At 29.6% G+C, this 46,884-nt stretch carries 36 protein-coding genes, 1 other RNA gene and 1 other annotated feature; of the genes, 6 read left to right on the top strand and 31 right to left on the bottom strand.

What is annotated here, in order from left to right; genetic code table 11:
• From tnpA to srtB, 17 genes are all read right to left on the bottom strand, one after another.
• Positions 1-206, bottom strand: a 206-nt coding sequence (gene tnpA / locus BMY79_RS09000; RefSeq protein ID WP_143065838.1) for an IS200/IS605 family transposase, incomplete at its 3' end; no start/stop codon positions are given.
• A 185-nt stretch (positions 207-391) separates the two neighbouring features.
• Positions 392-2,332 carry a type I pullulanase gene (pulA, locus tag BMY79_RS08995; RefSeq protein ID WP_022749420.1) on the bottom strand — a complete coding sequence of 647 codons (1,941 nt, stop codon included), beginning with the start codon at positions 2,330-2,332 and terminating at the stop codon, positions 392-394.
• A 167-nt stretch (positions 2,333-2,499) separates the two neighbouring features.
• The gene (gene trpD / locus BMY79_RS08990) at positions 2,500-3,513 is read right to left on the bottom strand and encodes an anthranilate phosphoribosyltransferase (RefSeq protein WP_074730795.1); all 1,014 of its coding nucleotides are present in this window, start codon (positions 3,511-3,513) and stop codon (positions 2,500-2,502) included.
• 47 nt (positions 3,514-3,560) lie between these two features.
• Entirely contained in the window at positions 3,561-4,418 is an 858-nt protein-coding gene (gene trpA / locus BMY79_RS08985; protein ID WP_242838657.1) for a tryptophan synthase subunit alpha, read from the bottom strand.
• Between the two features lie 119 nt (positions 4,419-4,537).
• Positions 4,538-6,424: a tryptophan synthase subunit beta gene (trpB, locus tag BMY79_RS12640; protein ID WP_074730794.1), complete on the bottom strand. Its 1,887-nt coding sequence runs from the start codon at positions 6,422-6,424 to the stop codon at positions 4,538-4,540.
• Positions 6,414-7,226 (bottom strand): indole-3-glycerol phosphate synthase TrpC, encoded by an 813-nt coding sequence (trpC, locus tag BMY79_RS08975; protein WP_029067355.1) that lies wholly within the window; start codon positions 7,224-7,226, stop codon positions 6,414-6,416. Before trpC ends, trpB begins: the two co-directional genes overlap by 11 nt.
• Before the next feature lie 186 nt (positions 7,227-7,412).
• Positions 7,413-7,719: a binding site (T-box leader), on the bottom strand.
• A 195-nt stretch (positions 7,720-7,914) separates the two neighbouring features.
• Positions 7,915-8,505 (bottom strand): thymidine kinase, encoded by a 591-nt coding sequence (locus tag BMY79_RS08970; protein WP_022749414.1) that lies wholly within the window; start codon positions 8,503-8,505, stop codon positions 7,915-7,917.
• 150 nt (positions 8,506-8,655) lie between these two features.
• Positions 8,656-9,645: a 2-hydroxyacid dehydrogenase gene (locus BMY79_RS08965; RefSeq protein WP_027421942.1), complete on the bottom strand. Its 990-nt coding sequence runs from the start codon at positions 9,643-9,645 to the stop codon at positions 8,656-8,658.
• 251 nt (positions 9,646-9,896) lie between these two features.
• A complete protein-coding gene (locus BMY79_RS08960; RefSeq protein ID WP_027421941.1) occupies positions 9,897-11,090 on the bottom strand; it encodes a cellulase family glycosylhydrolase in 1,194 nt (397 codons plus the stop codon).
• Positions 11,091-11,334: 244 nt separating this feature from the next.
• Positions 11,335-13,722, bottom strand: a complete 2,388-nt coding sequence (locus BMY79_RS08955) for an alpha-galactosidase (RefSeq protein WP_330390118.1) — start codon at positions 13,720-13,722, stop codon at positions 11,335-11,337.
• Positions 13,723-13,818: 96 nt separating this feature from the next.
• Positions 13,819-15,243, bottom strand: a complete 1,425-nt coding sequence (locus BMY79_RS08950; protein WP_027421939.1) for a glycoside-pentoside-hexuronide (GPH):cation symporter — start codon at positions 15,241-15,243, stop codon at positions 13,819-13,821.
• 68 nt (positions 15,244-15,311) lie between these two features.
• Positions 15,312-16,778, bottom strand: coding sequence for a DUF6937 domain-containing protein (locus BMY79_RS08945; protein ID WP_029067352.1), 1,467 nt, complete (start codon positions 16,776-16,778; stop codon positions 15,312-15,314).
• A 52-nt stretch (positions 16,779-16,830) separates the two neighbouring features.
• The gene (locus BMY79_RS08940) at positions 16,831-19,320 is read right to left on the bottom strand and encodes a glycoside hydrolase family 2 protein (RefSeq protein WP_074730793.1); all 2,490 of its coding nucleotides are present in this window, start codon (positions 19,318-19,320) and stop codon (positions 16,831-16,833) included.
• A 76-nt stretch (positions 19,321-19,396) separates the two neighbouring features.
• Positions 19,397-19,978 carry a TetR/AcrR family transcriptional regulator gene (locus tag BMY79_RS08935; protein WP_034226091.1) on the bottom strand — a complete coding sequence of 194 codons (582 nt, stop codon included), beginning with the start codon at positions 19,976-19,978 and terminating at the stop codon, positions 19,397-19,399.
• Between the two features lie 227 nt (positions 19,979-20,205).
• Positions 20,206-20,475 carry an acylphosphatase gene (locus BMY79_RS08930; protein ID WP_027421936.1) on the bottom strand — a complete coding sequence of 90 codons (270 nt, stop codon included), beginning with the start codon at positions 20,473-20,475 and terminating at the stop codon, positions 20,206-20,208.
• Between the two features lie 220 nt (positions 20,476-20,695).
• A complete protein-coding gene (locus BMY79_RS08925) occupies positions 20,696-21,145 on the bottom strand; it encodes a hypothetical protein (RefSeq protein ID WP_022749401.1) in 450 nt (149 codons plus the stop codon).
• 33 nt (positions 21,146-21,178) lie between these two features.
• Positions 21,179-22,492: a class B sortase gene (gene srtB, locus BMY79_RS11910; protein WP_022749400.1), complete on the bottom strand. Its 1,314-nt coding sequence runs from the start codon at positions 22,490-22,492 to the stop codon at positions 21,179-21,181.
• 188 nt (positions 22,493-22,680) lie between these two features.
• Here srtB and BMY79_RS12395 point away from each other — a divergent pair, with 188 nt between their 5' ends.
• Positions 22,681-24,246: a right-handed parallel beta-helix repeat-containing protein gene (locus BMY79_RS12395; RefSeq protein ID WP_242941493.1), complete on the top strand. Its 1,566-nt coding sequence runs from the start codon at positions 22,681-22,683 to the stop codon at positions 24,244-24,246.
• A gap of 135 nt (positions 24,247-24,381) precedes the next feature.
• Here the strand turns inward: BMY79_RS12395 and BMY79_RS08905 are convergent, their stop codons facing one another.
• Entirely contained in the window at positions 24,382-28,149 is a 3,768-nt protein-coding gene (locus tag BMY79_RS08905) for an EAL domain-containing protein (protein ID WP_074730792.1), read from the bottom strand.
• A 647-nt stretch (positions 28,150-28,796) separates the two neighbouring features.
• Here BMY79_RS08905 and BMY79_RS08900 point away from each other — a divergent pair.
• Entirely contained in the window at positions 28,797-29,813 is a 1,017-nt protein-coding gene (locus BMY79_RS08900; RefSeq protein WP_022749396.1) for an NYN domain-containing protein, read from the top strand.
• 10 nt (positions 29,814-29,823) lie between these two features.
• Positions 29,824-30,093, top strand: a complete 270-nt coding sequence (locus tag BMY79_RS08895) for an acylphosphatase (RefSeq protein WP_022749394.1) — start codon at positions 29,824-29,826, stop codon at positions 30,091-30,093.
• A 298-nt stretch (positions 30,094-30,391) separates the two neighbouring features.
• On the opposite strand, the gene BMY79_RS08890 is transcribed toward BMY79_RS08895, so the two are convergent.
• The gene (locus BMY79_RS08890) at positions 30,392-30,973 is read right to left on the bottom strand and encodes an adaptor protein MecA (RefSeq protein WP_022749393.1); all 582 of its coding nucleotides are present in this window, start codon (positions 30,971-30,973) and stop codon (positions 30,392-30,394) included.
• 648 nt (positions 30,974-31,621) lie between these two features.
• On the opposite strand from BMY79_RS08890, the gene BMY79_RS08885 reads away from it, so the two are divergent.
• Positions 31,622-32,326, top strand: a complete 705-nt coding sequence (locus BMY79_RS08885) for a transposase (protein ID WP_074730791.1) — start codon at positions 31,622-31,624, stop codon at positions 32,324-32,326.
• A gap of 105 nt (positions 32,327-32,431) precedes the next feature.
• On the opposite strand, the gene ssrA is transcribed toward BMY79_RS08885, so the two are convergent.
• From ssrA to BMY79_RS08840, 10 genes are all read right to left on the bottom strand, one after another.
• Positions 32,432-32,775, bottom strand: a transfer-messenger RNA (tmRNA) gene (ssrA, locus tag BMY79_RS08880).
• Complete coding sequence (gene smpB / locus BMY79_RS08875) at positions 32,769-33,236, bottom strand: SsrA-binding protein SmpB (protein WP_027421930.1); 468 nt, start codon at positions 33,234-33,236, stop codon at positions 32,769-32,771. Before smpB ends, ssrA begins: the two co-directional genes overlap by 7 nt.
• A 161-nt stretch (positions 33,237-33,397) precedes the next feature.
• Positions 33,398-33,526 carry a hypothetical protein gene (locus BMY79_RS12470; RefSeq protein ID WP_022750079.1) on the bottom strand — a complete coding sequence of 43 codons (129 nt, stop codon included), beginning with the start codon at positions 33,524-33,526 and terminating at the stop codon, positions 33,398-33,400.
• Complete coding sequence (gene dltD, locus BMY79_RS08870; protein ID WP_074730790.1) at positions 33,523-34,704, bottom strand: D-alanyl-lipoteichoic acid biosynthesis protein DltD; 1,182 nt, start codon at positions 34,702-34,704, stop codon at positions 33,523-33,525. Before dltD ends, BMY79_RS12470 begins: the two co-directional genes overlap by 4 nt.
• A gap of 25 nt (positions 34,705-34,729) precedes the next feature.
• Entirely contained in the window at positions 34,730-34,963 is a 234-nt protein-coding gene (dltC, locus tag BMY79_RS08865) for a D-alanine--poly(phosphoribitol) ligase subunit DltC (RefSeq protein WP_022750077.1), read from the bottom strand.
• A 41-nt stretch (positions 34,964-35,004) separates the two neighbouring features.
• A complete protein-coding gene (gene dltB, locus BMY79_RS08860; protein ID WP_022750075.1) occupies positions 35,005-36,153 on the bottom strand; it encodes a D-alanyl-lipoteichoic acid biosynthesis protein DltB in 1,149 nt (382 codons plus the stop codon).
• Position 36,154: 1 nt separating this feature from the next.
• Positions 36,155-37,777: a D-alanine--poly(phosphoribitol) ligase subunit DltA gene (gene dltA / locus BMY79_RS08855; RefSeq protein WP_074730789.1), complete on the bottom strand. Its 1,623-nt coding sequence runs from the start codon at positions 37,775-37,777 to the stop codon at positions 36,155-36,157.
• Positions 37,778-38,055: 278 nt separating this feature from the next.
• The gene (locus BMY79_RS08850) at positions 38,056-39,693 is read right to left on the bottom strand and encodes a Na+/H+ antiporter NhaC family protein (RefSeq protein WP_022750073.1); all 1,638 of its coding nucleotides are present in this window, start codon (positions 39,691-39,693) and stop codon (positions 38,056-38,058) included.
• A gap of 147 nt (positions 39,694-39,840) precedes the next feature.
• On the bottom strand, positions 39,841-41,313 hold the full coding sequence (locus tag BMY79_RS08845) for an NYN domain-containing protein (RefSeq protein ID WP_022750071.1): 1,473 nt from the start codon (positions 41,311-41,313) through the stop codon (positions 39,841-39,843).
• A 59-nt stretch (positions 41,314-41,372) separates the two neighbouring features.
• A complete protein-coding gene (locus BMY79_RS08840) occupies positions 41,373-42,647 on the bottom strand; it encodes an O-acetylhomoserine aminocarboxypropyltransferase/cysteine synthase family protein (RefSeq protein WP_022750070.1) in 1,275 nt (424 codons plus the stop codon).
• A gap of 233 nt (positions 42,648-42,880) precedes the next feature.
• Between BMY79_RS08840 and BMY79_RS08835 the strand changes: the two genes are divergently transcribed.
• Entirely contained in the window at positions 42,881-43,534 is a 654-nt protein-coding gene (locus BMY79_RS08835; protein ID WP_027421926.1) for a hypothetical protein, read from the top strand.
• A 241-nt stretch (positions 43,535-43,775) separates the two neighbouring features.
• On the opposite strand, the gene BMY79_RS08830 is transcribed toward BMY79_RS08835, so the two are convergent.
• Entirely contained in the window at positions 43,776-44,114 is a 339-nt protein-coding gene (locus tag BMY79_RS08830) for a hypothetical protein (protein WP_022750068.1), read from the bottom strand.
• A gap of 571 nt (positions 44,115-44,685) precedes the next feature.
• On the opposite strand from BMY79_RS08830, the gene glmS reads away from it, so the two are divergent.
• Positions 44,686-46,503, top strand: a complete 1,818-nt coding sequence (glmS, locus tag BMY79_RS08825; protein WP_022750066.1) for a glutamine--fructose-6-phosphate transaminase (isomerizing) — start codon at positions 44,686-44,688, stop codon at positions 46,501-46,503.
• A gap of 100 nt (positions 46,504-46,603) precedes the next feature.
• On the opposite strand, the gene BMY79_RS08820 is transcribed toward glmS, so the two are convergent.
• A partial coding sequence (locus BMY79_RS08820; RefSeq protein ID WP_027422004.1) for an IS3 family transposase occupies positions 46,604-46,884 on the bottom strand: 281 nt, incomplete at its 5' end.

The following is a 46,884-nucleotide window of genomic DNA, read 5'->3' as shown; positions in this document are numbered from 1 at the left end:
GGTGGAATTCTCACCAGCATATGCACGTGATCTGGGCATATTTCCGCCTCGATTATCTCTACATGTTTTCTTTTACACAACATGCTGAGAATGTTGGCTATGTCTTGTCGCAATTGCCCATATGCTACCTTTCTTCTGAATTTTGGCGCAAATACAATATGGTACTTACATTCCCACTTTGTATGTGATAAACTATTCATGTCCATCTTGGACCACCTCCTGTAATATTTAGCTTGGCTGGCGAACCAAAGTTATTATATCACGGGAGGTTTTTACTGTAAGCTAAAGCGTCTGTTGTCCCCCTGCATAGCAGGGGGTTTATTAAAACCTTGCTACACAATAAAAAAAAATCTATGGAGCCACTTTAGACACTCCATAGATTTATAGTATTTTATGAAATTTTTATTACTGTACACGAAACCATTGGGATTTTTAATTCAAAACATTTTGTTCCTTTTAAAATCTTCAAAGGTACATCTGATGCTTTATCATCATATACATAGACCTCAAGATTTTTGCCAATTATTTTGTTTTCTAAAATCTTACCTAAATTAAGCTTTTTACTTCTAATGTTTGCATTATAAATCACTATCAAATCATCTATAGTATATAAAACTATTTTCTCGTTTAATTTATAAAAGGCTATACTTTTATTTATTTCATTTTCTGTAATTAACTTAAACTGATTAAATTTTTTTCTAACCGCAATCAATCCCTTATAATAATTTAGCATTTTCTTTTTCTCTTCATTTAAGTTATATTTAATGCTATTTATTTCCTTGGACAAATTGTAACTATTTTCTGCATATCCAATAAATTTATCACCATCATACATTTCTTTACTTCTTAATATTTCTTCTCCTTGCAAGAAAAAAGGAATCCCTTGCGAAGTAAAGACGATTGCTGCTGATAATCTGTTTTGTGCGAGTAACAATTTTTTCTTATTAATTTTTTTAAGCTTGCTACTTTTTTTAATATTTTCATCATAAACTATGTTAAGCTTGTCCCAAAGTGTATAATTATCATGACAAGAAACATAATTAATGATTTTACATGCATTATCATTCCATGGTCCGTTAAAGGAATAAGAATAATTCGAATAATCAACCTGATAATGCCTTATTGCTCCGACAACAGAAAATGCTATATCATTTTCCATTTTATTTCCTCCATTTACAAATCCCATACTGTCATTATAAAAAACATGTCCCTTTATTGAGTCTCTAATATCATCTGAAAAAACTCCTATTTTTTCTAACTGTTTAACATTTTCTTTTAAAGCTAATAATTTATTCTCTAAGCCACATTGTAATGCATACCATCCTTCTCCATATAATATGATGTTAGGATTTATTTTTTTAAGTTCTCTAGATATAAGATTCATTGTTTCTATATCAATGCAGCCCATAAGATCAAATCTAAATCCATCAATATGATACTCTTTTGTCCAGTAACATACGCATTTAATTATATATTCTCTTACCATCTCTTTTTCTGAAGCAACTTCATTTCCACATCCAGAACCATTTGAATATGATGAATTAGTTTTTCTGAAAAAATAATCTGGTTCAATTTTCTGAAAACAAAAATCCCCTAATGAATATGTATGATTAAATACAACATCCATAATTATTCCTATATTGTTCCTATGTAAAGTGTTAACAAGCTCTTTAAATTCTTTAATTCTAGTATTTCCGTCGAATGGATTTGTCGAATAAGATCCTTCTAACGAAAAATAATTTACCGGATCATACCCCCAATTATACTGCATACCATCATTTTTGCTTTCATCAATACTTCCAAAATCAAAAAATGGCATAATTTGAATATGAGTTACCCCCAATTTTTTAACATAATCTATATATTCTTTTTGTGCCATTCCAAGGAACTTGCCCCTGTACTTTTCAGGAATATCTATGCTTTTATCATTTGTCGCATCTGCAATTGAAGTCTCCATTATAATCGCATCGTTTTCTCTTTTTAATGACACATATTTGTCATTTTCAAACCCTTCTGGATTAGTATCCTTTAAATCACAAACCATCGCCCTTATGCCATTTACTCCAACTGCAACAGCATACGGATCTTGTGCAATTATTGTTTTACTGTTTGTTACTTCAAAATCATAAAATTTATTTTTTAAATTTTTGTTAATGGTAACCTTCCAAAAATTTGAACTATCTTTTTCTAATTTATAAGAATTTTCTTTTTCCCCAAATGAATCCTTATAAATATTTACATTTACTGCTTTCGCACTTGGAGACCATAATGTAAAAGTAGTTGTTCCATCATCATTTAGCAAATTCTCGCATAATGTATTTATAGTTTTCATTAAATTCCTCTTTTCCTTTTGTTGTTTTTTATTATTTTTGTCGTTACTATTAGCTATTGCTATTAGTTTTCGTTTTTTTTCGAACCTATAAATATTATATTTTATAACAAATATTTTTGCAAGAATTTGCTTTAAAAATAATTTTTTTATTGTCTAATCAGTATTATTTAGTTATTATTAGACATTTTTATCATATTTTCCAAAACTTTGTATGCCTTATTATTGTCTATCATTTTCCTTGCTAGTTCAATTCCTTCTTCTATGCTGTTTACTGTTTTACCGATGTATAGTGTCGCCCCCGCATTAAGTAATACTATATCTCTCTTTGGTCCTTTTTCTTTTCCCTGTAAAATATTTTTTGTAATCAATGCATTTTCATTATAATCTCCTCCTCTAAGCGCATCTAAAGATACTCTTTTAAATCCATACTCTTCTGGAGTAATGACATAATTTTTTATCCTATTGTCAATAATCTCAGTCACGTAAGTTTCACCGGTCAAAGTAATTTCATCCATATTGTCATGCCCACTTACGACCATTATTCTTTCAACTCCTAACTTAGCCATTGCTTTTGCAATAACTTCTGTTAATGATTTGTCATACACTCCTATTAACATATTTTTTGCTCTTGAAGGATTTGCCATCGGCCCTAAAATATTAAAAACAGTTCTAACTCCTAACTCTTTTCTTACTCCTCCAACATACTTCATTGCTGGATTAAAAGCTGGTGCATACATAAATCCTATTCCTACTTCATCAACACATTTTTGAACTGTATTCAAATCCGAGCATATATTTACACCTAGTGCTTCTAAAACATCGCCCGAACCACACTTAGACGAAATAGAACGATTTCCATGCTTTGCTACTGGCAAACCAGCAGCTGCAACCACAAAAGCTGAGGTTGTTGATATATTAAATGAAAACGTACAATCTCCGCCTGTACCCACCAAATCGACATAATTTGATACTTTCGGCGATATATTATTTGCTTTTTTCCTTAAGACAGTAGCCAATCCTATTATTTCATCTAATGTCTCTCCTTTTAATCTAAGCGCAGTAAGAAAAGCTGAAATCTGAACAGGCGTTGCCTTGCCTGATAAAATTTCTTCTTGTGCACACATAGCTTCACTTGTTGTTAAGTTTTTTCCTGCTACCAATTTATTCAACAATTGTTTCATATACTTCCTCCTTATAAAAAATCATTTAATTTAGATGCTTTTCTTATCTATTTTATTTTCATCTCCAATGTATCCTTAAATTTCTTCGAATACTCATAGGCTTCAGACACTGAAAAATCATTTTCCATTAACACTTCTATTAAACGAGTACCTACTATTACTCCATCTACCTTATCTATTATTTTTTCTACATCATCATATTTTCTTATTCCAAATCCCAATGCAATTGGAATACTAGTTTTATTTTTCACTGTTTCTAAATAATCTTCTACTTCATTATAGAAATCAGCATTTTGTCCAGTTACACCCATAGATGAAACACAATAGACAAAACCTTTTGCATTATTTAGTATCATATCCATTCGATTTTTTGAAATCGGAGAAACTAATTGAATTATAAATATCTTGTTTTTCGCATATTTATCAATTTCATTTTGCAATTCATCCTGTTCTTCAAATGGTAAATCTGGCACAATAACTCCATCAACCCCAGCATCAACGCACATTTTTACAAACTTTTCTAATCCGCAAAAATATATTGTGTTATAATAAAGCATAAATATTACCGGAATTTTTAAGCCTTGTTTTCTAACCTCTTTTAAACACTCAAATGTTTTAATTAAATTTGCACCTTTTTGAATTGCATCAAATGAAGCTTTTTGAATAACAGGCCCATCCGCTATTGGATCAGAAAAAGGAATTCCAAGTTCTATTAAGTCAACTCCAGCCTTTTCTTGTGAAAATAATATTTGCTTAGTTGTTTCATAATCAGGATAACCTGCTGTAACATAAGTAATAAACGCTTTTTTGTTTTCATTTTTTAAATTTTCAAAGCATTTTTCTATTCTATTTTTTGATTCATTTTTCCCTATTTTATTTGTTATTATACTTTCCATATTATTCATATTTTCACCTCATATAATTTTTTCTTTTTAATATATATGTTTTTTACGTAATGGTTTTTAAATAATGGTTTTAAGCACAACATTTTTCATACCATATATTTATTCAACCCATTTTAAAGCTAATTCAAATACCCTTTTCCGTTAACATAATCTGAAATTGTATTAACGTCTTTATCCCCTCTACCAGAAAGATTAATAATCATTGACTGATTTTCATTCATTTCTTTTGCTTTTTTTAAAGCATACGCAACAGCATGTGCACTCTCAATAGCTGGAATTATTCCTTCTTCCTTACATAATAAAAGTAATGCATCCATTGCTTCATCGTCCGTAATTGATGTATAATAAACTCTTTTCGTTTCCTTTAAATAAGCATGTTCTGGACCGACACCTGGATAATCTAAACCTGCCGAAATAGAATGTGCTAATTTAACGTTTCCATTTTCATCTTGAAGCAAATATGATTTCATACCATGCAAAATTCCAATTTGTTCTCCTGCCATAGCAGAAGCATGCATTGAAGTATCAATTCCACATCCTGCTGCTTCAACTCCTATCAATTCAACATCTTTATCATCTAAAAAAGATGAAAAAATGCCTATTGAGTTCGATCCTCCACCTACACAAGCTATTACAACATCTGGATTTTTTCCTTCTGCCTCGATATGCTGTCGTTTAGCTTCTTTTCCAATTATGCTTTGAAAATGTTTGACAATCTTTGGATAAGGATATGGACCAACTGCAGATCCTAGAACATAAAATGTATCCTCCGCATTTTTTGCCCATGTTCTTATTGCTTCATTTGTTGCATCTTTTAACGTATTGCTTCCAGATTCTACACTTATAACTTTTGCGCCTAACATTTCCATTCGCAAAACATTTAATTTTTGACGTTCTATATCTTCTTTACCCATGAAAATACTACATTCCATTCCAAATAAAGCTGCTCCAGTTGCCGTTGCAACACCATGTTGTCCTGCGCCTGTTTCCGCAATAACTTTTGTTTTACCCATGCGTTTAGCCAATAATAACTGCCCAATAACATTGTTAATTTTATGAGCTCCTGTATGATTTAAATCTTCTCTCTTTAAATAAATTTTTGTTCCAAATTTCTTACTTAATTTTTCTGCAAAATATAGTGGAGTTTCTCTTCCTACATATTGTTTCATATAATAGTCAAATTGTTTTTTAAACTGTTCATCATTTTTAGCTTTTTCAAATTCTTTGTCTACTTCATCTAATACACTCATCAACGATTCCGCCACAAATCTTCCACCAAATCTTCCATAATAACCCTTTTTCATCTGATTATTAATTTCAACTTCACATTTTTTTACTTCATCAACAAATTTCATAATTTTTTCCCTATCCTTTCTATACACTTTCTTATTTATATAGTTGCATTCAACCTCCAATGATGACGAAACATCGACAATTTCTGGATAAAATGTTTTTATTCCCTCTGACACATTTTGACAATTCAATCCTCCTGCTAAAACAAGTTCACAATTATTATTTTTTCGAAATGCTTTTAGCAGCTTTCTAAATCCAATATCATTTTTCCAAGAAAAAGTTTTACCACTTCCAAAATTTTTATTATCAAAAACAATTGCTTGAATTTTCTTTTTTAATTTGTTTGATAATGAATCAAATTTTTCTATATAATGTTTCAAATCATCTGAATTCTCAACATTAAATGCTAACCATAACGGAGCACTTATTTTTGTCAGCAGGTCACTATCAAAAAAATCATCTCTTTTGGTATGAATTTGAATTATATCAAAATTGAGTTTTTTTATTTTTTCAATAAGTTCTTCATCTGGATCAACTGTTACGGCAACTGTCTTAATACGATCTCTTAGATTGTCCATTAATTTTTTTGCTTTAGATATTTCAACATACCGTTTACTATTTTTATAAAAAACAAATCCAACATAATTTATAGCAAACTCATTGATATAAATTATCTCTTCCTCTCTTGTAACACCGCATATTTTAATTTTCATAAACAACATCTCTTCCTTTTTTGTATGTATTTTTGATATTTTTTGCCACTAAAGAAGGTTGCCATGCTTCCATCAAAAACTGTCCTACTAAAAAGGCATCAATTTGTGTATCTGCTAAATACTCTATATCGTATAAAGAATATATTCCACTTTCTGAAATAAAAACTTTATCATCACCAACCAGCTTTCTTAACCTTTTAGTCGTATCTAAATCAATTTTAAAATCATTTAGATTTCTATTATTAACTCCTATGATACGAGCATCTAGTTTTAGCGCTCTTTCCATCTCTTTCTCATCGTGAACTTCTACTAAAACATCTAACTGTAAACTTCTCGCCAAATCATAAAAATAGCTTAATTGATTATCATCTAAAATTGCACAAATTAGAAGAAGAGCTGAAGCTCCAATTGCTTTTGATTCAAAAATTTGATACTCGTCTATCACAAAATCTTTCCTTAAAATTGGAAGTTGTGTTAATTTTTTTATCTGTTCAAAATATTCAATACTCCCTTTAAAATAATCAACCTCCGTCAAACATGATATTGCATCGACTGATTCATTATATTCTGCAATTCTACTTCTTAAATCTATTTTTGAATCAAAATCACCTGCACTTGGCGAAGCATTTTTGAATTCACCTATTATTGAAATTCCATCCTTTTTTAGATTTAAAATAAAATTATTTTTATCAATTTCTTTTAAACCACTTAATGCAATTTTTTCTAATCTTTTTAGTGGAATCCTTTTTTTTTGCTTTTCTAAAAATGCGATTTTTTTCATAACGATATCATCTAAAATCAAGCCTTAACACCTCCTCTTTTTATTTATCATTTTTCTTTTCCTATTAGTTTTATTTTAGTTTTCATTTTAGTTTTCATTTTAGTTTTCATTTTAGTCTTCATTTTAGTCTTCATTTTAGTTTTTATCTTTTTCTCCTTCCTATCGATTTTTTTAACAAAAAATCCCTAATAGTTTCTTACTGAAACTACTAGGGACGACTTTTAAATCGTGGTACCACCCATCTTCATTGTATATTTTTACAAAAAAAGCTGACATCTACAATTAGACATCAGCCACTAATTCATACAATCTCACCAGATACGGATTTATCATTAAAAAAGCTAACTCAAAATCGATATCCTCCCCATGTAACGTTAGGAAACGGCCTCAGCTACTTTTAATTCACCTAGCATCTCACGAATCCATTCCTCTAGATTAAATTACAAATTCACACCAACCATTTGCTCTCTGAAAATCATCCTCTAAAGTACTTACCTTCGATCACAGATTTTAAATTATTTAATTATATCTTTCAATTCGGTAATTATTATATTTTTGACAAACATTTATTTCTTGTAGTAACAATTTACTTACACAAAGTATATAATACCTAATATTGTGTGTCAACTCTTTTTTATAAAATTATAAGAACAAAAAATTATATTCCCTATAATTTTTATTTATATCACATTAGTAATACTTAGTTTATCTACTTCTCTTCTATTCTGTTCATGAAATCAGGTCCTAAATTTCCTTCTTTCCAATGCTTTCTACACAAAGCAATATATGAGCTATTTCCACCTAGGACTACTTGAGAACCTTCTCTAATAATACCATTCTTATTAAATCGAGCATTACATTTTGCTGCTTTAGTACACCAACATACTGTTTTTATTTCTTCAATAGTATCAGCCCATGCAAGTAACCACATACTACCCTCAAATAATTCATTTCTAAAATCTGCTCTTAAACCGTAACAAATTACTGGAACATCTAAATCGTCAACAATATGAGTAAAAAAGTTTATTTGATCTTTTGTACAAAATTGAGCTTCGTCTATAATGATACAATCATATTTTTTTATTTCATCATCTGAAAATTCAACTAATTCTTCTGTTAAAATACAATCATTTTGCAAACCAATTCTTGATTTTACTATTCTTTCCCCATCTCTTGTATCCGTTCTAGGTTTAGCTAATAAAGCACTTTTTCCTCTCTCAAGATAATTATACTGAACCATTAAAGCATTTGCTGTTTTAGAACTTCCCATTGCTCCATATCTGAAATATAATTTGGCCATGTTATTTCCTCTCTTATTCATTTCGTAATAATTTAATCTAATAAAACCATATTCTCTATCTTTTCATAAAGCTTCTTTGCAAACAAAAATGAGGTAAGCTAATGCCTACCTCATTATTATACACCAATAATTAACTTAATAAACGTTAAATTATTTTACTTGGTTGAATTCTAATGGTTTACCATTCATGAATCCTGTAGCATTCTTTAATGTTGTCTCAGAAATAGCGCTTAAAGCTTCTTCTGTGAAGAATGCCTGGTGAGAAGTAACAATTACGTTAGGGAATGAAACTAATCTTGATGTAATTGATGTCTCAAGAATTTCATGACTTCTGTTTTCAAATACGTTGTTACGTTCTTCTTCGTAAACGTCAAGACCTACACCATGGAATTTGTGTGCACGGATTCCTTGGATTAAGTCATCTGTATCTACTAATTCACCACGAGATGTGTTAACAAGGATAACGCCATCTTTCATTGTAGAGATAGTTTTCTTGTTGATCATGTGGTAGTTCTCATCTGTAAGTGGGCAGTGGATAGAGATTAAATCAGCCTGAGCTAATACATCATGTAAGCTCATGTACTCGATAAATTTTAAATCTTTGTTAGGGAATTTATCATAAGCGATAACTCTCATACCAAAACCAGCACAGATTCTAGCCATAGCAGCACCGATTTTACCTGTTCCGATGATACCAGCTACTTTACCGTGTAAGTTTCTACCTTTTAATCCGCCTAAACTAAAGTCGTTCTCACGAACTTTGATGTATGCTTTGTGAATTCTACGGTTAACTGCAAGTGCAAGAGCCATAGCGTGCTCAGCTACTGCTTCTGGAGAGTATCCTGGTACTCTGAATACGCTGATGTTGTGAGCTTTAGCAGCTTCCATATCAACGTTGTTAAATCCAGCGCAACGAAGTAAGATAACTTTTACGCCTTTTTTAGCTAATTTAGCGATTACTTCAGCACTGAAATCAGAGCTTACGAAACCACATACTGCTTCGTGTCCGTCTACTAATGAAGCTGTTCTAATGTCAAGATCAGACTCGATATAATCAAGTTCAATACCTTTGTGATTTTTTACTTCTTTGTTGAATGATTCGATGTCATAACTTTTCGCATCATAAATTAGGATTTTCATGAATGTTCCTCCTTGAAAATAAATATTCATCAATAATTTTTTTACCTACGACACATTTCGATTTGTCGGTATATATTATATACCTTTTGTATACAAAATACAATAGTTTTAAGATTTTGTACGCGAATACAGACATTTTCATGCATTTTACTTTACGCACTACATTTCAATGCTTTATTTTTGTTATCTGCTATAATTCTTGTACTCAACCTTACTCTATTTCGTCAGATTGACAAGTTTTTTAAAGCTTGTCATTTATTATATTTGTATAAAATTTTTCCTACTGCTGTATAATCATCTTCACTAAAATCTGAGTTTTTATTTAAATCTTTTTTTAATATTGAGTTTTTTTCACCTTTATTATTTATACCACCATAAAAATACGTCAATTTATAGTGATCAATATCTTCCCTGATGCTAGCATATAATTGTTCGTTTTTGTCACTATTGCCACACATTCCACAATCACTAATCATTATTGGCGTTCCAAAATCAACACTCTTTTTGAAGTTTTTTATAGCAATTTCAACATTTTCAATATCCTGGTTACCTACATCAACTGAAAAAATAATATTATATGTATTAAACTCATTTTTTTTGATAGAATCAATTTTTATATGTGTATAAGGAATATTAATTGCTAGTAACGAATTATTGCTATTCTCTCTTAACGCAAAGATTATTTCCTTGATTAGTTTTTTATATTTTTTCCAATTATTGTTACTAATCTTGTCGCTCTTTGTTACTTCCTTTACAATACCAGTTTTTTCATCATAGTCTTTTATATCAATTGGATCTAGTCCTTCATTTGTTTTTAACTTGATAGCAAACATCATATTAGATGTTCCACTAACATATTGCAGACATTCTGAGTAAAATTTCGATACATCTTCCATTGGAGAATCTAACAAAACATCTCCTTCAATCATTACAAACAAATCCAATTTTTTTGCGTTTTGTACAACTTGACTCAATTTTTGTTTTATTTCCTTGGAATTTTTGCCATTATATGAATCATTTTCTTTTGTAACATCAACAGATACTTTTATTCCATTAATCTTCCAATTTTTTTTAAAAAATTCCATCGTTTCATAGTTAATATAATTTGAATTTAAATCAATATTAATTCCTCTAATTGCAATTGGACAACCACTCTCATTGCATATTTGTGTACCAATAACCTCCACTTTTGATACTTTTGATGGATTTAATTCCATAACAAGATTATTATCTGACACCTTTTTTTCTAAATCATTCTCTTCTTCATTTGAACTTTTGGGTATTTTATTTTCGAATTCAATTTCATTTTTTGTGATAGCTATCCTATCTTTTTTCTTATTATTTTGATCATCTTTGGTATTAAAAACCATAATTACAGATATTATAATGATTAAGATTATATTTGCGATTATTATTCGTATTCTAAGAGATAAGTTTTTGTTCATATTTCACCCTCCTAAACTTCTTGTCATTACCCTTTCTTTTTTACCTTCTTATATATGTATATTTTATATGAGTTTGTTATAAATGTTAATATACACTTAACATTTATATACTCTTATTATTAACATATACTTAATATATCGTTTCAAAAAATTTCAAATTAGATATTGACATTTAATTTATTATTATTTTTTTATTTTTATAATATTTAGTACGGCAAAAATATGAACAAACTTATCATTTTTTTTAATTTTCTTCTATTATTTTTTCTTCAATAAAGTACATTTTTGAGCTAAAATCTTGAAAATATCTTACTTTATCATTGTATCCAGTTGCACCGTAGGCTTGTGTCAACTTAACTCCACCTTTCATAAATGCACTACCTGATGATAAATAAACTTCTGTTTCACCTGGCATTGATACAAATTTAGATACTAAATGCTGTAAAAATGATTTATTTTTTATATGTATTGGAGACTGAGTATTAATTAAATCCCCAAAATTTTTTATATTTTGTTTAATTACTCTATTTGTAAACAAATATTTTCTATCATTTTCTAGACCTTTCAATTTGAACATATTAAAAGTCGTATTAGCATTTACAAGTTTCTGTAAAATCATTCCAATCGCTGTTGTCTTATCTTTTGAAACAACTATCCATTGATACAAGTTATCTGTATTTTTTCTGTCATATCTATAAAAATCACCATACAAAAAGACTTGTCTGTATTTTTTATAAATTTCAATCTGCTCTTTTATTTCGTCCAATTCTTCTTTACTCATATCGCAAAGATTACATTCATAACCAAACGAAGCAAATGCAGCAACATTGAATCTTGTATCTAGTGGCGTTTCTCTAAGTGTCTGATGATTTGGGCATGCTGAAACATGTGCTGTATAGCAACTTTGCGGATATCCGTAACTATAGTTATTTTGTGCCCCAACTCTATAGATTGCATCAGTGTCATCACTTGCCCATATTTGTGGAAAATAAGATAAAATACCTAAATCAAATCTATTTCCACCTGCTGAGCAGCCTTCAAATAATATATCTGGAAATCTTCGTGTTAGTTCTTCCATAATTTTATATAAGCCCATTACATAACGATGCGATAATTCTTTTTGAGCAAAAACACCTCTTTGTGCTAAAGCATTTGAATAGTAATCACTAAAAATTCTATTCATATCCCATTTTACGTATTTTATATTCGCAGACGAAAAAACTTTAGTCATTGCTTCAATTATGTAGCTTACTACTTCATCATTTGACAAATCTAAAATTCTTTGATTTCTTCCTTCAGAATGTGGCTTATCTGGATGACTTACGCACCACTCTGGATGCATACGATATAATTCACTATCGACATTAACCATCTCTGGTTCAACCCACAAACCAAAATCTAAACCTAATGCATTAATTTTATTTGCCAATCCTTCAAGACCATTTGGAAGTTTTTGAGTATTTTCAAACCAATCTCCAAGTGAACATTTATCATTGTCTCTTTTTCCAAACCAACCATCATCTAATACAAACAATTCTATGCCAACATCTTTTGCAGCTTTTGCAAGTTTTAATAATTTTGATTCGTTAAAATCAAAATATGAAGCTTCCCAACTATTAATTAGTATTGGTCTATTAGCATATTTATATTTTCCTCTTGTTATATGTTCACGAACAAATTCATGCATATTATGACTCATTTCATTAAATCCTTTTGCTGAATACGTCATAACTGCTTCAGGTGCTTCAAACGCTTCTCCTGCTGCTATTTTAAACATAAAATTAGTTGGATTAATTCCCGTTACAACACGAAGCTTGTGATTACTTGCACATTCAACAGCTTCATAATGATTTCCACTATAAATCAAATTAAATGCATATACCTCGCCAAAATCCTCTGTTGTATTTTCTTTTGACAACATAATAAATGGATTAGCTCTACTTGAAGATGTACCTGTGTATGATGAATTCACATGCTTTCCTGCTGTCACTTTAAACTCATGTTTTTCCATCTCTCTTGCCCATGCTCCATTAAAAGTTGTCAAAACATAATCATCTGCATCTAAATCAAGCTGTGTACTCATTAATCGTTCCACACAAATTGATTTATCTTCGTTTCTGTTAACAATTTTAGCCGATCTAGTAATTACATCCGTATCCTCATAAACAAAATAATGCAATTGCAATTCAATTTTTGCATTATCATCTAAAAGTATTACTTCTAAATGATCAACGCCCTCTGCCATATCATATGACCCTGGTAAAGTTTTAAATTTTTCTTTTCCTTTTGTTATTTTGGCCTCTTTAAAAAGAAAATCTGATGTAAATAATCCATCCTCACCTGTAACAATAACAAAAGGTTCTCTTATATCACCTTTTCCATAAGATGAAAACTCTAATCTTTCATCTTCTAGCGTAAGATTAACATTATCATTGTTATATAAAACTGTATTACCTGCAGCAAATTCATGCTTTTCATACAAAAAATCTGCCTCATCTTCAGAGTCTATTTTAATTTTTTCTCCATAATATAAATGTTCTAAATGTTTAGTCTGTGTAACCCTAAAACTATAGGTTGTGTTACTTGTGTCTAATTGAAAATAATTACCATATTGTTTTATCATATCTTTCATCAAATCCTTTTTGTGTATTCATAATCTGTTCTAATTACAACACTTTTGTCATTATATTACTTTTATTGCCTTTTATTATTCTAACAATAGTTTTGACTAATTTTTTGCTTCAAGTTCGTTAGTAATTTCTGTCAACTTGCTATCTGTTAAAATATATTTATTTTTAAACCAGACCAATGCAAATATTAAACCAAGAATTGGAATAATTGTCATTACCATTCTAAGTCCCATTTTAGACGCCTGACTAACATTCTTTGATAAGTCCATTGTTTGAGCTGCCTTTGATGCATCTCCTGATTTCAAGTTTAAGAACTGAAGAGCAGCTGATGTAATAAATATAGCTAAACCTGTTGCCAATTTAACGACAAAAGTCTGCATTGAGAAAATAACAGATTCGTCACGTCTTCCATTCTTCAATTCACCATAATCAACTGTATTAGCTAGAAAAACTGTTACTAAAACGTTATTCATTCCTGCTGCTGCCATAATTAACACTCCTGGAATAAGAAAAATTGCCAAACATCTAATTCCGCACATTGCTAATACTAATAATGAAACATATCCAATAATAGAAATTGATAAACTAATATAAAATATTTTAATACTATTAAAGAATACTCTTAAAAGTGGATACAACATCATCATTGCAAGAATCTGCGAAGCACCACCTACCATGTTAAATAATGTATTATCAGCATACCAATTTACTCCACCTAAATCGTATTTAAAGAAATAAATAACCAAATTAGATGTAATATATAATGCGGTATTAACACATACAATTGTAACAACAACAGACATTGCTTGATCGTTTTGAATCAAAGCTTTAAACATTTGTTTTACAGTTGCAGTTTCCATATCAACTGTTGATTTTTCTTTTACATTAATACAAGTGATTAATGTGAAAATAATAAATAAACATGCGACAATTAATGAAAACCATTTAAAACCAATAATTTCGATACTATCATTTCCGTGTCCTCCAAAGGCACTTCCTAATGCATGTACAACAATTAATGCGCAAATTTGAACTATTGCTGAACCAACGCCTGCACATGAACGAGCTAATGTTGTTAAACTTTCTCTTTCACTTCCACCTTTTGTAAAAGCAGGAATCATTGACCAAAATGGTATATCCATCATTGTGTACGTCACGCCCCAAAGGATATAAAATACTGCTGCATATGCGACAAGTCCAGGCCCATTTAATTTTGGTGGACAAGCAAACATAATAAACAATATAATAGCATTTGTAACTGTTCCAATTAATAACCAAGGTCTAAATTTACCCCATTTTGTTTTTGTTTTTGCAACCACAACTCCCATTATAGGATCATTAAATGCGTCAAAAACTCTAGCTATTAATAAAATAACTCCAAGTGCCATTGCACTCATTCCCAATAAATCATAATAGTAATATTGTATATAGCTTGCTGATAACATATATACCATATCTTTTCCTACAGCCCCTAAACCATAAGAGACTTTTTCCTTAGCGGTTAAACATCTTTTTTCATTCATCTTAATACCTTGCCCTCTATTAAATATTTTTTCCTTATTATTTAACTTTTTAATTTTCTATAATGTCTTTACTTTTTCATTCCCATTGCAAGTTTTATGACATTATATGCTCCATCATATAACCCTATTTTTTTGTTTGTTTTTATATTCTCACACATGTCAATTAACAACTGATTATCCTCTAAAAAAAGATTAAGCATTTGAACTGTATGTGGAATGTCTCTACATTCTAATGTACCATCTCCAATCTCACTTGAATGAATTGCCCCCCACATTTCATGCTTACCAACACGCTTAATAAAAAGCTTAGGTACTGGATAAAAAGCTAATTCACTTGGTTTAGTAATTAAAACGTCTATACCTCTCATCAAAAGATTCGTACAGTACACAGCTTCAAATATATTTTTATGACTAAAGCTATGAATTCCATAAATGTTTTTTTGTTCATCTAATAATTGTTCTGAAAATTCTTTTGTTTCGTTCCAATCATTAAAATGTTCTACCGATATATTTTTCATCTGTGGAATTTCTTTTAACATACTATGCCATACCTTTTCGTAATCTCCTACATTTACAAAAAGGGTAACTTTCTTTTCTCTGATTTTAGGTAGTAATTCTTTAATAATAGCAATAAATATTTCCTGCTGTGCACCTGCGCCACCAATTGTAAGCAAAAATCTCATCGGTTTATTATTCTTTTTCCTATTAATTCTCTGCTCACAATCCTTTTCTATATTTGATACCAATTCGTGATCAATATAGTGGCCAGTATATACCAAACTTTCCTTAGGCATTGGTTTACAAACTTTATCTTTGTTAAAGCCATTTAAAATCCTATATCCCATGTATGAATTTCTGCATTGTATCGTATGAACGCTGCCTTCTGCCAAATGCAAAGCCATTGGCCAATTATCCGGAATTGCATTTACAACATACTTCATTCCGGCATGTATAGCTGCTTGGGCTGGCCATACGTGAGTTCCAACAACCGGAATATCTTTTGGCACATTTTTATAAACAGGTGCCATTAACTCAGCATTTTTTTGATCCGTTGAATTATAGGATAGTTTTCTAAATCCTTCATAGTTCATTGGTTCCCACACAAGTTTGTTAAAAATTGGATTTTTGGATAATCTTGAACCTAATGAATATAAATCATTTTGTGCACTTATTAATTTAGTACATGTAGTCTGTGGATACCCATTCAAATCCATCCAATATGGTTTATAACCTAGTGCTTTAGCAGCCGAAGCCATCGCCATTGAAATTCTATAGTGTCCAAATCCCATTCTAATATTTCCAACGATTATACCTTTTTGTCTATCAAACTCTTCTTTAGATTTTTCATCGTTTAAAAGAACATCCGATACACCTAGCATATCTCCTATAACAGGATTCTTCTTTAAGCAAATTTTATAATCTACTTTAGAATCATCCCCAAATTTTTTTAGATTCTTCTTTTTGGATTTTAATGCTTTTTTATAAACTCTATTGGACATTTCATTTCCAAAAATCACTCTAGATCTATCTTTCATCTTTCCTCTCCCTTCTTTTTTATTTTCTTATTATTAAAAATAATTTTTTTCATTAAATTTTTACCTCAAAATTTAATGAAAGTTTATTACCTAATGAAGGTGTAACTGTTAATGTTGCTTTTCCTGCTTCCGATTTGCTTTTTACATATACTCCTAAATATCCGCCTCTAAATGCTGTAATATTAGGACCTATAATTTCAATTGGACCATAGCTTCCTAAAACAACACCTTCGTTAAAAAATGGAAGTCTGTTTCCGTACTCATCAGATGCCATCAAACGAACTTCAACTACATCATATGAATTTTCCTCTACTAATACATCTTTTGATACTTTTGCCTTAATAAATACTTTTGTCATAGGAGCTTTAGTGATTGTTTTAACAACCTTACCATCTTTTATAGCTTCAAATTTATACACCGTTGATGTCTGTCCCCAATCTCCTATATATTTATTAAACAATTTAACAGCATCTGACATTTTCATTCTATATATTGTTAATGCCTTAAAAGCTATCCAACATAATTTTGGTGTGAATTTGCCATATCCATTTATTGCAGTATAATTAAGTGCATACTTAATATCTCTTACCTTCTTCTTTGAAAAAGTAGGTTCGTTTTTTCCTATCTTATCACCTATGAAATCATCAATCACAATAGGACCATATTTTAGGCCTTTAAATTCAGAATCCTTTCTACAGTTATATTCTTTTATCAAATCTCCATTTTTATACATACGAACATAATCCGCGTTTGATAAGATATACGTTTTTCCCCTATTGCATCCTGGATGTTCTCCAATATCCATTGATGAACTTATATCTAGAACGATATTTTTTTCTTGCTGACATGCATAAATTAAAGCAGCCATTTTAGGATTTCTAAACATATCCATTATTCCGTGATAACAAATTCTATCACCACTTCCAAAATCTTTATGGGTATTGTAATCGAACATACACCATCCGAATGAACCCGCTATATCTTCTTCTAACTGTATATCATTTAAAACTCTTGCGTGTCTTAGCATCTGACTTGACTGATGTTCCTCTGAATCAAATGTTTTTGTTGGATACATATGACCATTATATTCACTGACTAGATAAGCTTTTGAAATGTCTGATGTAACCTTTGACTTTTTTTCACATCCCATATTATCCCCAGAATGAACAAAATCGTTATATGTATATACATCTTCTAATAAATTGCTTTTTTTGAAGCATCGAACTCCTGCCGTTGATCTTGTTGGATCAAGCTTTCTTGCCACTTCATTCGTTCTTACATAGAATTCATCATCATCTGGTGATTCATTTATTCTTACTCCCCATAAAAAAATTGATGGATGATTTCTATATTGTAATACCATTTCTTTAGTGTTTTCTATTGCTTGTAGCTTCCATTCTTCATCTCCAATGTGTTGCCAACCAGGCATCTCAGTAAACACTAAAAGGCCAATTTCATCGCATCTATTAATAAAATATTGTGACTGAGGATAATGAGAGGTTCGAACTGCATTTAACCCCAATTCATATTTTAAAATATCTGCATCAAGCTCTTGCATAGATTTTGGCATTGCATAACCAACATATGGATAACTTTGATGTCTATTCATTCCTCTAATTTTGATTTTTTGGGCATTCAAATAGAATCCATCTTGTTTAAACTGTGTTTTTCTAAAACCAATTCTCTCTATCCTAGATTCAATCCTTTTATCATCAATAAAAAGGGTGGTTTCTAGTTCATATAAATTTGGATGTTCTATATCCCATAAAAACACATTCTCAACTTCATGATTTCCTTCAGCGCAATCATCTAACAATGATACATCCCATTTTGTTTCAAATTCATCATATTTATTAGACAACGTATGTGTTATCCGTATATTTTTGTTTTGGTGTAAATTATCAATCAAACTTTTCGATAATCCAATTTTTGTTCTTACTACAGCTTTCTTTACTCTTTTCCCCGTGAAACCTTCTCTGCTTTCCTCTTTATTTATTAAATCAGGATTTAATAAATCACTGTCTTCTAATAAAATAATAGGGAATACATCTAAGATAGTGTTACTATTTGAAATCTCAACATAAACATCTCGATATATTCCGCCAAAAGTCATGTAGTCAATAACATATCCAAATGGTGGTACATTTAGAGTCTCATTACTATCTACCTTAACAGTTATTATGTTATCACTACCATATTTAAGCATTTTTGTTATATTAATTGTAAAAGCAGTATAACCACATTTATGACAATATGCAAACTGTCCATTTACATATACTGTGGCTTGATGCGCAACTCCCTCAAAAGTGAGATTTATCAATTTTCCATCCCACTCTTTAGGAGCAAACATCTTCTTTCTGTATCCACTAATCATTTGATACTCACTTTCATCAAAATAATCAAATGGTACTTCTTTTACAGTATGAGGAATTCGTATATCACAAATTTGGCTTTGAGTAAGTTCATCTAAATTATCTTTTAGTAAACATTCCTTGTATTCAGGCAAAAATTGCCATCCATCATTGAGATATATTCTATTCATTTTCCCTCCACGCACAAACATAATACTTACCCCGTAACAATATGATATGTGCAAACCTTTTTATTTTTTATATACATTATTTTATAATAATTCCACAACAAATAATATCAACTACAGATGCTAATGCTTCTGGATAGCTCATATCGTTTCTAACTAAAATATCTTTCTGGAAAAATTGTTCAATCGTAGCTGAAAGCATTGCCTTAACAACTGTGACATCGATTGGTCTAACAACGCCTTCTTTAATTCCTTGATTAATCAATTTGATTGTGTTATCCCATCCTGTTTCAAGTCTCTCAACTATTCTTTCATAGCTCTTTGGATACTTATCTCTAACAATATACAAAGCGCTAAAATCAATATCTTTATATTCTTCTGGCATTACACCAAGAATTGCTCTAATTTTATCAACTGTAGACAATTTATCATTCTTTAAAATTTCTTCTTCTTCACTTTTAATTTTATCGAAGAAAAAGTCTACCATTCTATAAAACATTGTCTTTTTATCTGGAAAAACTCTATAAATAGTTTTCTTGCTGATTCCCATTTCCTTAGCAAGTTCATCCATTGTAAATTTTAATCCCTTTAGCTTAAATAGCTGAATTGTAGTGTCTAAGATAAATTCTCTTAATTCTGATTCTTTGTACTTCCATCTCATGTTTAAACATACCTCTTTTTTCTATCAAAATCATATCAAAATCAACCGTTCAAAATGGAAACCAAACCATTTTGTTAAGTTTTCTTTATTGTAACATCTAATTAATAAATATTCAACCTATTATTTCACTAAATACAGTTTCGTTTTTTTGTGAAATATTACTAGTGTTTTCAAGGTTTATCAGGAACTATATATGCTTTTTAGCACTGCTTTTTTACTGTCGTTTCCTAAAGTATTGAAAATTCCGTTTCTTGGGGACAAATTGCAAGATTTTCCCATGTATATCTGCTAATTTCAACATGATATGACACTTTTTCAATTTCATCTAAAAAATTGCGGACAACTTCCTCTTCTCCCTGAACCTCAATTGTAACACTACCATCATATTCATTTTGAACATAGCCTGTAAGATTATGTTTATCCGCCACAACCTTCGAAAAATGCCTAAAACCAACAGCTTGAACCTCTCCATAAACTTTATAATACCTTCTAATCATATTTTTTTCTCCTAACTTTTTTGAATTTTTAGTGAAATTTAGTTTCCCTTCTGTTAAAAAAATATTACATGTTTTTTTCTTGCATGTTTTTTTTGCTCTTTTTTATTTTTAAAAAAAAATTTTTTGCCCAAAAAAGTTGCATTCTCGTGCCTTTTAGTACGAAAATGCAACCTTCATTTATCATGTAATATTTAGTTAATATTTATAACCTTTCTTACTATTAATCAATTGTCAATTCCCTACTTTCAATCTCTAAGTCGATTTTATCATCATGTGTTTTATATTTTTTTAACAACAATACCCATAATGAATGCACAACATAGGTTAGCATCTTTGAATTATCAACCGAGTATGGCAACAAAACATGTAAATCAAACAATCTAATTCCAAGTGGTGGCAAAAATACAAAGCTCGAAGATTTTTGTTCTTTCCCGTTTGAATGTATCATTTCATACGTAATCATTAAAAAATGCTCATTTTTAAAGGTACATTCATACGAAACAAAGCATTCATCTACAGTCCACAACTCTCCATCTATGCACTCTTTGGGTTTAGAATTTATGTCATTATAGTCTGTTGTCTGACATATTATTTTCCACTTTATCTGATTAGATTCTGTTGCCTTTATTAATTCCGTAATCTTTCTAACTAATTCCTCATCTTTTTTCATATTATTTTCCCCTCTCTTATTCATACAATGTATTTATTTTTCATCTACTCTTTTAGCATGTACCGCAAATCTTTGCTTTTCTACAGAACATGTTGACAATGTAACCACCTTATCATCTTTTGTAACTTCAATATCACTCTTTAAATATGACTTGTTGCGTATCTTATCGATAAATTGTTGAAACTCATCTGTTTTATCAAATGGTACTTGATAAATAAAACTTCTTTCGCTTACATCTTCATAAGCAAAAATTTCATATCTATATTTTTTCTTCTCTGTTATAATTTGAAAATATTTATGTCCTTCGTAATAATTAGGTTCTCTTTTATAAAATTTTAATTTACCAAACATACTCAAATTTCTCATATTATGTCCGTATATCAAAGAATGTGAATCTTGAAAATCTGTTTTATTTTTTTCTTCCAAAAAAATAGATCCTGCTATTGCATCACTCTTATCTAATGCAGTTCTTAAATACTTTTTATTATCTCCTGAATATAATATTGGATAGCTAATATCATCATTTTCAAAATAAATCCATCCAACCACATCAGAATTTTGTTTCTTTAAATCTTTAAAATCAATATCTATTTTATTGTACCACTCATCCTTTTTAACTTTCCTTTTCTTTTTTGCGTACTGATTAGCTAAATTAGCATATAATTGATTTGATTTTCCATAATCATGATAAATCAAAAACAATTTACCACCTGCATATATTGCTAGAACAATTCCTAAAACTAATGGAACAACTACGCTAAGAGAAAACTTTTTATGCTTTTTTTTATCAGTTTGACCTGCAGTATCTTTTTTTTCAATCTCATCCTGCTGCATTTTTTCTTTTTTGTACCTCTTGTATAAAATATCTGAACTAATCCATAAAGCAACAACCAAAACAATTAGAAAGGCTAATGCAACAAAACCTATAATAGTGGAAAATAATGGCCTTAACACCCCTAAAAATGGGATCATAAAAACTGGTTTACCAATAAATCGTGAAAAGACAACTGGTTCTTTATCTACTCCTGAATTTGCATCCCCCTTTGTTATAAAAGCTTTTTTAGCTTGATCAATTTTAACAACTCTGTGCGTCATGACATCATTCGTATCTGTTCCTAACTTAAAGGTAATAACATCATTTTCATCAACATCAATCACATTTGCTTCTTCAACATATATCACACAATTTTGTGGATACTTAGGCTGCATACTACCTGTTTTAACAGCATAAATTTCATATCCCATAATTCTTGGGATACTAAATGGAATACATAAAATAACTACTAAAGTAAAAATAATATTACCAATTTTTCTTAATAAATTGGATCTTTTCTTTAAATTTTCCATACATACTCCCCTCTTTAATTTTTCCAACTTCCTCATAACTATTATACCCTATTTTGTGATTTCAAACATAAAAATTATAAATTTTTATAATTTTTGCATATTCCATTATTTATAGTTTTATGATAGATTATTTATTGTGTGTTAACTTGTAAATTTTTTTATTGTCTAATTTTACAGGAGGAACTATTTTGTTTAAATTATTTAAAAAAACAATTGCAGTATTATCTGCTGCTTGCTTAATTTCAGGCGCATTTAATACAGTACACGTAGAAACTGTTTTGGCAGCTTCTGTCTCAAATAACTCAATTTCATGGAATTTTAAAGATAATAATTTCAAATATTTATCTAACATTTCAAATAATACAACAATTGAAAATCTAACTCTACTTGCAAATGCAACAAAAAATATGAGTGTAGTCCCTGAAACAATAAATATTGATTCTGTTGATTATACATATGCATTAGCACTTAGAGGTACTGGTTCTATAAAATATAGAGCCGTAAAATTCCTTGTTAACGGTCCATGTACTATCAAAGCTGTTATCAGAAGTTCTGGTGCAACTCAACGTCAACTCGTTGTTGCAAACAATTCTGGAAAAAAACTTGGTACTTTAAACGCAACAACAACAGGAAATCTTGCTACATATAACTACTCTGGTAACAAAGGATACATTTATCTATATTCAAATAATAGTGATGTTCATCTATACAAAATCCAAGTAGATTTAAAACAAGGAGCTACAAATACTCCTTCAAATAACACAAATAATAACAATAATAACAATAATAACAATAATAATAATAATAATAATAATAGCAGCAACCATTCAACTCCTGCTATTTCAGGTAACAGTGTAATTGTTAAAGGTAATGCTTCACTTGTAAATGCTGTAAAAACAGCAAAAAGTGGTACAACAATTGTCGTTGATGGAACTGTAAAATCTAACACAGTTACTGTTCCTTCTGGCGTTAATATCAAAGGTATTAACAATGCAGTAATCGACTTTAGTTCAACAACAGGCGGAAATGGTAAAGGATTAAATTTACCTTCTAACGGAAGTACAATTTCAGATATTACAATTAAAAATGCTGCAGATAATGGTATTTTTATTTCTGGTAATAATAACACTTTGAAAAATGTAATATGTTGCTATAACCACGACGCTGGATTCCAAGTAAGTAATGGTGGCGCAAACAATTATTTTTATAAATGTACTTCTCACCATAATGCAGATGCAAAAGGTGAAAACGCTGACGGTTTTGCAGTAAAGTTACACTCTGGTGTAGGTAACACTTTTGAAGAATGTGTAGCTGAATACAACAGTGATGACGGTTGGGACTGCTATGCTGCTCATGGTGCATTAAAATTGATTAACTGTCGTGCAAATTACAACGGACTTTGTAACGGAATCCGTGGCGACGGAAATGGTTTTAAAATGGGTGGTGTAGATAACAAAACACCTGGTCAAAAAGCTCATCTTGATCCTCTTAACCATTATTTAGAAGGATGTAGTGCTGTTGGAAACTACGCAGCTGGTTTTGATAGGAATAACCAAAGTGGTATAGTTACTATGAAATCATGTTATGCTGATTCTAACAAAGGAAATAACTATAATTGGCCTGCAACTGGTAAACCATCTGCTTTAGGTTATAAAGTTACTTTCGGCAAAGCAATTATTGATAGTTGCATTAGCAAAAATGGAAAGAATGATATTTCTGGTGCAATATTAAGAGGAAATTGTAGCGGATTTTAATATAACTTACCCAAATAAATATACAAAAAATAGACAATACTACCCTTAAAAAAATCAAGTTAATACACAAAGCCCCTCATTAGAGTTTAAATATATTATTCATAAATTGCTCTAACGAGGGGTAATTGTTAGTTACTAACTATTATTCTTTCTTTTTTTTATTTCGTCATTAATTTTTTTCTTACGCATCTTATTTTCATACATTCTGACATCGGCAACATTTATCAATTTGTTTAAACTAATAGTTTCACTAAATTTTGCAAAACCGATTGATAATCTTATTTTGCATGGAACGTAATCTATCTTCTTTATAGCACTAATTCCATTATGAATCTCTCGTGCTATTTCATACAAATTACAATTTTCATTACTTTGTCTTATTATTGCAAATTCATCGCCTCCAATTCTTGCAATAACAGATTTACTTCCGTAATTTTCTCTCAAATAAGCAGCTACCGTTTTTAAAACTTTGTCTCCAAACTGATGACCAAATGTATCGTTATAATATTTAAAATCATCAACATCAATATAAAATAAAACAAAATCTATTTTTTTTCGACTATACTCACGTTCATATTTATCCAGCATCTCTATAAATCCTCGCCTATTAAACACTTCTGTAAGTTCATCCGTAACAGCAAGCTTGTTAATAGTAAGTGAACCTTTTTCATCATAAAAATTATCTTTAAAACCTCCAATCAAGCCAACTATTTCGCCATCCACATAAAGAGGTCTTTTATTTATAATCAATTCATGAACTGTTCCTTTTACAATGCAATTCAACTTATGATTTATTACAGATTCACCATCTTTAATTACCTTTATTTCCTCTAGTTTTGGACCATCCTCATTAATGTGCCAACCCATTTCTTCATCTGTTTTTCCAATAATTTCATCTTTATCAGAAATTCCATAAAAATTCAAAAAATAGTCATTCACATCTATGAAACGACGATTTTTATCCTTCCAAAAGATTCCAACATTACTAAGTTCTAGGACATTTCTCAAAACTTCATCATTGATCTTATTTTTATTGTAATCTTTTTCTTTCTGAACAATTCTGTTTTCAAGTAATTTTTTAATTGTTTCACTAGTATTTTTTATGAACAATAAACATTCATCATTTTTTTTACCTTTTTGATAAACCAACCAAAAAGTAAACCAATCATACATATTTTCTTTCTTTTTAACTCTAAAGAATTGTTCCTTATACGTAATGTCTCCATTTTGAAAATCAAACTCTGTATTCTCAAAATTGAAAAAATCCATCATTTGTTTTTTTTCTTTAGGATATAAATTTGTCTCAATGAAATTATCTACACTTTCATCAAATCTATTGTCTATTATTTTTCTGTCAATAGACATTCCATTATAATACAAATTTTCAATCCTATTTTCTCTAACATTAATCAAATCAATACAAATGAACATAGAAAACATTTTTTTAGTATACATACTAAGCCATTTTCCTCTTTCAAAACCAACATCATAAAGCGAATGAGTTACAGCCAATAAGTATGCATGCGTCTTTCTATGAATATTTGATGCAATATAATTAATTGTCAAATTACATAAATACCCATTTCTGACATAATCTATACTCTTTTCCTCTTTTTGTTTTCTAGCATTTTTAGCAATTTCAATAATCCCTTTTTTACTGTCTAATAAGCCATTATTAAATAGCATTTCATTTTCTTCTAATGAATTAGACCCAACATCCTTTAGAAAATTCATATACTCATTGTTAGCAAGTATATATCTGATTTTTCCCTTATGATATTCAACCAGTGCCAATGGAAAACCAGATGAAAATGCAAAATTAGTCTTGTCATTGAATTCTTTTTTATAATCTCTCAATATATAAAAGTCATTAATGCTATCGCTTAAATTTATATTCAACAACGGATTACTATTTAATAGATTTATTTTATCTATAATCACATTATAAGCAACATCTTGAGCAACTTCTTTTTTTATGCCTTTTTTTTCAATATTTGCAACAGCCTCGTGATATGGAAGTGGTTTTCCATACAAAAAGCCCTGCATTTTCTCACATCCAATTGATTTTAAAAATTCAGCCTGCGTTTCTGTTTCCACGCCCTCAGCAAGTGTTCCTATCGAAAGCTGTTTTGCCATATTAACTATTGATGCCAATATAATTTTCGTTTTATCATTAAATTCAAAATCTTCCAAAAATTTCATGTCAATCTTTAGAAAATCAAAGTTAAAATCTTTTAAAGAATTAAATGATGAATAGCCACTTCCAAAATCATCCATCCATACCTGGTATCCTGCATTTTGTATTTGTATTATCCTGTTATTAATGACATCTACTTTTTCATTTATAATACTTTCTGTAATTTCAAAGTGTATTAATGCCTTAGGAATACCACTTTTTTTAACTTCTTCTTGAATAATATCTAAAATATCGCATAACTCAAAATCTAACTTAGACAAATTTATCGATACTGGTTCAACTAAATCGTTGTTATTTTTTAATTCTACATATTTCTGACACACTTTTTTAATTACATATGTATCAATTTTCTGAATTAAATGCGCTTTTTCAAGAGTATCCACAAATTCTACGGGATTAATCATTCCATAAATTGGATCCCGCCATCGTGTTAATGCTTCCCAACCGCATAATTCTCCCGTCAAAGTTCGTACAACCGGTTGAAAATAAACTTCAATATATTCATTTTTTATTGCATTATCTATGTTTGTTATTATATAATGCTCCTTCTTTTCTCGTTGAGCAACTTTTTCATCATAATAACAATACGTAATATCACATCTACTTTTAACATTTTGACACGCTAATTTTGCTTTATCTATAGCCTTTATTATGTCCTTACTTGAAAACTCGTCAAAATTGTATATTCCAACTTTCAAATAAACTTTTTCATTAGCATGATATTTTTTTATTCTGCTATTTAGCTTTACTACATCTGACAAAATATTTTCATGATCTGTGAAAACCACAAAATGATCATCATACAATCTTGCTACTATTTGATCTTTAAAAATAATTTGCAACTGTTCTGCGATATATTTTAAAAACAAATCGCCTTCATAAAAGCCAAACTCTTCATTAAAATATTTAAATCCATTCATATCTATAAACAACAAAGCAAATTTACCGTGATTTTTATTCTTAATAGCATTTTTGTATCTATCTGTTGCTAACTCATTAAACTTATACATATTATATAATTTAGTCAATTTATCAATATTAGCCTCATCAATTTCTTTGATACAACTATCGCTAGCCTGACCCTCTATAAATTTATAATTTTGATTATTATAATTTTTATCTTTATAATTTTCTTTGTCCAAAAAATTATATTTATTTTCCAACTGTTTTAATTCATATTTCTTCTTTTGAAAATTATTTATTATATCTTCATTTTTATTTTCTAGCAACAAAAAGAAAGCATAAATATCTTTTGTATCATATCTAAGTAATAGCTGTCTATTAATACAAATCTTATGCTTTTTCTTATTTGCTCCAATATACATTTCAAAATGCTCTTCCTGGTACGTACGTCCTTCTTCATAATCTTGAAATAAGTGATCTATATCAAAAAAGTCAGATGCAATTCTTTTATTTGGAGATTCTATATTATGAATAATTAAATTTTTATATGCTCTATCATATTTCATATGAGACATATGTATATCGTCAATTGGTGAACCAATTCCACCAACATGAAAGTCTACAATTAAGTTTTTTGATATATTTATAGTAAAAAAGCAGGAATTCTTTACAAATTGGCTAAATGAAAAATAATTAGACTCTTTGTTATTATTTTTATTAGCAAGCCACAAATACACCGAATCTATAAAATTTTTACTCTTTTCTCTTTCTCTAGACTCAATACTATACACAAAATCTCCCATTTTTACTCCACCCCATATTAAATATTTCAGACCACATAGCATATATCGGCAATTTTATATTTTTTTTATATTAATTACATAAACAAAAAAGCCAAATACACCTAGACCTCTCTTTACTACGTGTATTCAGCCTTTATTTAATGATCTCATTGCATTCATAAAGAACATCTGCCCCCACGCAAATATCCTTACTTACTAACTATATTCCTAAACAATATAATTGGCAATGAAATTCTTATATATGCATCTTATTTTTCTTCACTCTGCTGTGATGTAGTGATGCCATAATAAACTTCAAAATAGATCTCTAATCCTGACATTTATATCCCCCCTATTCTTTTGTTAATTAAATATACCCTACATATAATAGTATAACATATTTTGAAATAATTTCTATATTTTTTTAAAATTAATTTCACAAATTTTCAATTGTTTTTTTATGCACTTTATATTTTTTTATTAAATGACTTTTTTGAATTGTTTTTTTTGTGCAAGTATTTAAAATTTTAATTTAATTTTTATCACTTTTTAACAAATGGTTTTCTTTTAGAATTAATTGCTTGTCAATATTAATTTTTATATGCCGAAATATAAAATAATTATGAAATAGTCATTAAATTATTGCAATTTTTATATATGGAGGAACTATGGACGAAAAGAAATATGCCGTTTTAATTGACTCTGAAAATATATCTGCCAAATATATTGGTATTATTCTGGATGAAATGACACGTTACGGAGTTGTAACTTATAAAAGAATTTATGGTGATTGGACTTCTCCTCAATCAGCCTCTTGGAAAAGTGTTCTTTTTAAATATTCTCTTACTCCTATACAACAATTTAATATCGTATCCGGAAAAAATTCTACCGATTCTGCTTTAATAATAGATGCAATGGATATTTTATATACTAATAACGTTGATGGGTTTTGCATAGTCTCTAGCGACAGTGATTTCACTCGACTAGTTTCTAGATTAAAAGAATCTGCAATGGAAGTTATTGGAATGGGTGAATCAAAAACACCACGTTCCTTTAAAGTTGCTTGTTCTATTTTTACTGCACTTGATTTATTATTAGATGAAAACACTGATATCAATCAAAATTATAAAAATTATTCTATTGATTCAGTCAAAAATTCATCAATCGAAAATACCGTACCTAATAATACTTTATATAGCATTGAAAAAATTAGCCTAGATATTATTGAAAATTCAGTTATTGAAATAGTTACAGAAAATAATAATAAAGGTCGTACCACGGAACTAGGCGAAATAGGAAACCGCTTACAAAAGAAATATCCTGATTTTGATGTTAGAAGCTACGGCTATAGCTCCCTTTCTACATTTATGCAAGAAATAAAATCAGTTGAGCTTAGACGCCTTAATAATAATACCGTTACAATCCGTCTGATTAATAATAAATCTTTTAAAGAAAAAATTATTAACTTTATAATTGCAATCGTTTCAGAATATGGCAATGAAGGAATCGATTTAGGTTTACTTGGCACAAAAATTCACAATAAATATCCTAATTTTAAAGGTAAAGAATTTGGTTACTCCACTCTATCTAAATTTATTTCATCTATTCCAAATTTAACTATCGTAGCATTTGACTCAACTCGTAATTATGTTTATATTAATAATAAGTACAGAAGAAAGGAATAATGGTATTTTTATGCAAAGACGACAGATAATATTTAGTGGTCGTGTTCAAGGAGTTGGGTTTAGATTTACAGCTGAAAGCATTGCTTCAAATCTTAATCTAACCGGTTGGGTCAAAAATAATTCTGATGGAACAGTTACTATGGAGGTGCAAGGTGAGTATTTTAACATATATCAACTTTTAAAAGAACTAACCTCAGATAGTTATATTCAGATTGAAAACGTCAACAGCCGTACCATAGATTTAGTTACCTCCGAGACTAAATTTAGGACCATATATTAGATTACAAAAGTTTTACCTTTTTAATCGTACAAAAAATAATAAAAAAAACATCAAAAAAACAAACCACACAATATGACAAGCTTTAAAATGTCTAATATATAGATTGCATTTTTTCTATTATATCTAGAAAATTGCAATCTATATATTTTTGTAGTAGTTTGTTTTTTCTATTAATTACTTTTATTACTTAAAACACATATATAATAATTTTTATTATTTTCGACATTTAAGTATTACAATAACCTATAACAATTTTTTTACACCTTTTGATTTTTATTATGCTAATATAATAATGAATTTATAATTTTTTTAACACTTCTAACGCATTAGCTTCTATCAACATTTTTCCATGTTCTTCAATAAAAGCTTTTTTCTCTACACCTGTATACGCACCATCCGCATACTCATCAGTTATAAATGATAGGCTTTTTACCTGTTCATCTGTCAAACGACCTATTTCTATTAACAAAATATATGAACCATTTAATCTATATAAGCGATTTGGAACACTCTTTTCTATTTTGACTTTATTTGAAAACTCTTCCAAATTATTAAAAGAATTAAAAACCAGTAAACCTTCTACTCTATCGTCCGGTTGAATCTCTTCTATACGCTCTCTTTCATAATCCTGATCTAGCTCGCAAGGATCTAGATGTGTTTCTGAAAATGTCAAAGCAATCGTATGATTTGGTCTAAAATTGGCTCTTACTTTTTTAACTCCAAGCTCTAAGTCAATATGAAATTCCTTTTCCGCCATGTTGAAAATATGGTGCATAAACTCTTGTGTCTTTTCTCCATTCGACATGATATCATCCATGGTATAACCCAAACCTATAATTTCTTCTTCTGTAACAACGCATTGAATGGTGTGATTTCCCACTCGTGAAAACTCTATGATGATTCACCGCCTTTCTCAGAAAATTTGCCTTGTACAATATTTCCTTGGATTGTTACCCTATATTTCGGCACAAAATCTGCTAAAATTCTTCACTTTAGAAAAGTTTAAGACTTTTAATAATTAGCAATATGCTATTAATTTTATATTAAGATTATTTGATAATATTTAATTTTTTGCAATCAAGTAGGAGACGGTGACTGATTGCCGCCCTCTCACATATGCCTCATTTATCATGTATGATTCCGTGTAGTTATTTGGTTTTGACTAGTAGTGCAGCCTTACCCTCATGTATAATCTCATATGAGATTTCTGTTAGTTAGATCAGAGATTTTGCCGTTAGTTAGTGTATTTCCCACATCCAGCTTCCTTCAGATTATCTTAGAACTCAGATAATAATTCTACTTGGATAATTCAAATTCCGCCTCACGGCGTACACACTTGTCTTCGGCTACACCCTTCCAACTACAAAGCGGATTCGAGACTTTAATCCGTTAGAAACCAATGGCATTAAGTTAAGAAAAAAATTAAAATAGCTTGACAAATATTTCATAGTGTGCGGATTTTTTGCTAAGTAATTAGCAAAAAATTCCTTGTGATTAAGTACATTCATTTTTTCACAGGAGGAACCGCATGAAATATTTAAACCCTAACACACTACGTAGAAATTTATTTGATTCTATTGACCAAATTTTACTTAACAAAGCATCTTATGTAAAAAATCCAACTGACCACTCTAGAACGCGTAAGCTTTCTTTTAAAACTATTATTAACTCAATTCTCCAAATGTCTAGAGGTAGTATAAACAACGAACTCTTATCCTTTTTCAACTGTTCAGATACTACTCCAACTGCAGCTGCATTTGTACAGCAACGTTCCAAAATACTTCCAACTGCTTTTGAGGATATCTTCAAATTCTTTACCAACAGTTCAAATCCTAATGCAACATACAAGAGCTACCGCGTTTTAGCTATTGATGGTTCTGATTTACACGTACCAACTAATCCTACAGGTGCGTGCGATGTTCTTATGTTTTATCATCTTCCTTTTAGAATTCTAAAAATTAAGCTCGGCGAAGATACCTGTGAAACAATCATTACAAATTTACCTGCCGAAACATTTTCGCTTTCTGAAATTAAAAAGCTATACTCTATGCGCTGGGGAATAGAAACTTCTTTTAGAGACCTTAAATATCCACTTGGTCTATTAAATTTTCACGCCCGCAAGACAGATTTAATCTATCAAGAAATATCTGCAACAGGCAGGGAGTATATTCCTGCCTATTTTGCATGCCCAAAAATATTTTTTCCGTACAATCATCTTCCTTACCATCATTAAAAGCTTTGATTTTTGTAAGAAATACTCTAAAGTTAATGACATTGCGTTAGAAACGTGCACCGCCAGGCCCATAAAAAAAACTCTAGATAAAATATCTAGAGTTCTAAGTGGACTAGATGGGAGTCGAACCCATGTCCGAAATAAGATTCATTGTACTTCTACGAGTGTAGTCAGTCATTTAGAATTCCCTCCATTGTTCGAGAACTAACACCCTAACAACTTCAGTAGCTTCATAATACGCCCATAGGTGCAAAGCTTAGCCTATGTCGTTTCCTACATATTCGAAGCCTGGGTCCTAATGTGTAGGTGCACTAGGTCAGACTGCTGCAAACTAGGCAGCGAATGCTAAATTATTATCTTCAGCGTTTAATTTTAATTGTGCCATTTAACGCATTGCATGCGGCTCGCTTCTCCAACTTCACGTACCCCGTCGAAACCATTACTAGCCCAAATTTCTAATTTTAAATTCTCTTAACGCTTCACGTTTTTGATCTTTCTTAGCTATATCCTGACGCTTATCATAAAGCTTCTTACCTTTAGCTAATGCGACCTCAACTTTAACAAGGCTTCCTTTAAAATACACTTCAACTGGAACAATAGTATAACCCTTTTGAGCAATCTTTCCAATTAACTTTTGTATTTCCTTCTTATGCATTAAAAGCTTACGTGGTCTAAGTGGATCCTTATTAAAAATATTTCCTTTTTCATAAGGACTTATATGCATACCATATAAAATCACTTCACCATCTTCAATATGGATAAATGATTCTTTAATAGAACATCTGCCCATTCTCAAAGATTTAACCTCTGTACCTGCTAGACTAATTCCAGCCTCATATATCTCCTCAAGGAAATAATCATGACGAACTTTTTTATTGTTTGCGATAAGCTTTTTCGATACTTTAGCCATAATTTACTCCTTTCGTTAATATACTTTTTACAGCTACGTTTTCTATTGTACACTAAAAAAATCAATTTTGCAATGCTTTATTAAATATCAATATAATTTTTTAAGGTCCTCAAACAATCATTACCTGTTTTGCGAGGACCCTAATAAATCACACGTTTTCTTTAAAACTCAGCATATGTAAATTTTGGTGTTTCTATAATTCCACTATACATGGCAAATATAAAAAGAATCATCATAATCAAAAAATATTTTAAAACTAAAATAATAAATTCTTTTGTCTCTTTTTTCATGATTTACCACCTTTATAAAAATCATATAATCTTTCATTAATTAAAACCCATCCTAAATTCCATGGATGAACTGCATCACTTGTTAGATACTTGTCATATGAATACTCTGACAAATCATCTAATCTCACATTATATTTAGATGTTATCGCAGATAAATTCTTTGATAATACTTCTCTTTTTCCCTTATCCATTCCTGTATAATCATACCATCTACCATTAACTGGTAAGAGAACAATGTCTAAGTCAATATTTTGAGAATTACATAATCTAATAAAATATTCTAAGTCTTTATATTCTTTTGATACTTCCCAAGAATCTTTTTCATGAGAATTCTTTAATCCAAGAATATTCATTTCTAATTTTGAGAAATTACTATCTCTCATTGTGAAGTCATTGTGTGATTTTCTTTTTGAACTTCTTGTTGCTCTAGCAAGCATTTTTTTATCATCAAATTTAACTTCACCTTTGTTTAAATATTTTTTCTTTAAGCCTTTATTATATAACTTATGATCTAAATTATAAGCTGTCTTTACAGTAATATAATCTTTTTGTCTAGCATAGTCCTTATAAAAATTATAACGGAACTTAGCTATTTTTGAATCATTCTTGTCAAGATTAATACTATTACATAATTCTACTTTTGATTGTAAACCATCATTTTTTGCCAAAAGCTTTTTCGAACGTTTCGCATAGTATTCTTTTATATCTCTTGGAATAGTTTTATTTTCCATAAAATGATAATATTCTGTTTCAGAAAATCTTAATTCAAAATGCTCTCCTGAAATACCTTTTTTATAAAACCATGTTGGTGAAAGCAACATAACTACTTTTTTGCCATTCATTTGTTTTCCAACTGAACCTACTGCTATACCATGTAAAAGAGTCTGGTTATATGAACTTCCAATTGTCATCCAATTTTTACTTTCTTTTGGACACATATTCATAGGATGATATTTTGAATTACGTCCATGTGCGAACTCAGAAGATCCGCAAATCATCATAGTACTGTCATTAATATTTTGACAAATCGCTTCATAAGATCTATCTTTGTATGCACTATTCCACATTCCCATACTCTTATCATCTGTATATAGTTTGTAAGATAATGATATCTCAAATATCACCAAAAAAACAGTAAATAACAACGCTGCTACTATAAATGCCTTGATTTTTTTCATTTCGTCACACCTTAACTTTTCTGATCTATTGTAACTTAGATTTAACCTTATCAATAATCTTTCGTGGTGTATTCATTTCTTCTCTTGTTACTTCTGAAGGCGAAATTACAACATTAAGTTCTGATTTAATATCTACTAATAATTCAGAATAATCTAATGAATCTAATAGACCTTCTTCTAATAAATCGATATCTAAATCCTCTCTTACTACTTCATCTCCACATAATTCTTCTAAAATATCTAAAATCTTTTCTTCCATTTTTTTAACCTCTCTATATTTTTATTATTATTTAAGTTTCTTTATACTACTTTTCCTGAGAAAATCAAGAAACCAAACATTACTAAATTAAATGTAACAAACCACTGAATTGCATGGTACCATTTTTTCTTTTTATTTTTCTTATGAAATTTAGATTTTTTTTCATAAATTTCTGTAATAGCTAAAAGTAAACCATGATAAACACCATATACAATATATTGCAATTCTGTTCCATGCCAAATACCCATAACCGACATATTAATCAAAAATGCAAGTGATGCTCTATGTAATTTTTTCTTTGGACGTTTCTTCTCTGCCATTTTCATTACAATTCTTGTAAAGATAAAATCTCTAAACCAATGTGATAATGAAATATGCCATCTATCCCAAAATTCTTTTAAATCTTTACTAACAAATGGTTTATTAAAGTTCTCTGGTAATTTAATACCAAAAATCTGACCTGTACCAATTGCCATATGAGAATAACCAGCGAAATCAAAGAATAGATAAAATCCATATGCATACATGTAACCTATCATTTCAAGCATATTACTTGTTCTTTCTAATCTAAGCATTGCTTGGTAGAATATTGCTGCAAAAACCGTTTTATACAATGCTCCCAAAAGAATTCTAAATATTGCATCACCTAAATGTTCTAAATATTCTTCTTTTGAGATTTTTCTTTTCAAGTCTTCTTCAAATCTTCTACTTCTGTCAATTGGACCAGACGTAATTGTTGGAAAAAATAGGAATAAATACATAAAATCAAACAATTTCACATTATCTATTAAACCATCATATATCTCAATTACTATCTGAGTCCCCTTAAATGTCATATATGATATTCCTAAAAAAGCAAATATCTTATAATGTCCTGGCAACATTGGTAAAAACTTATTTAGCATTAAAGGTAATAATGACAAAAACAAAAAAGTGTAATATGTACTTGCCACTCTTCCTTTTGCCTTATAAATTTTCAAATATGCCTGAATTATTAAGTATTCAAATATGCAAAATGCTATTAAATAAGCGATTGCTTGTGGTGATTTAATTAATGCCCAAATAACAAAAACTAAAGTAACAAAAAAACTATAATACTTAATATTTTTTTCTTTAATTCCTAGAATAATTGCTGGAATCGATAATAAAACTAATGCACTAAAAAATATATATCCAGTAAATAATTCCATACTACACTAATGTCTCCATTCTTTTATAATCAATTTTTCCATTGTTAGTTAGAGGCATTTTATCTAAAACAACTATTTTCTTTGGAACCATATATTTAGGAATCATTTCTTGAAGCTGATTTCTAACATATTTTCTACTATCATAGTCTTCGTTTAATTTATCACTAACAATAAAAGCAACTAATTGTTTTATAACACCATCAACCTTCTTTGGAATAACTGCTGCTTGTGTAATTTCTTTAATCTTAGTTAAGTTAGACTCGATATCACCTAACTCAATTCTATATCCATGAAGTTTAACCTGTCTATCAATTCTTCCTAAGAAGAAAATCATTCCATCCTTATTTTTAAAACCAGCATCACCTGTAAAATATGCAGGTACTTCTCTACCTTTGTAAATTATAGTTTTAAATGCTTCAGCAGTCTTAACTTCATTCTTGTAATATCCAATACTCAAAGTATTTCCTAAAATTACCAATTCACCAATTTCATCATGTTTAGCAATTGTTACTTCTTGGCCTTCAGTAGAATCTGCTAAAATCAAAATTTCTGTCCCATGTTTTTCATATCCAATTGGAATAGACTTTTCATCTGCTAACAATTCTCTTGTTACCTCAATTGAAGTAACTGCAACAGTTGATTCTGTTGGACCATATGTATTAATAATTTTTGCTTTAGGAAATCTCTCCATTAATTTTTCTGAAGTTTCCTTAGAAAGTGTCTCCCCACAGAACATAAAGAATTTAAGGCTATCTAATTCTTCCTGGCAATATGATGGTTCTGATAAACACATCGCTGCAAATGAAGGAGTTGATACCCAATAATTAACTTCATTTTCTTTAATATATTTAACTAAAGCAGCTGTATCTTGCTGTAATTCTTTATCAACTGATATTAAAGTTCCGCCACTAACTAAACTTGTATATGTATCCATTACAGATAAATCAAATGAATATGGTGCCTGGTTAAGGAAATGTTTTCCGTGTTTAGCTCCAATTGAATCACCAACTTCTGTTGACCAATCTAAATAGTTTTCTAAACTTGATCTTGTAATTTGTACTCCCTTTGGCTTACCTGTACTTCCTGATGTGAAAATAATATAATAAACATCGTCTTTACCTAAATATGATTCTTCATTAACTAATTCAACAAGTGAATCATCAACATCTTCAAAAGCAGCAACTAACAAAGCATTAACATCGATAAAATTAACATTTGACATTCTATATGTGTATTCATTAATTTTTTCAACGTCAGCCTCTCTTTGAGGATCCTCTTTACAAATTCTCTCAACTAAATTTTCTGTCATTAGAACATAATCATTTTCAACTGTTTCAATAATATCTTCGATACGTTCTATTGGCATGCATCTATCAACTGGGCAGTATGTTCTTCCAGCTTTAGTACTTCCGAAAAAAGAAGCAAGCATCAATGGATTTTTATGTCCATAAATAACAATTGGATTAATTTCATTTTTACCAGTAACGTTATCCTTAATCCATTGAGCTACTTGCTCTGATTTATTCCATAACTGTAAGTAGCTTAATTGTCCCATACGAGATTTAAAAACCACTTGTTTCCCATTTTCAATAGCTTGTGTCTTAATATTTTCAATAATATTCATTAGCTATCTCCTTCCTACTTTATTCATCATTACAAATAAATTAATGTAATATTCATGCGATTTCTTTATAAATTTATCTATTTACCAGATAGTATTCTAATATATTAATCTTAGATTAATCTAAATACTTTCTTAAATTTTCTTAAGATTTATTCTACAATTACTTTAATTAATTTTTTTTGTTAAAAGTCCATCAAAAAAACGTAATAATCACTTTAAAAATATCAAAAAGTAACTATTACGTTTCATTTTAAGCTTTTTAAATTGACCGTTTTACCTTAAACTCGTTCTTCTCGTCCTGTATATTTTTCAATAACTAATAATACAACTAATAACAACGCAATTGAAATCATTAAATTAATTATTGAATTCTGTATTATACCAGCAAAAACGTATGAAACAATTGAAACAGCAGCAACAGTTAATACATATGGTAGCTGTGTTGAAACATGGTTTACATGACTACACTGTCCGCCAGCTGACGCCATAATTGTTGTATCCGAAATTGGAGAGCAATGATCTCCACATACCGCACCTGATAAACATGATGCAATTGAAATAACCATCATTTCCCCAGAAGGAAATACTCCGATAACTATTGGAATCAAAATACCAAATGTTCCCCATGATGTGCCTGTTGCAAATGACAATCCCATAGCAACAGCAAAAATAACTGTTGGTAAGAAAATAGTAAAAGCTGATGCTGATGAATTAACAAGTGACGATACATAGCTTTCAGCTCCAAGAACTTTTGTCATTCCTGATAAAGTCCAAGCAAATGTCAAAATAAGTATTGGAGAAACCATTGATTGAAATCCTTCTGATATACAACTCATATACTCTTCAAAACTCAAAACGTCTCTGTACATATACAAAATAAACATAAATATCAATGTAACAACAGCGCCCATTACTAAGGCCGGTTGAGCATCTGCATTAGCAAACGCATCAACAAAATTGTTCTCTCCAGTAAAGAACTTACCTGTATAAAGCATAAATAATGCGCATGATAAAATAAGAACAGCAACTGGTAAAACCAAATCAATTACTTTTCCTTTGTGATTTACAACGTTTTCTCTATCACTTGCATAAGGTCTTTCTGGTGTTGTATATAAATCGCCTTTAATTGCATTCTCTTCATGTACACGCATTGAACCATAATCAATTCTTCTTATTGTTATATATGCAAGCATTATTAATGTCAAAACCGCATAATAGTTATATGGAATTGTTCTTAAGAAAACAACAAATCCGTTAATATCAGTTCCTTCAGGAACCGACGATGTTACAGCTGCTGCCCATGAACTAATTGGTGCTATAATACATACTGGAGCTGCTGTTGCATCTATAATATATGACAATTTAGCTCTAGATACCTTGTGTCCATCAGTAACAGGTCTCATAACACTACCTACTGTTAAGCAGTTAAAATAATCATCAATAAAGATAAGAATTCCAAGGAACATAGTTGCTAATTGTGCTCCCGTTCTAGTCTTAATGTGCTGTTTTGCCCATTCACCAAAGGCTGCAGAGCCACCAGCTCTATTCATAAGCGAAACAATTATTCCTAATACAACTAAGAAAACAATGATTCCCATATGTGTTGTATTTGTCAACTGTTCAACTAAACCTATATCCTTCTTAAAAAACATAGTATGCATCGCTAATTCTAAGTTAAAATTCGAATAAATAACCGATCCACAAACTATACCAACAAACAATGACGAAAATACTTCCTTCGTAATTAATGAAAGTGCTATAGCTATAATTGGAGGTAGTAATGAAAAAAATGAATTCTCTGCAAAACTTTTATAACCTTTTAGATTTCCCATATTCACAGGACATGCAAATGTGTAAATTACTAAAAGCAAAATTATAAGCATCAAAATCAACGCAGTTTTTTTCTTTCTGTTCATAATTTTTCTCCTATCCATAATAATACTTTTACTCTCTACCGTATCAAAGCTGAGTAATAATAGAAAATAGTGTGTTATGTACATCCTCGTACATAAACACACTATCCTTATAATAATATGTATATAGTATTCACGTCAAGTATTTTTTTATTTTTGACTTCCAAGTTCTAATTCAAGTTTTCCATTATCAGATAATGTTATTTTCAATGGCTTAACATAACAATCATAAAATTGTTCTAGTTCCTTTTCCGATAGGTTAACTCTTGTTTCATTGGAAATTTTTTTGAAAATGTCGTTTACATTAAATGAAATACTATTTTCTATTTCTTTTCTAAATTCCATCAATAATACGCGTCTTCTAATATCTACTTCTCCTGAATAAAAATTCTCAATATATGAATAATGTATATTCGCATTTTCAACAATCTCACGCATATTATGACCAAATTTTTCTTTTTCAGCAAAAATTAAAAACTCCACATCTGGCAAGGTATTAATCAAGCCCCAAAAGTCAGAATCTGAGCTAATTAAAATAAATGAATCCACATGATTTACATAATGCTCTTTACAAGTTTCAGCTGTCAGAACAATATCAACAAGTGATTTTTCTTTAGTAACACGTTCTGTTGATATGTGCTCAATTTCAATATTAGTTACTAATTGATCAAAAATATTCCATGCCTTCACTGTATTTTGATCATCAACTAATATTATTTTATTGATTTTAGATGTTAACTCAGCATTCATATTATTAAAAACAGAAGCCAACATATAAGGATCTGAATTTTCGCAATCACAAATAGCATCTACTATTTTAGCACTTTGTATAAATTCTTTGATATTTAGTTTTGATTCCGAAGAAATATCTGACACCCTACTAACATCTTTAAACACATCGCCATTCATGTTATATAACAGTTCTAAAAATTTCTTGTCATTATATAAAATATTGCCTTCATCTTTAGGATTTTTCCAATTAATATACATTTTATACGGATATTTGTTAACATTTGGATAATACAATTCCATAGCTGCTTTTGTTCCTTTTTCTGTATAACCATTTGGCATAAGAAATAAATCTTTTATATAATCCCAAACTATCCAATCTGGAAATAAATTTTTGCAATAAAATATATGACTTGAAATCAACTGATTGATATCTATAATATATTGTGCCAATTTTTGCTTATTATACTTAACAATATCAATATCATCTTCTCTAAGTTTACTGATTGCCTCACTTATATATTTATTGTTTATCGTATTAAGAGTTTTAAATTCATATCTCATAGCATCTTTTATAAATTTAAAGTTTCTTTCTATAGTTGTTCTTAATATACATAAATTTCGAATAATTCTAGCATTCTTATTTTGATCTAATTCATCGTAAATTTCTAATTGTGGCGATTGATTAGCATATTCAAAAAACATTTTCTTAACACCAATCAAATATGCAATCTTAGATATTATCTCTCTATGAGAATTGATCTCCTGTAATTCTTCCGGAACATTTTTTTTAATTTTATCAAATTCAATAACTTTATTTTCATCAGATAAATGATCGATTTTATCATTTTCTTCAAAAATTATATTGAATTCTTTACTATACTCCTTTTCCATTATTACCTCCCCACGAATAAAAGACAAAAAACATAAGATAAAGTATCCAATTTTCACTATTAAATGAACGACAATGCATTATTTACATCTTCAATAATATCATCTACATTTTCAATTCCAACTGATAATCTAACTAAATCTGGAGCCACACCACCTTTAATCAACTCCTCATCTGTTAACTGTCTATGAGTTGATGATGCTGGATGCAAAATACAAGTTCTAGCATCTGCAACATGTGTTGCTATCATTACAACCTTAAGATGTTTCATAAATTCCTCAGCTTTTTTTCTTCCACCTTTAATACCAAAAGAAATAACTCCACATGTCCCATTTGGCATATATTTTTTTGCTCGCTCATAATATTTATTTCCCTTGAGTCCAGGATAATTAACCCACGACACTTTGTCATTACCTTCTAGAAATTCAGCTACTTTTTGTGCATTTTCACAATGTCTCTCAACACGTACAGCAAGTGATTCAATACCTAAATTCAAGAAATAAGCATTCATAGGTGATTGTATCGAACCTAAATCTCTCATTAACTGCGCTGTTGCCTTTGTGATAAAAGCACCTTCTTTTCCAAATTTAGTTGCATATGTAATTCCATGATATGACTCGTCAGGAGTAGTTAATCCTGGGAATTTTTCTTTATGAGCCATCCAATCAAATTTACCACCGTCAACTATACAGCCACCTACTGTAGCATCATGTCCATCTAAATACTTAGTTGTAGAATGTGTAACGATATCTGCCCCCCATTCTATAGGTCTACAATTAATTGGTGTAGCAAAAGTATTATCTATAACTAATGGCACTCCATGTTTATGTGCTGCATTAGCAAATCTTTCTATATCAAAAACAATTAAAGCTGGATTAGCAATTGTCTCACCAAATACTGCTTTTGTATTAGGTTTAAAAGCTTTTTCTAATTCTTCATCACTACATTCTGGATCAACAAAAGTAAAATCTACTCCCATTTTTTTCATTGTAACATTGAATAAATTAAAACTTCCTCCATAAATTGTAGACGAAGCGACTACATGGTCTCCTGCTTGGGCCAAATTAAAAATTGTAAAAAAATTAGCTGCCTGTCCAGATGATGTAAGCATTGCAGCTGTTCCACCTTCTAAATCAGCTATTTTCTTAGCTACATAATCTGTAGTAGGATTCTGTAATCTTGAATAAAAATATCCCTCTGCCTCTAAATCAAAAAGCTTACCCATATCTTCACTTGTATCATATTTAAAAGTTGTACTTTGAATAATTGGAATCATTCTAGATTCACCATTTTTTGGCTGATAACCACTATGTATACATTTAGTCTCTTTTTTCATATTCTTCCTCCATTTATTAAATAAATTTTCACAAAATAAATTTTACCCTATCTTTTTTTTGAATTCAACATTTTTTTCACTTTTACCTTATATTTTTATTTTATCACATGTTATTTTTTTTATTTATAACATCGTTTTCAAGCATTTTATATGATTTTTCTCATTTACTATTTGTTTATAATATTTCTTCGTATTATAATCATTATATGAAATAAAGGAAGAAGGTATTTACAATGACAAAAAAAAGACTTGAAAACATTTGGTATTATTACAAAATACATATAATAATTGTAGCTATTCTATTAATTGCTTTATACAATATTATAACAACCTATAACAACCGCAAGGAACAAATTTTACAAATCGGAACTGTCAACATTACTCTTGACAATAAAGCTAAAGCAACTGATTATTCTGATAATTTCAAGAAATCACTACATATTAATTCTCCTAAAAAAGAGATTTTTATTTACGATTCAATTAATTTATCAACACGCTCTGGGGGAAAAATAACGATGAATTCAAATGAACAGATGAGACTTGTATCTTATTCACATACAAACTCTCTAGATGTTGTTCTTATGGACATAGACGCTTACAAATACATGTGCAAAAACGGATATTTATGTAATCTAGAAAAGCTAATAAAAACAAATGATCCTAAAATCTATAAATCACTAAAAAACAAATTAGTCTCTACTAAAGAGGTAACTAATACCACTAGTAAGTATAGTAATTATAAATGCGCTATTGAGCTCAGCAATATAAAAGTTACTCGTAAAAGTAATACAAAAAATTCAAAAGTATATGTAGGTGTTATTTCTGATTCTAACAAGAAAGAAATGTCTGTCAAATATATCGAATATTTAAATAACTTACAACTATAAGAATTATATAATACTAATATCTTATAAAGGATAAATTTTAATATGAAACAAAAGCTTATATAATAATTAATCTCATGTCACACAACTAATTTTCACTGGGCAAATTTAATTCCGAGATTTTTCATTATATAAGCTCTCATATCTATTACTTTATAAAAGGCTTCATGGTTATTACTTTCTACAATCTCTTATATCTGTACATTATTTATATTTCTGTACATTATTTATATTCTCGTATCTATTACATTCTAAAGTATGATCTAGCTTTTACAGAATTCTTGTTTGATAGGTTGCTATTTTCATTTACTTCTTTTTCTTTTTCTTTTTTTTTTGGTCCACGAACCTTTTCTTTACGCTCTCGAGATTTCTTTTCTTCTATCATTTCGCATATACGTAATAACTCAATGTAACAATCCACACGAACCCTGAGTGATTCCTCATCTAATGGTCTTCTACATGGCATTTTGGCTACAATATGATCTTTTCTTTTAAGATAAACTGCCTTCGTATCTAAGTCTTGATGTACCCTATATCCTCTATGGAGTATTTCTAAGGTATTTAATTCATCATGCTCTAACATAATATAATATCCTCTCTATTTTTAATAACAAATTTATAATATCATTTGTTAATTTATAATCTAATACTTATAGGCGACAGATACAACTATATAACTTTTGAAATATAAGTTCAATAGAGTTATTGTTTTTTTTCTTTTTTTTATTATTAGTTTATAATTTATTTAGTTTTATTTTATTGTTTTAATTTTTTTATTATTTCTATTTATAAATTTATATTTTTGTCACCAAAATGGATAATATATTTTTTTAGATTTTTTAAAATCTAGTAAAAGTAACTAAGTAGTTCATTGAATAATCATTTTTTTTTTAGTATATTTTTTTTTAAAATTATGATAAACTATTATAGTCCGTTTTAAAAGGAGGAAACGAATTTCGAAAAGTTTAAAAACTTTAGCGCCATGTACCAATTATCCATAATTGGTTGACGAGGTTTCAAGTTATCGAATTATTCGGCGGATGCTTGAACGTTTTTATATGGGAACGCATGTAGTAACAAACAACAAGGTAACTTATTAACAAAAAGCTACATCCATATAAATTATTGTTATACAAAAGGAGATTTATTTAAACATGTGTGGAATTATAGGTTTTACTGGGAAGAAAGAAGCTCAGGATATTTTATTAGACGGTTTAGCCAAACTAGAATATAGAGGATATGATAGTGCAGGTATTGCATTTTTCAAAGATAATGGTGGACATATTTCCATTCGTAAAACTGCTGGTAAAGTAAACGATTTACGTGCAATTTGTGATGATGAAAACTCTTCTACTTGTGGTATTGGTCATACTAGATGGGCAACTCACGGTGGTGTTTCTAACTTAAACGCTCATCCTCATAAAGTAGGAAAAGTCACTTTAATTCACAATGGTATTATTGAAAACTACCATGAAATTGTTGAAAAATATGAATTACAACCTGTTTTAAAATCTGAAACAGATACAGAAGTTGCTGCAGCTTTATTTGATAAAATGTTCAATGGTGATCCAATTGAAACAATTAAGAAAACAGTACCTCTTTTTAAAGGTTCTTTTGGTTTCTGTATTATGTTCAAAGATCATCCAGGAAAAATTTACTGCGTAAGAAATGTAAGCCCTATGGTTGCAACTCAAACAGAAGATGGTACTTTCGTAGCTTCAGATTTAACTGCATTTATTACATTCTCTAGACGTTACTTCATTGTACCTGAATTTTCGATTGTCACAATGGAAGCAGATAAATTTACAATTCAAGATTTAGAGGGTAATCCAGTTGAACCAGAATATTTAGAAGTAAATTGGGATGTTACAGCAGCTGAAAAAGAAGGCTACCCTCACTATATGATTAAAGAAATTCACGAACAGCCACGCGCTATTAATCGTACAATCAGCCCAAGAATCAAAGATTCTCTTCCATATTTTGGAGATGACAATATTCCAGATTCTTTCTTTGAAGATTGTTCTGATATTACAATTATCGCTTGTGGTACAGCAATGTACGCTGGAATGGTTGGTAAAACATTCATTCAAAACAAACTTGGAATTCCAGTAAATGTTGCTATTGCTTCAGAATTTAGATATGAAAGACCTGTTATCTCTGATAAGTCTATGGTAATTGTTGTTTCTCAGTCAGGTGAAACAATTGATACTCTCGAAGCTTTAAGATTAGCTAAGAAATATACTCAAAAAACTTTATCAGTTGTTAACGTTAAGGGATCATCAATTGCTCGCGAAAGTAACTATGTATTATATACACATGCTGGTCCTGAAATTGCCGTTGCTAGTACAAAAGCATATACAGTTCAGGTTGCAAGTATGTATTTATTAGGATGTAAATTAGGTCTTGTAACTAACCGTTTAAGTGTTGAAGATGCTAAAGTATTCATCGAAAACCTTACAAAAGTACCTGAAATGATCAAAACAGTATTAACTCAGGAAGAAAAAGTTGCAGAACTTACAAAACGTATGACAAATGCTACAAACGCATTCTTCATTGGTCGTGGATTAGATTACACTCTTTCAATGGAAGGATCTTTAAAATTAAAAGAGATTTCTTACATTCATGCTGAAGCTTATGCTGCAGGTGAGTTAAAACACGGTACAATTGCTTTAATTAGTGATGGTGTTCCTGTAATCGCTATTGCAACACAGGATCATGTATACAGCAAAGTTATTTCTAATATTAGAGAAGTTAAAGCAAGAGGTGCTTACGTTACTCTAATTAGTAAAGATGAAATCATTACAGATAAAACAATTTGTGACGTACATATTCACATTCCACCAGTTGCTGATGAATTTACAATTTTCGAATCAGTTGTAATCTTACAAATGATTGCATACTATACATCAACTGGCAGAGGTGTAAATCCAGATCAACCAAGAAATCTTGCAAAATCTGTTACAGTAGAATAATATTATAATAGAATAATTATAATATAAATTATATTTTTAAAAGCCCTGTTATTGAGAAAACTCTGATATGTACCCAGAATCCTGGACACATATTTATGAACTAGGCGGAACACATGGATGCTATCCTGTATTGTACAGGTGGCATCCATTTTGTTTTTGCCTGAATTCTTTTGTTATTGTAGTAATCTATATATTCTTCAATCGCTTTTGAAAAGTCTTCAAAAGAAGCATAGTCTTTCTCATAGCCATAATACATCTCATTTTTTAATCTTCCAAAGAATGTCTCCATAATACAATTATCATAGCAGTTACCTTTTCGAGACATAGATTGAATAATTCCATGTTCCTTTAAAGCAGTTCTATAATTCGCATGTTGATACT

Source organism: Lachnobacterium bovis, from assembly GCF_900111325.1.
GTDB lineage: Bacteria > Bacillota > Clostridia > Lachnospirales > Lachnospiraceae > Roseburia > Roseburia bovis_A.
The sequence above is the reverse complement of the archived record's forward strand: the minus strand, read 5'-3'. Positions and strand labels throughout refer to the sequence as shown.

Coding starts and splice junctions, on each gene's coding strand:
- pulA (WP_022749420.1), bottom strand. CDS start 2,332: ATGAAAACTATAAATACATTATGCGAGAATTTGCTAAATGATGATGGA.
- trpD (WP_074730795.1), bottom strand. CDS start 3,513: ATGAAACAATTGTTGAATAAATTGGTAGCAGGAAAAAACTTAACAACA.
- trpA (WP_242838657.1), bottom strand. CDS start 4,418: ATGAATAATATGGAAAGTATAATAACAAATAAAATAGGGAAAAATGAA.
- trpB (WP_074730794.1), bottom strand. CDS start 6,424: ATGAAAATTAAAATATGCGGTGTTACAAGAGAGGAAGAGATAATTTAT.
- BMY79_RS08970 (WP_022749414.1), bottom strand. CDS start 8,505: ATGGCCAAATTATATTTCAGATATGGAGCAATGGGAAGTTCTAAAACA.
- BMY79_RS08965 (WP_027421942.1), bottom strand. CDS start 9,645: ATGAAAATCCTAATTTATGATGCGAAAAGTTATGACATCGAATCATTC.
- BMY79_RS08960 (WP_027421941.1), bottom strand. CDS start 11,090: ATGAACAAAAACTTATCTCTTAGAATACGAATAATAATCGCAAATATA.
- BMY79_RS08955 (WP_330390118.1), bottom strand. CDS start 13,722: ATGAAAGATATGATAAAACAATATGGTAATTATTTTCAATTAGACACA.
- BMY79_RS08950 (WP_027421939.1), bottom strand. CDS start 15,243: ATGAATGAAAAAAGATGTTTAACCGCTAAGGAAAAAGTCTCTTATGGT.
- BMY79_RS08945 (WP_029067352.1), bottom strand. CDS start 16,778: ATGAAAGATAGATCTAGAGTGATTTTTGGAAATGAAATGTCCAATAGA.
- BMY79_RS08940 (WP_074730793.1), bottom strand. CDS start 19,320: ATGAATAGAATATATCTCAATGATGGATGGCAATTTTTGCCTGAATAC.
- BMY79_RS08935 (WP_034226091.1), bottom strand. CDS start 19,978: ATGAGATGGAAGTACAAAGAATCAGAATTAAGAGAATTTATCTTAGAC.
- BMY79_RS08930 (WP_027421936.1), bottom strand. CDS start 20,475: ATGATTAGAAGGTATTATAAAGTTTATGGAGAGGTTCAAGCTGTTGGT.
- BMY79_RS08925 (WP_022749401.1), bottom strand. CDS start 21,145: ATGAAAAAAGATGAGGAATTAGTTAGAAAGATTACGGAATTAATAAAG.
- srtB (WP_022749400.1), bottom strand. CDS start 22,492: ATGGAAAATTTAAAGAAAAGATCCAATTTATTAAGAAAAATTGGTAAT.
- BMY79_RS08905 (WP_074730792.1), bottom strand. CDS start 28,149: ATGGGAGATTTTGTGTATAGTATTGAGTCTAGAGAAAGAGAAAAGAGT.
- BMY79_RS08900 (WP_022749396.1), top strand. CDS start 28,797: ATGGACGAAAAGAAATATGCCGTTTTAATTGACTCTGAAAATATATCT.
- BMY79_RS08895 (WP_022749394.1), top strand. CDS start 29,824: ATGCAAAGACGACAGATAATATTTAGTGGTCGTGTTCAAGGAGTTGGG.
- BMY79_RS08885 (WP_074730791.1), top strand. CDS start 31,622: ATGAAATATTTAAACCCTAACACACTACGTAGAAATTTATTTGATTCT.
- smpB (WP_027421930.1), bottom strand. CDS start 33,236: ATGGCTAAAGTATCGAAAAAGCTTATCGCAAACAATAAAAAAGTTCGT.
- BMY79_RS12470 (WP_022750079.1), bottom strand. CDS start 33,526: ATGAAAAAAGAGACAAAAGAATTTATTATTTTAGTTTTAAAATATTTT.
- dltD (WP_074730790.1), bottom strand. CDS start 34,704: ATGAAAAAAATCAAGGCATTTATAGTAGCAGCGTTGTTATTTACTGTT.
- dltC (WP_022750077.1), bottom strand. CDS start 34,963: ATGGAAGAAAAGATTTTAGATATTTTAGAAGAATTATGTGGAGATGAA.
- dltB (WP_022750075.1), bottom strand. CDS start 36,153: ATGGAATTATTTACTGGATATATATTTTTTAGTGCATTAGTTTTATTA.
- dltA (WP_074730789.1), bottom strand. CDS start 37,777: ATGAATATTATTGAAAATATTAAGACACAAGCTATTGAAAATGGGAAA.
- BMY79_RS08850 (WP_022750073.1), bottom strand. CDS start 39,693: ATGAACAGAAAGAAAAAAACTGCGTTGATTTTGATGCTTATAATTTTG.
- BMY79_RS08845 (WP_022750071.1), bottom strand. CDS start 41,313: ATGGAAAAGGAGTATAGTAAAGAATTCAATATAATTTTTGAAGAAAAT.
- BMY79_RS08840 (WP_022750070.1), bottom strand. CDS start 42,647: ATGAAAAAAGAGACTAAATGTATACATAGTGGTTATCAGCCAAAAAAT.
- BMY79_RS08835 (WP_027421926.1), top strand. CDS start 42,881: ATGACAAAAAAAAGACTTGAAAACATTTGGTATTATTACAAAATACAT.
- BMY79_RS08830 (WP_022750068.1), bottom strand. CDS start 44,114: ATGTTAGAGCATGATGAATTAAATACCTTAGAAATACTCCATAGAGGA.
- glmS (WP_022750066.1), top strand. CDS start 44,686: ATGTGTGGAATTATAGGTTTTACTGGGAAGAAAGAAGCTCAGGATATT.